This window comes from Corallococcus sp. AB018 (assembly GCF_003986945.1).
GTDB lineage: Bacteria > Myxococcota > Myxococcia > Myxococcales > Myxococcaceae > Corallococcus > Corallococcus exiguus.
The window spans coordinates 1-48662 of the sequence record NZ_RAWR01000046.1 but is presented as its reverse complement, the minus strand read 5'-3'; the positions used below and the strand labels follow the sequence as shown (position 1 = coordinate 48662).

General features: G+C 66.3%; 39 protein-coding genes and 2 tRNA genes. 28 read left to right on the top strand and 13 right to left on the bottom strand.

What is annotated here, in order from left to right:
* Window positions 1-373: hypothetical protein (locus D7Y11_RS12480; protein ID WP_233607269.1), on the top strand; the 373-nt coding region annotated here is incomplete at its 5' end.
* A 90-nt stretch (window positions 374-463) separates the two neighbouring features.
* Here the strand turns inward: D7Y11_RS12480 and D7Y11_RS12475 are convergent.
* From D7Y11_RS12475 to D7Y11_RS12465, 3 genes are all read right to left on the bottom strand, one after another.
* Window positions 464-1495 carry a hypothetical protein gene (locus D7Y11_RS12475; RefSeq protein ID WP_120581241.1) on the bottom strand — a complete coding sequence of 344 codons (1032 nt, stop codon included), beginning with the start codon at window positions 1493-1495 and terminating at the stop codon, window positions 464-466.
* 89 nt (window positions 1496-1584) lie between these two features.
* Window positions 1585-2193: an isochorismatase family cysteine hydrolase gene (locus D7Y11_RS12470; protein WP_120581240.1), complete on the bottom strand. Its 609-nt coding sequence runs from the start codon at window positions 2191-2193 to the stop codon at window positions 1585-1587.
* Between the two features lie 89 nt (window positions 2194-2282).
* Window positions 2283-3374: a vWA domain-containing protein gene (locus D7Y11_RS12465; RefSeq protein ID WP_120581239.1), complete on the bottom strand. Its 1092-nt coding sequence runs from the start codon at window positions 3372-3374 to the stop codon at window positions 2283-2285.
* Window positions 3375-3561: 187 nt separating this feature from the next.
* Here D7Y11_RS12465 and D7Y11_RS12460 point away from each other — a divergent pair, with 187 nt between their 5' ends.
* The 6 genes from D7Y11_RS12460 (at window position 3562) to D7Y11_RS12425 (ending at window position 9485) form a co-directional block, all read left to right on the top strand.
* Window positions 3562-4800 carry a styrene monooxygenase/indole monooxygenase family protein gene (locus tag D7Y11_RS12460; RefSeq protein WP_126933794.1) on the top strand — a complete coding sequence of 413 codons (1239 nt, stop codon included), beginning with the start codon at window positions 3562-3564 and terminating at the stop codon, window positions 4798-4800.
* 89 nt (window positions 4801-4889) lie between these two features.
* Window positions 4890-6887, top strand: a complete 1998-nt coding sequence (locus tag D7Y11_RS43810; RefSeq protein WP_199753723.1) for an AHH domain-containing protein — start codon at window positions 4890-4892, stop codon at window positions 6885-6887.
* Window positions 6884-7534: a hypothetical protein gene (locus tag D7Y11_RS43805; protein ID WP_169832220.1), complete on the top strand. Its 651-nt coding sequence runs from the start codon at window positions 6884-6886 to the stop codon at window positions 7532-7534. Before D7Y11_RS43810 ends, D7Y11_RS43805 begins: the two co-directional genes overlap by 4 nt.
* 75 nt (window positions 7535-7609) lie before the next feature.
* Window positions 7610-8011: a hypothetical protein gene (locus D7Y11_RS12435; protein WP_126933793.1), complete on the top strand. Its 402-nt coding sequence runs from the start codon at window positions 7610-7612 to the stop codon at window positions 8009-8011.
* Entirely contained in the window at window positions 8008-8787 is a 780-nt protein-coding gene (locus tag D7Y11_RS12430; protein ID WP_126933792.1) for a hypothetical protein, read from the top strand. Before D7Y11_RS12435 ends, D7Y11_RS12430 begins: the two co-directional genes overlap by 4 nt.
* Before the next feature lie 68 nt (window positions 8788-8855).
* Entirely contained in the window at window positions 8856-9485 is a 630-nt protein-coding gene (locus tag D7Y11_RS12425) for a hypothetical protein (RefSeq protein WP_120577201.1), read from the top strand.
* Between the two features lie 438 nt (window positions 9486-9923).
* Here the strand turns inward: D7Y11_RS12425 and D7Y11_RS12420 are convergent, their stop codons facing one another.
* From D7Y11_RS12420 to D7Y11_RS12410, 3 genes are all read right to left on the bottom strand, one after another.
* Window positions 9924-12125: a peptidase domain-containing ABC transporter gene (locus D7Y11_RS12420; protein WP_120577202.1), complete on the bottom strand. Its 2202-nt coding sequence runs from the start codon at window positions 12123-12125 to the stop codon at window positions 9924-9926.
* A complete protein-coding gene (locus tag D7Y11_RS12415) occupies window positions 12115-13149 on the bottom strand; it encodes a hypothetical protein (protein ID WP_233607270.1) in 1035 nt (344 codons plus the stop codon). Before D7Y11_RS12415 ends, D7Y11_RS12420 begins: the two co-directional genes overlap by 11 nt.
* A gap of 98 nt (window positions 13150-13247) precedes the next feature.
* On the bottom strand, window positions 13248-13448 hold the full coding sequence (locus tag D7Y11_RS12410) for a herpeto-tandem family RiPP (protein ID WP_120577204.1): 201 nt from the start codon (window positions 13446-13448) through the stop codon (window positions 13248-13250).
* Between the two features lie 419 nt (window positions 13449-13867).
* On the opposite strand from D7Y11_RS12410, the gene D7Y11_RS12405 reads away from it, so the two are divergent.
* The 3 genes from D7Y11_RS12405 (at window position 13868) to D7Y11_RS12395 (ending at window position 14893) form a co-directional block, all read left to right on the top strand.
* Window positions 13868-14455 carry an NIF family HAD-type phosphatase gene (locus tag D7Y11_RS12405; protein ID WP_126933790.1) on the top strand — a complete coding sequence of 196 codons (588 nt, stop codon included), beginning with the start codon at window positions 13868-13870 and terminating at the stop codon, window positions 14453-14455.
* 265 nt (window positions 14456-14720) lie between these two features.
* Window positions 14721-14796 (top strand) — tRNA-Pro (locus tag D7Y11_RS12400).
* Between the two features lie 22 nt (window positions 14797-14818).
* Window positions 14819-14893: transfer RNA gene (locus D7Y11_RS12395), tRNA-Leu, on the top strand.
* Window positions 14894-14914: 21 nt separating this feature from the next.
* On the opposite strand, the gene D7Y11_RS12390 is transcribed toward D7Y11_RS12395, so the two are convergent.
* Window positions 14915-15316 carry a hypothetical protein gene (locus D7Y11_RS12390; protein ID WP_120577222.1) on the bottom strand — a complete coding sequence of 134 codons (402 nt, stop codon included), beginning with the start codon at window positions 15314-15316 and terminating at the stop codon, window positions 14915-14917.
* Window positions 15317-15443: 127 nt separating this feature from the next.
* A complete protein-coding gene (locus D7Y11_RS12385; RefSeq protein ID WP_126933789.1) occupies window positions 15444-16928 on the bottom strand; it encodes a hypothetical protein in 1485 nt (494 codons plus the stop codon).
* 93 nt (window positions 16929-17021) lie between these two features.
* Here D7Y11_RS12385 and D7Y11_RS12380 point away from each other — a divergent pair, with 93 nt between their 5' ends.
* The 3 genes from D7Y11_RS12380 to D7Y11_RS12370 all read left to right on the top strand — a co-directional run bounded on the left by D7Y11_RS12380 (window position 17022) and on the right by D7Y11_RS12370 (window position 18936).
* A complete protein-coding gene (locus tag D7Y11_RS12380; RefSeq protein ID WP_120577207.1) occupies window positions 17022-17681 on the top strand; it encodes a MarR family winged helix-turn-helix transcriptional regulator in 660 nt (219 codons plus the stop codon).
* 95 nt (window positions 17682-17776) lie between these two features.
* Window positions 17777-18364, top strand: coding sequence for a protoglobin domain-containing protein (locus D7Y11_RS12375; protein ID WP_120577208.1), 588 nt, complete (start codon window positions 17777-17779; stop codon window positions 18362-18364).
* On the top strand, window positions 18364-18936 hold the full coding sequence (locus D7Y11_RS12370; protein WP_120577209.1) for a redoxin domain-containing protein: 573 nt from the start codon (window positions 18364-18366) through the stop codon (window positions 18934-18936). The genes D7Y11_RS12375 and D7Y11_RS12370 overlap by 1 nt, the downstream gene beginning before the upstream one ends.
* A 98-nt stretch (window positions 18937-19034) precedes the next feature.
* Here the strand turns inward: D7Y11_RS12370 and D7Y11_RS45165 are convergent, their stop codons facing one another.
* Window positions 19035-20315 (bottom strand): collagen-like protein, encoded by a 1281-nt coding sequence (locus D7Y11_RS45165; RefSeq protein WP_233607268.1) that lies wholly within the window; start codon window positions 20313-20315, stop codon window positions 19035-19037.
* A gap of 207 nt (window positions 20316-20522) precedes the next feature.
* On the opposite strand from D7Y11_RS45165, the gene D7Y11_RS12355 reads away from it, so the two are divergent.
* The 3 genes from D7Y11_RS12355 (at window position 20523) to D7Y11_RS12345 (ending at window position 23117) form a co-directional block, all read left to right on the top strand.
* Window positions 20523-21422, top strand: coding sequence for an aspartyl/asparaginyl beta-hydroxylase domain-containing protein (locus D7Y11_RS12355; protein WP_120577210.1), 900 nt, complete (start codon window positions 20523-20525; stop codon window positions 21420-21422).
* Window positions 21423-21535: 113 nt separating this feature from the next.
* The gene (locus D7Y11_RS12350) at window positions 21536-22219 is read left to right on the top strand and encodes a DUF72 domain-containing protein (RefSeq protein ID WP_199753722.1); all 684 of its coding nucleotides are present in this window, start codon (window positions 21536-21538) and stop codon (window positions 22217-22219) included.
* 16 nt (window positions 22220-22235) lie between these two features.
* A complete protein-coding gene (locus tag D7Y11_RS12345) occupies window positions 22236-23117 on the top strand; it encodes an ADP-ribosylglycohydrolase family protein (protein ID WP_199753721.1) in 882 nt (293 codons plus the stop codon).
* A 4-nt stretch (window positions 23118-23121) separates the two neighbouring features.
* On the opposite strand, the gene rnhA is transcribed toward D7Y11_RS12345, so the two are convergent.
* Window positions 23122-23589 (bottom strand): ribonuclease HI, encoded by a 468-nt coding sequence (gene rnhA, locus D7Y11_RS12340; protein ID WP_126933786.1) that lies wholly within the window; start codon window positions 23587-23589, stop codon window positions 23122-23124.
* Window positions 23590-23644: 55 nt separating this feature from the next.
* Here rnhA and D7Y11_RS12335 point away from each other — a divergent pair, with 55 nt between their 5' ends.
* From D7Y11_RS12335 to D7Y11_RS12305, 7 genes are all read left to right on the top strand, one after another.
* Window positions 23645-24700, top strand: a complete 1056-nt coding sequence (locus D7Y11_RS12335; RefSeq protein WP_233607267.1) for a Gfo/Idh/MocA family protein — start codon at window positions 23645-23647, stop codon at window positions 24698-24700.
* Between the two features lie 152 nt (window positions 24701-24852).
* A complete protein-coding gene (locus tag D7Y11_RS12330; protein WP_126933785.1) occupies window positions 24853-25689 on the top strand; it encodes a hypothetical protein in 837 nt (278 codons plus the stop codon).
* Between the two features lie 99 nt (window positions 25690-25788).
* Window positions 25789-26193: a DoxX family protein gene (locus D7Y11_RS12325; RefSeq protein WP_120577214.1), complete on the top strand. Its 405-nt coding sequence runs from the start codon at window positions 25789-25791 to the stop codon at window positions 26191-26193.
* 110 nt (window positions 26194-26303) lie between these two features.
* Window positions 26304-29366: an ATP-binding protein gene (locus D7Y11_RS12320; RefSeq protein ID WP_126933784.1), complete on the top strand. Its 3063-nt coding sequence runs from the start codon at window positions 26304-26306 to the stop codon at window positions 29364-29366.
* An 89-nt stretch (window positions 29367-29455) separates the two neighbouring features.
* Entirely contained in the window at window positions 29456-30397 is a 942-nt protein-coding gene (locus D7Y11_RS12315) for a DUF808 domain-containing protein (RefSeq protein WP_121778504.1), read from the top strand.
* A 99-nt stretch (window positions 30398-30496) separates the two neighbouring features.
* Window positions 30497-33796, top strand: coding sequence for an Ig-like domain-containing protein (locus tag D7Y11_RS12310; RefSeq protein ID WP_126933783.1), 3300 nt, complete (start codon window positions 30497-30499; stop codon window positions 33794-33796).
* A 170-nt stretch (window positions 33797-33966) separates the two neighbouring features.
* On the top strand, window positions 33967-35637 hold the full coding sequence (locus D7Y11_RS12305) for a serine hydrolase (protein WP_126933782.1): 1671 nt from the start codon (window positions 33967-33969) through the stop codon (window positions 35635-35637).
* Between the two features lie 162 nt (window positions 35638-35799).
* On the opposite strand, the gene D7Y11_RS12300 is transcribed toward D7Y11_RS12305, so the two are convergent.
* Together D7Y11_RS12300 and D7Y11_RS12295 are read right to left on the bottom strand one after the other, a co-directional pair.
* A complete protein-coding gene (locus tag D7Y11_RS12300; protein ID WP_126933781.1) occupies window positions 35800-37707 on the bottom strand; it encodes a UvrD-helicase domain-containing protein in 1908 nt (635 codons plus the stop codon).
* Window positions 37704-40070 (bottom strand): AAA family ATPase, encoded by a 2367-nt coding sequence (locus tag D7Y11_RS12295; protein WP_126933780.1) that lies wholly within the window; start codon window positions 40068-40070, stop codon window positions 37704-37706. Before D7Y11_RS12295 ends, D7Y11_RS12300 begins: the two co-directional genes overlap by 4 nt.
* Before the next feature lie 335 nt (window positions 40071-40405).
* Between D7Y11_RS12295 and D7Y11_RS12290 the strand changes: the two genes are divergently transcribed.
* Both D7Y11_RS12290 and D7Y11_RS12285 read left to right on the top strand, forming a co-directional pair.
* Complete coding sequence (locus D7Y11_RS12290; RefSeq protein ID WP_233607266.1) at window positions 40406-41191, top strand: hypothetical protein; 786 nt, start codon at window positions 40406-40408, stop codon at window positions 41189-41191.
* Between the two features lie 110 nt (window positions 41192-41301).
* A complete protein-coding gene (locus D7Y11_RS12285) occupies window positions 41302-43371 on the top strand; it encodes a PQQ-dependent sugar dehydrogenase (RefSeq protein WP_126933779.1) in 2070 nt (689 codons plus the stop codon).
* 49 nt (window positions 43372-43420) lie between these two features.
* Here D7Y11_RS12285 and ppk2 read toward each other — a convergent pair whose 3' ends face one another.
* A complete protein-coding gene (ppk2, locus tag D7Y11_RS12280; RefSeq protein ID WP_120577225.1) occupies window positions 43421-44221 on the bottom strand; it encodes a polyphosphate kinase 2 in 801 nt (266 codons plus the stop codon).
* A 222-nt stretch (window positions 44222-44443) separates the two neighbouring features.
* Here ppk2 and D7Y11_RS12275 point away from each other — a divergent pair, with 222 nt between their 5' ends.
* The 3 genes from D7Y11_RS12275 to D7Y11_RS12265 all read left to right on the top strand — a co-directional run.
* Window positions 44444-46018, top strand: coding sequence for an efflux transporter outer membrane subunit (locus D7Y11_RS12275; RefSeq protein WP_233597024.1), 1575 nt, complete (start codon window positions 44444-44446; stop codon window positions 46016-46018).
* 10 nt (window positions 46019-46028) lie between these two features.
* Complete coding sequence (locus D7Y11_RS12270) at window positions 46029-47039, top strand: HlyD family secretion protein (RefSeq protein ID WP_120577221.1); 1011 nt, start codon at window positions 46029-46031, stop codon at window positions 47037-47039.
* 25 nt (window positions 47040-47064) lie between these two features.
* On the top strand, window positions 47065-48662 hold a 1598-nt coding region (locus D7Y11_RS12265), incomplete at its 3' end, for an ATP-binding cassette domain-containing protein (protein ID WP_148139201.1).

Sequence of the window (48662 nt, the reverse complement as noted above, 5' to 3'; positions counted from 1 at the left end):
CGGTGCCTGGCAACGGATGGCGACAGGCGTCGCCCCGTTCCACCCGCCACACCTTCCTGGAGCCGAACATGACGACCTCGACCGTTGCCGCCGTCCGTCCGCAGCCGAGCCCGCAGGCCACGCCGCCACCGTGCTGAGCAGCATCGCGCAGCTGGTGCAGGGCATCACGCAGGGCGTGCAGGGTGTCGCTGAGGGCGTGCAGGGCGTCGCGGGCGCGGTGGGTGGCGCCGCGGGCGCGGTGGGTGGCGCCGTGGGCGCGGTGGGCGGCGCGGTCGGTGCGGTGAGCGACGTCGCGACCAGCGTGCTGTCCCTGGCCCAGGGGCCGCAGCAGGACCCGACGGCCGGCATGAGCCAGGTCCCGACGATGGAGTAGTCCGCCGCACTGACGCGGTGATGAAAAAAGGGGTGACGGCGATGAGCCGTCACCCCTTTTTCGTGTCGTCACGGACGTCCAGCCGCCGCGCTACTCGATGGCGGCGACCTTGTCGTCCTTGCCGAACTTCACCCGCACCTTGGACGTCTTCGACTTCCAGTAGGTCCAGGTGCTGGATTGGAACGACGGCGTCTCATGCGCGGGCGGAGGGCCCCACGCCATGCGCACGGCCTCGCGGCTCATGCCGGGCTCCACTTCCGACGCGGAGACCTTCTTGCGGTCATCCACCGACAGCGCCTCCAGCTTCGCGGCCTGGTCGTCCGGCGCGAACGAAGCCTGGAACAGCTTCCAGGTCTCCGAACCCGAGCGCGAGTCGTTGGTGAACTCGAGCTCCGCGCCGGTCTCCACGACCTTGAACTTCACGGAGGACGAACCCTTGTCCAGCACCTCCACCTTCGCGTTGAACGGGATGATGGGGCCCTTGAGGTAGTTCACCCAGGACACGGTGCCGTCCTCGAAATGGAAGTTCGCGGTCGCGTGGTAGTAGGTCTTCTCCACCACGGGCGCGGGGGCCGGGGCGGCCGCGGGCTCGTCGCCCACCCGCACGACCTTGCCATCCGGGCCGAACTCGACCTCGAACGTGGAGAACTTCGAGTTCCAGTACGTCCAGCGGGTGCTCTGGAGCGAAGGCGTGCGGTGCGGCGGCGGCGGACCGGCCGTCAGCAGCACGGCCTCGCGCGACATGCCCCGGGCCAGCTCACCGGCGCGGACCTGCTTCTGCTCCTCGGGCGTCAGCGCGGCGATGCGCGGGGCCGGGTCCTGCTCGGCGAAGAAGCCGGCGAACAGCACGTTGATGGGCTTGCCCAGGCTCCGGTGCGTCACGAACCGGAACTCGGCGCCGGACTCGATGACCTTGCAGCGGACCTCGTCGCTGTCCCGCTCGAGGACCGCGACCTTCGCCCCCACGGGGATGGCCGCGCCCTTGCCGCGGTAGTTCACCGCGGAGAGCTGGTTCTTGTTCAAAAGGAAGTTGGCCTGGGCATACAGCACCTCGGCCTGGGCCCCCATCGCCGTCAACAACCCCAGCGCGAACACGGCGCTGAGAACATTCTTTCGATACACGCGAAAACCCCCTCGGGTCAGGCAACGGCGTGCTTCTAGTGGCGTCGCACGCACGGCCGCAAGGGGGTTCGCGCCGCTCTCCTCCGGCCCTACGCCCCCAGCATGCCAATCACTTCCGACGACGGCATGGGGCGCGAGAACATGGGGAAGTCATACTTGAGCGCGTTGCGGTGCTCCTCCGCCGAGGTGGCGGCGGCGCAGTCCGTGAGGGTGATGACGTCGAAGCCGTGCTCGTACGCGGTGCGCATGGTCGACTCGACACAGCAGTTGGTGAGGAAGCCGCCAATCACCACCGTCTTGATGCCCTTGCTGCGCAGGATGAAGTCCAGGTTGGTGCTGGCGAAGGTGTCCAGGCCACGCTTGCCTTCCACCACGATGTCGCCCTTCTGCGGCGCCAGCGCGTCGATGATCTGCGCGCCCCAGCTGCCCTTCACGAACGCCTTCCCGTCCACCACGCCCTTCAGGATGCCGTAGGGGTGCCGGGTCAGCTCGCCGTAGCCTTCCGCGAAGGTGATGGGCGCGTGCATCACCGTCACTCCCTTCGCCCGGGCGGCATTCACCACCGCCAGGGTGTTCTCCAGCATCTTCGTTTCGGCCATCACGCCCTTCACGGCCGGGTGCAGGACCCCGCCTTCGGTGGCGAACTCGTTCTGGTACTCAATCAACAACACGGCGGTGGTTGAAGGGTCGAGCAACATGGCGGACTCCGAGGCAAGGGGACCGGACCATTCCGGACGCCCGCCATGTTTGTCAGTCATTCCAACAGGCCGTCAAGCCATCCCCCGGCTCAGGCCGCGGCGCGAGCGCCGTCCCAGTCCTCCACTTCGTAGAGGAACTTCGTGCCGCCCTTGAGCTTGCGGTTGGCGGACGTGCTCTGGACGAAGACGACGTACTTCTCCAGGCTCGCGGGCCGGATGCGCACCGTCTCTCCTGGCGGCAGGCCGAGCATCTCCCGCGCGCGCTCGCCGCTGTAGAGGTCGCCGGACTTGCGGTCCATCAGCACCACCTCCTTGCGGCCCTGGATGGTCTCCGTCTTGGTGAACTCGTAGAAGCCACGCCCCGTCTTGAAGCCCAGGCCGTTCTCCGTCACGAACTCCTTGATGGCGCTGTCCCCTTCCACCTCCAGCACCTGGAAGCGGCCCGGAGGCACCGCGCGCAGGTCCGTCTCACCGAAGAGCGTGGACGCGGTCCGCTTGAGCATCGTGTTGAACATCGCGTTCAGGCCGCGGTTCATGCGGCCCTCGCGGGACACCTCCGCTTCGTATGCCTGGAGTTGCGAGTCCGAGGACTGCTTGTAGCAGACGGCCAGCAGCATGTCGGTGATGTGTGAGAACTGATCCAGGCTCAGGTGGAAGCCGCCCGACTTCTCCGCCAGCTCCTTGTAGAACGACGTCGCGTGACGGCGGTTCAGCGCCTGGACGCCATACACAGGCACGCCCTGCTCCCCCAGCGCGGCCACCTCCTTGCGCCAGTCCAGCTTCTTGGGGTTGTGCTGGGGCGGGTGCGGCACGTCGTCCCCAATGAGCACGAACGCCTTCGTGTAGCCCTCCGTCCAGGACAGGCTCCGGGCCTCGTGCAGCACCAATTCGTAGCACTCCGGCGCGTCACCGCCGCCCGTCTGGCCCACCTTCTCCACGAAGCGGGTGATGGCCTTGGCGTCGTCCGTGAGGTCCAACGCCTTGGTCACGTAGGTGGACTTCGCGTCACAGTAATCGCCGTGCGCGATGATGCCGATGCGGATGCCAGGGATCTCCTTCGTCAGCCGGGCCACGGCGGCCCCCAGCTTCTTCCGCACCTGCGCGAGACACGGATACATGCTGCCCGTGGTGTCAAAGCTGAAGACGACCTCGACGCGGTTATCAATCACAGAACTCGCCATGACGTGCTCCCCCTCGTTCGTTTCTCGCTGCGACAGGAAGAACAGTACTCGCGGGGTCTGACATGGAAGGGGGCTTCGGGGCGTCGGTTTCCGGGCGGCCTCGTACCGCCGTGCGTTGCCAGGAAGGGGCCCTCGTTTCGTAGTGTCCTGGCAGGGCGTGACGCCCGGACACCACCCAGGGGGGACCATGAGGAACATCGGCATCATCGGAGCGGGCCAGGCGGGGCTGCAGCTCGGCTTCGGCCTGTTGGAGCAGGGCTACGCGGTCACCGTCTACTCGGACCGCACGCCCGAGCAGATCTTCAACGCCCGGCTCGCCGCGACCACCTACCTCTTCGGCCGCGCCCACCGGTACGAGCAGGAGCTGGGGCTCGATTTCTGGACGGGCCCGGGGGAGTCCGCCCGGGGAGGGGACATGGACGTCTGCGCGGCGCCGGGTCAGCGGGCGCTCCGGGTCCAGGGGCGCATCCTGAATCCAGGCAAGTCCCTGGACCTGCGGGCGAAGTACTCCCGCTGGCTCGCGGAGTTCGAGCGGCGCGGAGGCACCGTGGTGGTGCGGGACGTGGACGTGGAAGCGCTGGAGGCGCTCGCGCCCGGGCATGACCTGGTGGTGGTGACGACGGGCCGCAACAGCTTCACGCGGCTGTTCGAGCGGGACGCCGAGCGCAGCGTCCACACGCAGCCGCAACGGAACCTGGTGGCAATGATTGTCACCGGCATGAAGCCGCTGCACGAGACGCCCTACCCCGCGCTCAAGTTCATCCTGACGGCGGGCCACGGCGAGTACTTCGCCATGCCGTACTTCGACCGCATCCGGGGCCCGCTGAACGGCATCCTACTGGAGGCCATCCCCGGCCAGGGATTGGACCGCTTCGGCGGCGTGAGCACCGCGAGGGAGGCGATGGAGCGGATGAAGCAGGTGCTGCGGGACTTCTCACCGTGGGTGGCGGAGCGGCTGGAGGGCGCCAGCATCGTGGACGAGTCCTCCTGGCTCACCGGCGCGTTCACGCCCACGGTGCGCAAGCCGGTGGGGCGGCTGCCCTCGGGACGCACGGTGATGGGGATGGGGGATGTCGTCATGCTCAACGACCCCATCGCGGGCCAGGGGCTCAACAGCGCGTCGAAGCAGGCGCACGCGATGACGCAGGCCATCCTCGAGCACGGCGACCAGCCCTTCACCCCGGACTGGATGGAGCAGACCTTCGAGCACTTCTGGCGGACGGAGGGCCAGTTCATCACCGCGTTCACCAACCTGCTGCTCCAGCCGCCACCGCCGCACGTGCTGCGCTACCTGGGGGCCGCCTCGGCGATGTCCCCCCTGGCCGACACGTTCTTCGACAACTTCGGAGAGCCGCAGCGCTTCTGGCCTTGGATTGTCAGTTCTACGGAGACCGAGGCGCGCATCCAGCAGGCGGCCGCCGCGTAGCGGCTGTAAGTCTTTGTCATTCCCACCCGGCCGGTCCTTCACTCCCGGTCGGGGTGGCTGAATCCTGTCAGTCCCGAGACGGGGGGGACATGACGATTCAATTCGGATTCATCGACCAGGGTGATGGCGCCAACCTCCGGACGCTTCCCGCGGAGATGAAGGGCTCCACCTGCCTGACCCCAGCGCCGCTGCCTCCGGGCACGCGGGTGAGCGTCATCCGGGACCATGCCCAGGCGCCTGGCTGGTCCTACGTCTCCACCGTGGTGGGGGGATACCTGCTGCAAGGCTACGTGCAGACCTTGCGCATTACGACGCAGCTGCCGGAGCCCGCGGCGACGCTCTATCAGGTCCGCCCGGGGAACCGCCTGGAGCCCATCGCCGCGCGCATCTACCGGCAGGCCATCCAGCCGGGGCGGGACCTGCGCTTCTACGAGAATGTCATTCATCACGTGAACGTGAAGAGTGGCCGCAAGGGGGTCCAGCGCATCGACGGTGACGTGCGGCTGGTCGCGGGTGAGCGCATCTGGCTGGTGAGCATCGCATTCGCCAACCAGATCCAGGGAATCGTGTCGAGCGGCTCCATCACCCACGAGGCGATGGCCAAGGCACGCAAGGCCGCCCGGCACCTGGAGGACGTCATCACCTCCGTGCGGCAGGCGGACCAGTACTTCGGAGAGGTCACCGGGCAGTACGGCCAGGCCATCCTGGACAACTGGCTGGAGATCTCCGCGATGGTGGTGGGCTTCATCGCCGCGGAGGCGCTGTCCACCTTCCTGGCCGCGACGCCCACCGGAGTAGGGCAGCTCGCGGCGGCGCTCATCCAGCTGGGCCTGGCGGCGTTCGGAGCCCATGGACTCATCGAGGCCGGAGGAGAGGCCCTGAAGCACGCGCAGCTGTGGCTCACTCAGGCCTGGGAGGCCAACGGCTCACCGGAGAAGCTCAAGGAGGCGAGCAAGTCCTTCCTCCGGATGCTGGTGAGCATCGCGATGGCGGCGCTGGCGCTGATGGGCGTGAAGACCAACGCGGGACGTGGGCTCAAGCTGATGACGTCCGTGAAGATCACCCCACCCCGCATCTACATGATGGCGGCGGCGGGTCCCGGTGGTGCCTACGCGGGCGTCCCCGTGTTCCAGCCGGGATCCATCACCGCCGCCCCCTCCATCCCGCTTCCCTTCAATCCCTGGGGAGCCGGCACGCCGTTGCTGTCGAAGGCGGTCACGGAAGGCGGGACATCAAAGTCGGACCCCGAGCCCAGCCTGACCGAGCGCATGCTCAGTGACGCCGAGTTGGAGAAGCTGCTGGAGAAGCTCCCCAACTGGGACAAGCTCAAGGACTTCGTCGGCCGCCGCATCGCGCAGGAAGGGACGCCCGAGTTCAACGCGTTCAAGAAGGAGCTTCAGGCCGCTGGTTACCGCCTGGAGAAGTTGAACACGGGCTCCCAGCCCTATCGGCTGAGCCGTCCGCACGGAAAGGCACTGGGCGACGAGTACGGGGCGCTCACGGTGACCGAGGACGGGCTGGTGGTGCTCAAGGTCGGCAAGGGCACGCCCCGCCTGAGTGTCTTCACCCGCTACCGGAAGAACTACCTGGACTGGGTGGAGAAGACCCAGGGCCCGGCGGCTCGGGCGGCGGCGGAGGTCCGGCTCTCCGCCGGCCATCCCATGCACCACCTCATCCCCGACGTGGTCGCCCAGAGCCACCCGCTGATTCGCACGGCCATGGAGCGGCTCAAGGGCTATACGATTGACCGGGGGTCGAACATCCTCGACATGCACTCCGGGATCAACGTGGAGGGCCAGCTCATCCACTCGGGCAGCCACCCGCGCTACAGCGATTTCGTGCGTGCCCGGCTTGAACTTGGCTGGAAGAGTCTGTCCAGAAAGGGCCCCCCCTCCAGTTGGACGCCCAAGGTCATCGAGGACGCGATCCTCAAGGTCGAGAACGAGCTGCGCCAGGCCATCGAATCCGGGAGCCTGAAGGAGCCGGCCATCAAGGTGTTCCAGGAGCAACGCGGCGGTAGTGTGCTCACGGGGAAGAAGCTGGCGTTGCTGGAACTGTCCTCCCGCGAGGAGTCACACACCACATGATGTATGCATTGTCGACGGATGTCTCCCATGCCAAGGAGAATGCGGATATCTACGACGCTCATCTCATCGAGTTCGACGGTTTCGAGGACGTGACGTTCTTCGATCCCGACATCGGATATCAGAGCCAGCAGGGCGCACCCGGGGTCATCGAGTACTATGGCAACCTGGAGTGGATCGCCGGACGCGACCACCTGTGCACCACGTCCATGGGGTGGTTGCTGCTCTCCCGGCGCATGGTGCGAGTGCTCGAAGAGGTGGGCCCGTTCCGCCACCGCCTCATCCCCACGGTCATCTACGCGGAACGCATCAAGCACCTCGTGTACAGCGGATATCCCCGGAGGAGGACCTGGTATCCGGTGACGGACCCTGCGCTGAAGAACGAGGACTTCGTCATCCTCCAGTTGCTGGAGCGGACCGACTGCCTCGACCGGGAGCGCACCCTCGTGAAGGGCGTGCCCTTCCACCAGTGGGACGAGGAGCTTTTGGGCGAGGATGACGCCGAGCCACTCGTGCTCCGCCCGCCACCCGGAGGCTTCCCTCCCGTGTTCTTCGTCCCCGAGCTGGCCTTCTACTGCTACACCGAGGAGGCGCGTCAGGCGTGTGAGCAGGCGGGACTGAAGGGCCTGTGGTGGCGCCCCCAGCCTTGAGCCCGGACGCGCCCGGGGCTGACTTGGGGCGCGAGTCCGTCCCCCTCTAGGATGACGCTCCCATGGGGACGCAACATGAGTGGTGAGGGCTCGAAGCCCGTCGCGGCGGTGCTGGTGGGGCTGACGAACTTCCGGCTGGGCCGCATCCTGCTGTGGACCACGACGGTGTTCCTCGGGCTGCTGGCGCTCGTGCCGGGCCCTGACAGCGGGACGCTGTGGCGCATGACCGCCATTCCGGGCGTGCTCGCGCTGATTGGGACCGGCACCGCGTGGTGGAAGGAGCGCCAGAGCTCCCGGTCCGGCCCCATTCCGTGGCTGCTGCCCCGGCTGGCCGTGGGGGGCGTGCTCTTCGGAGCAGCCGCGCTCCTGATGTGGTGGCGGCGCCGGCGCGAGCTGAAAGCCAGCGAGCCGGTATCGCCACCCTCCGCGGAACAGGTGGACCGGCGGGCTGCCGCCGAGCTGGAGCGCTCGTCATGAGCCACGCGGCATTGCAGCAACGGGACGCGGCGCCGCTCGAAGTGCCTCCGCGTGAGTCCATGGGAGGCATGGCCCGCGCGGGCTTGCGGAGCCTCCTCTCGATGGTGCCCGCGCTACTGGGCTCCGGTGTGATGGGCGCGCTGAAGGGCTTCCTCCTCTTCGGGTGCTTCGGCCTGGTGCTGGCAGGCGTCTTCGTACTCGCGCCGCGTTGGACGGGCGCGACACCAACGCCCTCCTGGCTGAACTACCTGAGCTTCGTGCTCACACCCCTGCCCCTGGCACTGGCTGGGGGCTACGTCTGGATGCTCCACGGGGTCAGCTCACGGCTCGCGAGCGAGGTCCGGGCGCGAGGGCTGATGGGCTATGCGTACGCCATCCTCAAGCCCGCGACGATGCAGGTCGCCCGACGGTTGCGCGGGGCCAGCACGCCCAGCCGCGCGGAACTCACCCGGGCCATTGAGGAGTCGGTGGCGGAGCGCATGCGGGAGCCCGAGGAGGAGCGCGAATCCGCGGCCTCCCGCGCCGGATGGCTGGAGGGCTTCCTCATGGACCAGTCCCGCCGGGTGCTGGGGCTCATCGCCCTGCGCGCGGTGCTGACGTCGTCGGACGTGCCTTCCGCCGTGCGGGAGCTGGAGATGTTGGCCATCGATCGATTGGAGGGAGTGTTGGAGGAGACGCTGGAGGACCTCTTCTTCCTCCAGATGGTGCTCACACTCTGCGCGGGCATTCTTGTCGCCTCGTTGCCCACGTTCCTGCTCCTCTTCCTGCCCCGCTGAGCGGAGGCCCGCCGGCCTCTGCTAGCCTCCTGCCGTCCCACCAGGGTGGGACAGGAGGCGACGCCGGGATGGACTCACTGGACGCGCGCATGGAGCGGCTGGAAGGCCGGCTCCGACGATGGCAGGGCCTCACCCTCGCGGCCTTCGTGCTGGCCGGGGTGGGACTGGGAAGCGCGGCCCTGCGTGACGAAGCGACGCAGGAGCATCCGGGAGAGCTGGTCGCATCCCGGCTGGTGCTCAAGGACGCCAGGGGCCGCACACGGGCCAGCCTGGAAGCGAACCGCCACGGCGGCGCGTCGCTGGTGCTGAACGACAGCGAAGGCCGTCCCCGGGCACTGCTGGGTGTGGGCGAGGACGACTCGCCCCGGCTGCGCTTCTCCACGGCGGAAGGCGAGTCGCTGGCGGAGCTGATGGTGTTCTCCGACGAGGCGCCGCGACTGACGCTGTCCAAGTCCGGGGGCGCGGAGCTGTTCTCCGTGGGGCTCCAGGTGGACGGCTCGTCGCGACTGGAGCTGGCGGACGTGACGGGACGCCCCCGCGCCATCCTGGGCGCGGATGAAGAGGGCTCGCCTGGCCTGCTCCTGGTGGACCGTCGCGGCCAGGCCCGCGTGGAGCTGCGCGTGGGCAGCACGGACGAGGCCAGCCTCGTGCTGGAAGGCCGCAACGGCCAGGTATTCCGAGCGCCCGGCGTGCAGTGACGCCGAGGGCTCCATGCCGACAGGACTGGTGACACCCTCACGGACAGCAACGAGGGGCGGATTGACGTCCGTCCACTCGCTTCAGTCCGCAACGGAGTCAGAAGAGGTCTGGCCCCGGCCCTGAGGGCGACACGCCAAGAGCATTTCCTCTGCACGTTCACTCAGGCCATCGTCAACACGGCTCTCCAGACGATCACCCTTGTCTCCGAACGGGCACCCACACCACGCAGTCCAGAGAATCACGCAGCAGGGCGCAGGTCCGCAGACGGAACAGGTCTCATCTCCTGACTCTATCGGCGCGGCCGCGGAGGCATTCGTCTCCTCGGCGAATGCCGGGCTCATCGTGAACACCGTCAGCAGAACCAGGACTCGGGAGAAGAACGAGGTCAATGCCATTTTCATCACGCACCCTTTCGGCAAGATAACATCAACACTTCATCACCCACTCCCCACCGCACGACTGAGTTCCGGGGCGGGCTGGGTCTGGATGCCAAACAGTCGCGCATACCTGCCTTGCGCCTGAATCAGCGCATCGTGCGTCCCCATCTCAACCAACTCTCCTTGATGGATGACCAGAATACGGTCCGCTCGGATGACCGTGCTCAGGCGGTGAGCGATGACGATGGTCGTGCGCCCCTGCCGATCCTCCTCAAGCGCCTGGAGAATGGCCAACTCCGTGGCACTGTCGAGATTGCTCGTTGCTTCGTCGAGCACAAGGATGGGAGCTGACTTCAACAGCGCCCTGGCAAGCCCCAGCCGCTGCGCTTGACCCGTGGAGAAGTTGTCCCCCCCGGTGGAGACCTGGGTCCTGTAGCCCTGAGGCAAAGCCTCGATGAACCCTGATGCGTTAGCCAGACGTGCGGCGCGGGCCACCTGCTCATCCGACACCCCCTCCTCCAACATGGTGAGGTTGTCCCGGATGGACTGTTGGAAAAGCTGAGGGCCCTGAAACACGGCACTCATGTGACGCCGCAACTCCTGCGGGTCGATGTCACGCGTGCTGTGTTGACCAATGAAGACATCACCTTGCTCGGGCAAATAGAGCCCGACGAGCAGATTCACCAGCGAACTCTTGCCAGAACCCGTCTCTCCGACAATCGCCACGGTTTCGCCTGGCTCGATCGTGAACGACACGTTCTTGAGCACGGGCCGACGCGCCTTGTAGCCGAACGTCACGCCCTTGAACACAACGCGTCCATTGACGTCTACCTGGGGCACGGGGGGCGTTCGGGTCCTATCGCGCTCTATTCGCAGCGCCAGGATCTCCTCCAGTCGGCGCAGAGAGATGAGCGTCCCCCGAAGATTGGCCATCATTGACGGGAAACGCTGGACGGGATTGAGATAGAAAACCATCAACCCGAAGATGACCAGCAGTTCGCCAGCAGTCATGTGGCCCTGCAAGACGCGCGAGCCTCCATGCCAGAGGACGGTCCCCACGACCATGGACCCCGTCATGAATCCCCATACCGACGGCAAGACCAGAGCCCGTCGACTCCGATATCGTGCCGACACGAGTTCCGAGAACCGTTCCATCAGCAACTTCCGGAAGCGCCCCTCGGCGGAGGCAGCGCGAATGATTCTCAAACCCTCGAAGACGCCAACAAGCTGGCTGGCAAGCTCATCACTGCGACTGATGGCATCCAGCTGAGCTTCATGCACGACGTTGCTGAACAACCCTACGCCCAAGAGAACCAACGGGACCGCGGCGAGAGCGATCAACGCCGAGCCCGGGTCATGGAAGAAAATAACCCCCAGCGCCAGCGAAAACATGAGCACATCATTGAGAAGGGTCAAAGCCATCTCGCTCATCGACAACTGGATGTTCTCCACCTGGCCGACGCGCATGACCAGAGAGGACACCGAGCGTGTATCGAACACCTGCAGCGGAAGCTCCAAGAGGTGGCTCAGATAGCGCGCACCATAGGCTTCGTGAATCCGTCTTCCCACGCCAGCCGACAGCCACAATCGCTGCAACTGCAGGCCGCCCTGCAGCACGCTGGCTGCGACCAGTGCGCCACCGAAGAGAGCCAGTTGCCCGTGCTCCTTGCGCGGTAGCAAATCATCGAGCAACGTCCGAAGGAAGAAGGACGCCAGCCAGCCTAACGCGGTCCCCAGAAGCATCAGCCCGAGCCCAAGTCCCAGTGGGATGAGATACGGACGAATTAGATTCAGGCTTGCGGCAAAGGGCTTGAAGTCTGGCGCTCGTGGCTGGAAGGAAGCGGTTTTCAGGTACTCGACCACGAACCCACTCCAAGTGGATTCGACCTGCGCGCGGGTCATCCGCCGCAATCCCCGATTGGGGTCGAGCACTTCGACCTCTGCGGAGCTCCAGGAGCGCAAGACCACGAAATGCCCCTCCCGCTCGTTGAGGTGAAGAATCGCGGGAAGCACGAGCTGGTGGAGGCTCTCGTAGTCAGCCCTCGCGGGGCGCGCCTCCAGACCAATAGAACGGCCACCGTCGCGCAAGCCCGCCAATGAGGTGCCATCCCGGTCAGTTCCCACCAGGACGCGTGCCTGCTCCAGCGACAGATGATGCCCGTGGTAGGCAGCCAGGGAGGCAAACGCCGCTGCACCACAGTCCCGTCCGTCCGCGATGCGGACCCAGGGAAGCCGCCTGTAGACTCTCCACCTATGCAGCATGGGCAGCTGGAACCGTATAGTTGGTGCGGCCTGCAACCAGCATCGCCGCAAGACATTCGTAGATGGGCAGTCGTCCAAAGTGGGCGATCCAGTCAAACTGACCTGCTGGATTCACTTCCAGAAAAACGTACTCCCCCTCAGGCGTCACAATCATGTCGACGCTCCCAAAGACCAACTGAAGTCGTCGCATCAAAAGAAGGAGCTTCTCTTCAATCTCAGCAGGCAGGGAGTAGGGCTCATATTGGACGGATTGATTCACAGCACGGCGCCAGTCGCTGCGTCCACGTTCGTTCTGTTGGGAGTGAATGGCGCACGCGAACACCTTTTCTCCAACGACCACGATCCGGAGTTCCAGGGACTTTTCAACGTAGGGCTGGAAGATTCCCGGAGAGGGGATGAGCCCATCCCGTTCCTCGAGGTCCTCCTCCTGAACGCGGTTGGTATAGAGGCGTGCGACGCGCGCGGAGGCGAGGTCGTGCACGTCTTTCAAATCGACATAACTGGTGAACGGTTTGTAGATCCCCTTTCCCCCCTGGGAATGAATGAACTCCCTGGCCAGCGATAGTTTCGCAGTGTAGAGCGAACGAGGAATGCGCAGCCCGCATTGAGCCGCGACCAGGAGCTGGCCGCACTTCTCCTCGGCGGCTCCGCCCATTGGCGCAGGGTTCACGCAGAATGTATTGCTGTATTTGAGCGCGAGGACCAGGGACTTGTGGAAGGAGCGCCATTCAGCGCGGAAGAACTTCCAGTCGGCAGGACGTGCCGCCAGTTCCGTGAGTCCTGGCTCGTCATGAAACCGCTGCCAGGATCGCCAGAGCCACGCGGACTTCAGCTGGGACAGCTCGAAGGTGCGTCCACCCACTCGCAGGATGCAAGAAGGACCTTGCCCATCGAGAGCTAGCGACACCTCACGCCCCATTGCCGTTGGGTCAAGGACCAGAAACTCTTGCCCTTGGTCCTGTAGGACTCGCGTGAGGCGAACCACAGTAATGTCTTGCGCGAAATGACTGAGGATGAGGATCATGAGGCGCACGGGCGGATTTCAGGTGTACGCATTGAGGCGGGATTTCCGAGTCAATGGCGCCGTTCCAAAGGCAGGAACGGCACCGGACAACCGTGGAGCTAGGGCTCGAGCTCCTCTTCCCCATCCGCGTCAATATCACCGCAAGAACGAATGGTGATAGCCAGCTTGGGGGCAGCTTCCTGCGCCATCCCCACGACACCCTGGCAGCCAACAACATCCATCAGGGTCGCCTCCTCTTCTTCGATGTATTGAAGACCGAAGATCGGCGCCTTCTTGTTCGCGGCATTCAGCATTGGCATTCAACTCCCGGTTGAAACGACCTTGGGCTGCGACTGGGCGTCGGCGGGCCTTGGCTTAGCCAAAACTTCACCTCAACCCGAACAAACTGTCTTCCAATCATTCACCTCAAACCAGAACCTCCTGGGTCCCAGTCAATTCTAGACAAATCAGAAACTCTTCAGGTTGGACGCAGTCGCTTCTCCAGGACACGGGGCGTCCTGGCATGAGCACGATTCGCCCGCAGGGCACTGGACCGGGTCATTGGCCACCTGGAACTGAACAGCCCCACCCATCTCTGAGGAGCATGATAGAAATTGGAGTTTTCGGAATGAGAGGGGGCTGGCAGGGTATTGAGCCACCCCTCAAGGCGGCGTGAAATGACACCGCGTCGTCATTTCCCGGAGCCGTGCGGCGTCATCACCGGGAGGGAGACCCACCGGTGACGGCGCCCACGGACCGCATCCTGTTGATCCTGGACCTGGATGAGACCCTGGTCCACGCAAGCGAGAAGCCCCTGGCCCGGGAGGCGGACTTCCAGGCCCTGGGCTACTTCGTCCACGTGCGTCCGCACCTGGAGCCCTTCCTGCGGGAGTGCGCCTCCCGCTTCCGGCTCGCCATCTGGTCGGCGGGGGCTGACAAGTACGTGGCGGAGCTCGTGAAGCGGATGGTCCCGCCGGAGCTCGATCTGGACTTCGTCTGGGGGCGGAGCCGCTGCACGTATGGGTTCGACCGGGCCGGCGTCCAGCGGGATGGGTTTCTCGATCCGGATGCGCACTACGGCTGGGTCAAGAAGCTGCGCAAGTTGAAGCGGCGGGGCTACCAACTGGAGCGCGTCCTGATTGTCGATGACACGCCGGCCAAGTGCATCCACAACCACGGCAACGCCATCTACGTCCGCGAATACGAGGGCGAGGCGCACGACACGGAGCTGCTCGACCTGGGCCGGTATCTGAAGACGCTCGCGGACGTGGACAACGTCCGGTGCATCGAGAAGCGCAACTGGCGGAAGCAGCTCTGTCAGGACTGATTTTCCGCCGCGTCCCTCATCCCCGAGAAAGGAGTGTGATGCCCATGACGAAGCGCGACGAGCCGAACCCCAACCGCCCCACCGACATGGAGCCCACTCCAGACAGCTTGGAACTGGCCATCGCCTCGTTCCACGGCTGTCCGCCCGGCACCTGACCCACGCCGCCACCCGGTAACACCGGGACGGGCATGGACAGAGGCCGGGCTCCCGAGGGGGGACCCGGCCTCAGTCATGTCCGGGTCCTCCCTCGAGGACTCAAACCCATCGGGATGTAGCTCAGTCTGGTCAAGAGCGTGCGCCTCGGGCGCGCAAGGTCGCTGGTTCGAATCCAGTCATCCCGACTTCACAGCCAAGACAGCTCACGCCGGGTTGGCCCAATCAGGTAGAGGCGCCGCGCTCAAAACGCGGAGGTTGCGGGTTCGAATCCCGCCCCCGGCACACGCCCGAGCCGTCTGACGCCTACTCGAGTTGGAGGCCGCAGTCGCTGCAGGCGCCCGCCACCAGAGGGGCGGCCGTTCCGCAGGCCGGGCAGGGAGGCTCTCCCTCTTCCTCGGTGGCTTCTGACGAGGCGGAGGGCATCAGGCGGGGAGCCACACCCTCTGGCATCAGACCCTCGCGGCGCACCGTCTCCAGCCATCCCTGCTGGAGCAGGGCGGCCACCCGGGGCCCATCCTCGGGCCGCACCAGCACCTGGAACTTCGGAGAGCAGCCGACCTTGCCGCACGCCTCACGGTGGACGAGGGCGGGGACGTCCGCGTCCAGGAAGCCCTCCACCATTCTCCGGGCGTCCGCGAGTGACAACTCCGCGCACGGCACCAGCTCCGAGTCCGCCAAGGTTCTCTGCACTTCGTCTGGGGTCATGACGGCCGTGATTGGACCTCGGATGTGCCCCCTCCGTCCACCGCGCCTGCTGCGGAGGCGGGAGGAACTGAAGGCGAGCGCGGTCCGAAGCGTCATGGCCCCCGTCATCACCTTTCCACGAACCGCATTACGAACCGCAGCCGCGCGCATCCTTCCGGACGAAGACGCGGACAGGTCCCGGGTCCGCCACTTCCTCGAACCGGGAATCCCCCTGGAGCGTGTCGAGCAACGCCTCTCGTGAGGCCGCGCCCAGGAGGAGCGTGTCCACGCGCGGAGGCACGAGCACGACCTGCGCCCGCTCATAGTGGTGCAGGAGGAAGCGGTCGTAGCCGTTGGGCACGAAGACGATGGAGCGGAAGTCCGTGGCCACCGCACGCCGTGAGGCACACGTCTGGACCTGACGCGCGAACGCCTGGCGGAAGTCACCATCCACCGGTGGCATGGGACGCAGCGGCGGAGACCCGATGGTCCGGTCGAAGCGCGCGACCTGGAGAATCGCGAGCACGGCGAGCAGCAGCGCCGGCACCGTCGCGGTCCAGGCAGGGACCCGCCCGCGCGCGAGCACGCCCTTCCACACCTCCGCGAGCCACCCGAAGCCAGCCGCCGCGCACACGCCCAGCCCGGGTAGCAGGAAGGCGGAGTTGTAGAACCAGAGGAGGCGCTTGTCCGGCGCGTCCGCCATGAAGAAGAAGGTGCCCGGAATCGTGCTGACCAGCGTTGCCGCGGGCGAGAGCAGTTGGAGCCACCAGAAGCTTCGCTGGAAGACCACCAGCCCACTGGTGGCCACGTCGTGCACCACCCTGCCGGGGTCGCCCAGCGCGGTGAAGGCAACCTGCCCCCACGTGCTGCCGTAGTGCGACCAGAACCGCGTGCCCGAAGGCGTCCCGAGCGCCGGCAACACCACCGCGACACAAAGCGCGAGGTAGCCAAAAGCCAACGCGGACACCCCAAGCGCCCTGCGCGTGAGCAGCGCTCGCGGAGGACGCGCCACCGCCGGCAGCAGCAGCAAGGCCGCTGACTGGAACGCGAGGAACAGGCCTCCATCCGGACGCACGCCCAACGCGAGCAGCGCCGTGGGCACGATCCACCGCATCCGAGCCCCCCGCAGGAGCATCACGAGCACCGCCGTGGAGCCCAGCTGGAAGAACACCTCGAAGTGCGCGGAGAGCGCGACCGTCTTCACGAACGGATTGAGCGCCAGGTACAGCGTGAAGGCGACGGAGGCCCACGGCCTCCAGGCGGCGGGAAGCAGCTCCTTTTCCTCGACCATGCGCTCGAAGAACCAGACCTGGAGCGCGACCGCCGCGTACAGCGCCACCAGCCCCAACAGGATGAACAGGAACTGCGAGTCGCTGAGCAGGAACAGCGGCGTGAGCAACAGCAGCGTCGGAGTGAAGTGCACCGTGAGGTGGTTGAAGCCCCCGTCCGTCACCCAGAAGGGCCGGCCCCGGTGCACCGCGTTCGAGAACAGGTCGTTCAGGAGCGCGAGGTCGTGGAACGCGAACACCCCACCCCGGAAGGCGCTCCAGACGCAGACCACGGTGTAGATGAACAAGGCTCCGAGCACGAGGTGCCAGGCCCGGAACCGGCGGGTGAACGCGAAGGGATGCAAAGCGGGGGGACTCTGCCACACGCCCACGGGAAGGACACGAACGCTCCGCCCGGTCGCCTTGACAACTTAGGAGTCCTAACTTACATCGAATGCATGACTGGGAAGCGACCGGGATACTTCGACGAGAACAGCGAACCCATCGCCGCGCGCATCGCGACAGGGCTCCACAAGATCGGGCTCGCGATGAAGCAGCAGTCGTGGCAGCAGGCGAATGGAGCGGGCCTGTCCGCCACGCAGGGACAGATTCTCGCCACGCTGGTCGCGAACGGCCCGCTCACCGGCAAGGAGTTGAGCGAGCGCCTCGGCGTGACGCTTCCCACCATCAGCGACTCCGTCCGCGTCCTCGTCGAGAAGGCGCTTGTCACCCGCTCCGCGGACCCGAGGCACCCCCGCGCCAGCCTCCTGACCCCCACGGCCACGGGCGCATCACTCGGGGCCCGCGCGCGTTCCTGGCCGGAGTTCATGGCGGACGCGGTCGCGGACCTCTCCCCTGAGGAACAGCGCGCTTTCTTCGCCGGCATCGTCAAGATGATCCGGATGCTTCAGGAGCAGGCGCTCGTCCCGGTCACGGGCATGTGCGTGACCTGCACGCACTTCCGTCCGAACGTGCGCCCGGGTGCGTCTCCGCACCACTGCGCCTTCGTGGACGCGCCCCTGTCGAGTGAGCAACTGCGCCTCGACTGCCCGGAACACGAGCTCGCGGCGGAGTCCGCGCGACGCGAGGTCTGGGCGCAGTTCATGCGTCGCGGCTGACGTCCCTGCGTCTCGGACACGAATGAACACGGCTTTCCGCGGCCACTCCGGCCGACGGCAACGGCGGAGCTCTGCTCCCTGAAGGAGAAGGCACCATGAGCAACATCCCCGGCTATACCCACGGCACCGCGTCCGTTTCGCGCTCGCCGGTATCCCTCAACGACTTCGAACAGATGAAGGCCAGCGTCCTGTTCGGCGAAGAGGACGTGAAGGCCCTCCGCATGTCGCATGACATCGTGAAGGGGCGGACCGAGGCCATCCTCGACGTCTGGTATGGGTTTGTCGGGAGTCAGCCGCACCTGCTCGCCTCGTTCAGCGGAAAGACAGACGGCAAGCCCCTGGGTGACTACCTCACCTCCGTCCGCAAGCGCTTCGCCCAGTGGATCCTCGATACGTCGAGCGCCCGGTACGACCAGGCCTGGCTCGACTACCAGCACGAGATTGGCCTGCGCCATCACCGGGCCCGGAAGAACAAGACCGACGGAGCCCCTTCGACGGACCTCGTGCCCTTCCGCAACCTGTTCGCGCTCATCTTCCCGGTGACCTTCACCCTGCGCCCCTTCCTGGCCGAGCAAGGCCACTCCTCGGAGGACGTCGAGAAGATGCATGCCGCGTGGGTGAAGTCCTGCCTGTTGCAGGTGACGCTCTGGGCCCATCCCTACGTCAAGGATGGGGACTTCTGATGACTCCGCGCCCCGCACCGGCCTGGCGGACCACCGACTGGCTCAATACGCCAGAGCCGCTCACCCTGGAGCGACTCCGCGGCAAGGTCATCCTCCTCCACGCCTTCCAGATGCTCTGCCCGGGCTGCGTCGCCCGGGGCATTCCCCAGGCCCAGCGCGTCGCTGAACTCTTCGCGGGCGCGCCGCTCGTCGTGGTCGGGCTGCACACGGTCTTCGAGCACCACGAAGCCATGAAGCTCGAGTCCCTGCGGGCGTTCCTCCACGAGTACCGGGTGAGGTTCCCGGTGGGCGTGGACGCACCGGGCGAAGGCGGCGACCTCATTCCACGGACCATGAGGGCGTACGCCATGCAGGGAACGCCGACGACGGTCCTCATCGACGCGCAGGGACGTCTTCGCCGGCAGGTCTTCGGGATGCACGACGACCTGCAATTGGGCGCTGAGCTGCAGACCTTGCTGCTCGAGGTACAGGGGGGGCCCGCGTCCGGCGTGCATCGGCCTGCGACCCGGGAGTCCTCCGCCGTCTGTGACGACAGCGGCTGCGCCGTGCCTTCGGCGGCCACGCCAGCCTGACCGTCGCCAGCCGGCCTCCTCGCCGCGAGCAGGACTCCGCGGCGAGGACGGCGGTCTCTTCATCCTCGCGGGCCGGGATACACCCCTCCAGGGACTCGTCACAGGCAGTTGGAATCCACGGGCAGGGTGTCCTGCTGCACGGTCTGGAAGGTGAACAGGCACAAGGCGCTCGCGCCCTGCTCCACGAAGACCCTGCCGTAGAGCTTCGCGTGGCCCAGCCGCGCCGTGCTCCCCGCCTTGAGGTACACGGCCGTTTCGTAGCCTTCGATGGAGGACTGGTCGATGCCCATGCGGACCCCGGGCGTCGGTGCCGGGAAGTCCGCGTAGAGGCCGAAGGCCCCCGTGCCGTTCCCCTTCAGGCGGCTGGAGCGCACGGACACTCCGGGCGTCTCCGCGTGCAGGGCCGCGGACAGCGTGGCGCCTCCGCTGAAGACCTCCGAGTCCACGATGTCCACGTCCTGGGCCGCCGCCTCCACGCCGAAGCTCCGGGCGCCGTTCGTCGCGCTGGCATTGATGAACACGCGGCGCAGGACGCCGAAGTTTCCGGCCACGCCCACGCCAATCACAGACTCCACCGCGCTCGCGGTGCCCTGGACGACGGCCTTGGAGTCCTCCAGCGTGATGCCCACCTGGTCGAACGCGAACCCCATCACCCGGCCCCGGTCCGACGACGCTTGGGATTCGACGCGCGACAACGTGATGCCATTGGCGGACTGGTAGTACACGCCAAAGGTGAGGGATTGGCCCGCGAGCGCCTCCGCCCGGACTTCGCTCACCGCGAAGCCGTCATCCCTGTTGAAGATCGCCACCGACCGCGTCCCACCGCCCGTGTTGCTCACGGAGAGCAGGCGCAGCCCCGCGCCGGAGGCGCCCACCACCGAGCCATCCCCGGCAGTGGAGGACGTGATGCGAGACACGCCCACGCCGCTGCCCTCCAGGAACACGCCCTGCTTCAGCACCAGGCCCGCTGTCCCCAGGTCATAGGTGCCGGCGCCGAGCTTCAGCACCCACGTCTGCGAACCGTCGGAAGGCACCGCGTCCACGGCGGCCCGGAGCGCGGCGCCGGACTCCAGCGCGGTGGCCTCCAGGGGGATGATCCGCACGCGCGCGGCCAGCAGCCTGTCCGTCCCGGAGCTGCCCGGCGCGCCCGCGGGCCCGACGTCGCCGCGAGGCCCCTGCGCTCCCGTGGCCCCCGTTTCACCCTGAAGACCTTGCGCTCCCGCGAGCCCGACGTCACCGCGCGGCCCCTGCGCTCCCGCGGGCCCCGTTTCCCCCTGGAGCCCTTGAGGCCCTTGAGGCCCCACGGTGCCCTCACCCTTGCAGGCGGACACGAGCAACACCCACGGCAACAGCGCACGGCGGACAGACGAAAGACTCAAGGACAGCTCCCCCTTCGGACTTGAAGGAGCACAGTCTGTCCGCTCGCGCGGGGGCGTTGGAATGGGTCCGCCGTCACTCAGTCCACGAGCGTGGGTCCGGAGATGTCCATGCACTCCAGCGAGACATTGTCGCAGGAGCCGCCGCGCTGGACGCTGCATTCGCCGCCGGGCTATGGCTTGCGTCTCCCCAGTCGGAGGCAACGCACCATGGTCGCGCAGACGTCGCCGCAGGAAATCACCGCGCAGGTGCGCCAGCGCATCGTCGACCTGGCCCGGCAGGGCGGCTACGTCGACGCGGTCCTCGGCGCGGGGCCGGAGCTGGAGCGGCTGAAGCACTACCTGCACATGCTCATGGGCCAGGTGCCCGCGCCTCCCGCCAGGCCTGACCAGTCCCCCACCATCTTCCCGCCGTTCCCAGGACTGGATGAGCACCCGTGGCGCGACCCGCCGCCCCCGGCCGCGAAGGCGCTGGAGGGATGCCTGGCCGCGGTGACGCGAGACATGGAGCGGCTGGAGAACGCAGACCTGCTGCACTACGACTCCGGCATCGTCGGCACGGGCCACTGGTCCGTGCACCCCATCTACTTCGGCGGCGAGCGCACCGACCGTCTCTTCTGGCCCCAGCTCGCCATGGAGGAGACGGCGGCCGCGGTGCGGTCACTGGACGGCGAGTGCACCGACTTCCCGCTGGCGGACGTGCTGTTCTCGTCGCACGCGCCCGGCACCACGCTGACGCCGCACTGCTCGTGGGACGGCTTCCGGATGCGTCTGCACCTGGGGATCAAGGTGCCGGAGGGCTGCGGCATCCGCGTGGGCTCGGAATCGCGGCACTGGCAGCCGGGCCGCGTGCTCACCTTCCACGACTCCTTCGAGCACGAGACCTGGAACCGGGGCACCGAGCGCCGCGTGGTGCTCATCGCGGACTGCTGGCACCCCGGCCTCACCCAGCCCGAGCGCGAGGCCCTGCTCGGCCTCACGCGCAAGTTCGAGGTCCGCGCGATGCTCGCCCAGCTGCGCGTGCCGGAAACCATGTCCGAGCCGCTCCTCGTCCGCTTCGCTGAACAGGAACGCACGGACGCCCAGGTGCGCCGCTTCTGGCGCGGGTGAGGGTGAGCATCGTGCCGGCCCGTGCCTGGCTTCTCCTGGTGCGACACGGACCTTCGAACCCCTCTCACGAGCGCTGCCGGGTCGGCTGTGCCGGCTGGAGCCTGTCGAGCGCGGTGGGTGAACACTTCCCCACGACGGGAACCCACCTGGAGCGCTACGCGCGCGTCCTGCCAGCGGTGGAAATCAACTCCTCCTTCTACCGGCCGCACCGGCCCGGCACCTACGCCCGCTGGCGCGACAGCGTTCCAGAGACGTTCCGCTTCGCGGTGAAGGTCCCCAAGGTCATCACCCATGAACTGCGCCTGCGCGACGCACGCGAGCCGCTGGAGCGCTTCCTGGGCGAGGCGGGCCACCTGGAAGCCAAACTGGGATGCCTGTTGGTGCAGCTGCCTCCCAGCCTCCAGCACGAGCGTGAAACCGCCCGCGCGTTCTTCCAGTCCCTGCGGGAGCGGACCGCGGTGGACGTCGTGTGCGAGCCCCGGCACCGGACCTGGTTCACGGATGAGGCCCGGCAGGTGCTGGACGACGCACGCATCCGTTACGTGAGAGCGGATCCGCCCGCGGTGAGCGCGCCCCAGCCCCCCGACGCGGAGGTCGTCTACTACCGGCTGCACGGCTCGCCGAAGATGTATTACTCCGAATATTCCCAGGCGTACCTGGAGGCACTGGCCGTGGAGATTGCCGGCCACGAGCAGGCCGGTCGCCGGGTGTGGTGCATCTTCGACAACACGGTGGAAGGCGCCGCCCTGCCGAATGCACTATCATTGCTGCACTGCGATGAGCGACGCCCGGAATGAACAGACCACCGCACGGATGACCCGTGCACTCGTCTCGCTGGACGGCGTGTCCGTGGGAGATGCCTTTGGCGAGCGGTTCTTCGGCCCGCACGAGCTCGTGCAGCCCTGGGTGGAGCAGCGGCTCCTTCCGCGAGCACCCTGGGGCTACACCGACGACACGGAGATGACGCTTTCCGTTGTCCAGGTGCTGGAGGACCACGGCCACATCGACCCGGACGCGCTCGCACTCCTCTTCGCGAAGCGCTACCGCCGCGACAAGAACCGCGGCTATGGAGGGACCGCGCACGACATCCTGTGGAAGCTGGGGCTCGGGCTGCCGTGGCGTGAAGTTTCCTCGGAGGTCTTCGAGGGCCAGGGCTCCATGGGCAACGGCGCGGCCATGCGCGTGGCGCCCCTGGGGGCGTACTTCGCGGGAGACATGAGCCGGGTGGTAGCGGAAGCGCGCGCGTCCGCGGAGGTGACGCACATGCATCCGGAGGGACAGGCGGGTGCCATCGCCATCGCGGTCGCCGCCGCGTGGGCCTGCCAGTGGCCCCAGACGCGCGGCTCCGCGATGGAGCTCTTCGACACGGTGCTGGACTGCACGCCCGCCGGAGCCACGCGCCAGGGACTGGAGAAGGCGCGGGCGTGGCCGCGGGACACCAGCCCCTCCTCGGCGGCGCGCACGCTGGGCAGCGGCCAGAAGGTGCTCGCCGAGGACACCGTGCCCTTCGCTGTGTGGTGCGCGGCAAGGCACCTCGACTCGTTCGAGGAGGCCCTCTGGTGCACCGTGGCGGGCTTCGGCGACCGGGACACCACCTGCGCCATGGCGGGGGGAATCGTCGCCCTGAGCGCGGGGCGGTCATCCATTCCCGCGAAGTGGCTCTCCGCGCGGGAGCCCCTGCGCCGACGCGTGTAGCCCCCTACCGTCCGAGCCGCGCCGCCAGCTCCAGCCGGGCCGCCACGGCCAGCGCATCCGCGCGGTTGTTCTCCACGTCATCCGAGTGGCCCCGCACCCAGTGCCACGTCACCTGATGAACGCGGACGGCTTCCAGCAGCTCGCGCCACAGGTCCGCGTTGGACACGGCCTTCTTGCCCGACGTGCGCCAGCCATTGCCCTGCCACGTGTCCAGCCACTTCTCCGCGAAGGCGTTGCACACGTACTTCGAGTCGGTGAACACCTGGACGCGGCACGGCATCTTCAGGGCCTTCAGCGCGACGAGCGCCGCGGTCAACTCCATCCGGTTGTTGGTGGAGTCCGCCTCCGAGCCCTGGAGCTCCTTGCGGTAGCCCTGGCGTTCAGTGGCGATGAGGATGGCGCCCCAGCCTCCCAGGCCGGGGTTCGGCGAACAGGCGCCATCGCAGTAGATATGCACGAGCGGGAGCGACATCGGACGCGCACCCTACTCCATCCGCCTCCGGCGTCCCGCGGCTAGAGTTGGGTCCGTGAGCGCCTTCCCCTCCACCCTCCCCCACGTCGAACCCATCCCCTTGCGCGGAGGGCGCGTGCTGCGCTGGGGCGTGCTCGCGCCGGGGCGGATCGCCGGGGGCTTCGTCTGGGCCCTGCACCGGCACACCGACCAGCGCGTCCACGCGGTGGCCTCGCGTGACCCCGAGCGCGCCGGGCGCTTCGCCGCGCAGTACGGCGTCCCTCGCGTCCACGAGTCCTACGAGCAGCTCGTCGCCGACCCCGACGTCGACATCGTCTACGTCGCGTCTCCCCACAGCGAACACAAGCGACAGGCATTGCTCGCCATCGCCGCCGGCAAGCACGTCCTCGTGGAGAAGCCACTCGCGCTCGACGCCTCCGAGGCCCGCGACATCGCCCGGGCCGCTCGCGCCGCGGGCGTCTTCGCCATGGAGGCCCTGTGGTCGCGCTTCCTCCCACAAACCCTGCTCATCGAACGGCTGCTGCACGACGGCGTGCTCGGCGACCTCCGGCTCGTCATGGCGGACTTCGGAGGCTGCTTCGACTTCGACCCCGAAGGCCGCGTCTTCAACCCCGCGCTCGGCGGTGGCGCACTGCTGGACATCGGCATCTATCCCATCTGGCTCGCGCACCTCGTGCTCGGCCCACCGCCGCACATCCACGCCACGGGCACCCTCACCCAGACAGGCGTGGACGGACAGGCGGCCCTCGTCCTCACCTACCCCACGGGCGCGCAGGCGCTGCTGCACACCACCCTCTTCGCGGAGACACCCCAGGAGGCCGTCATCGCGGGGACGCACGCGCGCCTCCAGATCGACTCGCGCTTCTTCACCCCCGGCGGCTTCACGCTGAAGGCCGCCAGGTCGGACCAGCGGCTGCGCTGGACCGACCCGTCCGGCATCCACGGCAGCGAGGGTCTCGCCTGGCAGGCGGCCGCGGTCGCGCTGCACATCGCCGAAGGCCGCACCGAGTCACCGCTGCATCCGCTCGAACGCAGCATCGCGTTGCTCGAAACCATCGACGCGGCGCGAAACCAGCTGGGCGTCAATCGTGACGGGACGCGTCGGAAATAACCGCAAACGCCACAAAACAAGCTTTCCTGTGACCTGAACAGTCACAGCCTCCGCACGGCAATCATTGCCATCCGAGTGACTGTCTCGGTTGGGCACGGTGGTCTGTCCATTGCAGACATCTGGCCTCCGCTGTCCACCCCGAGGAGGAATGGATGTCAATGACGCGCGCAGGCATGTTCATGGGCCGGCTCCTGACGGCCACGTTGATGGGAGTGTTCGCGGGCTGCCAGGGAGAGCCCACACAGGAGGAGGCCAAGGCCGCCTCCACGTCGCAGGAGGTCATGGCGGCCTCGCAGGACTGTGTGAAGCGTTTCGATGGCATCACCCACTGCGCCACGGGCAACGCGAAGGTGGAGTCCACCGACAAGGGCCTGGTGGTCACCGGCTTGAACAAGCTGGGCCAGGACGGCGTCGTGGGGCTCATGGGTCGCGCCGAGAGCTGGCGGCAGCGGTCCATCGTGGACTTCGGCGCCAGCCACGAAGGCGTGCAGTACTTCGGCCGGAACGAGGACCAGGTCATCAGCACGCTGTCGCTGGCCCCGGATCCGAGCAACCCCGAAGCCGGGATGCGGATGCTGCCTACGTTCACGGGGAGCCCCGGCGGCTCCGCCTACGTCGTCAACGTGCGCTACCAGGGCGAGCCGACGGCCATGATGCTGCCGCACAACTGGTGGCGGTGGAGCAGCGTGGAGCTCTGGGCGTACATGGACCGCCAGCGTCACCCGGACATGTACTTCGGCGTGGAGGGGTTCGGCGTGACCACGGGCGCGGGCCGCGTGGGTGCCTGCATCTGGCGCGTGCGCTTCCAGGAAGGCCCGTTCACGGTGACCCTGGAGGACGGCAAGCAGGTGATGGGCGATGAAATCGAGTTCGTGGAGCAGCTCGATGACGGCGCCTATCCCTACAGCGCCTTCACGCACATCGGGATGACGGGCTCGGTGGACTCGTTCACCGTCGTCGACGAGACCGTGGTCCAGAGCAGCAAGTGACGCCCCGGGCCCGTGCGCGGCGTGGACACGGGCCCGCCATTATGGTTCACGGGCGCGTGCCGGGACCTTCCATCCCCCGGCACACGCTTGGAGAACACCATGGGATTCCTGCGGCCCCACGCTGAACGCATCTACGCACTGCTCCGCATCGCCGCGGGGCTGATGTTCATGCTGCACGGCATGCAGAAGGTCTTCGGCATGTTCGGCGGAATGCCCGCCGGAGCACCGCCCTTCATCGTCTACGGCGCGGGAGGCATCGAGTTCCTGGGCGGCCTGCTCGTGGCGCTCGGGCTGTTCGCCGGGCCCGCGGCGTTCATCTCCAGCGGCACCATGGCGTTCGCCTTCTTCATGGGGCACGTCATCCCCAATGGGGGCAATCTCAACCCCATGCTGAACAAGGGCGAGCTCGCGGCGCTCTACTGCTTCGTTTTCTTCTACATCGCCGCGCACGGCTCCGGCATCTGGAGCGTCGACGCCGCCCGCCGGGGCAATTCCCGGACGTAGCCGCCCTCGGGATGGCCGGCCGCCTGCCCTCCAAGGCCTGCGTCGAGGGGTCAACCTTCCTCCCACACGCTCCGCCCGGCCACGGAGCCGTGTGATAACGAACGCGCTCGATGAGTTCCTCGACCTACTCGCGCGCGCCAGCTCCCAGCGACTCCGAGGTGAAGGACACCCCTCACCGCGAGGGCCGGGAGGAGGCCTTCATCCAGCACGGCGGCGAGATGGGCGCCCTGATGCGGGCCCATGACTGGTCCAGCAATTCGCTCGGCCCGCTCGAGCACTGGCCCCAGTCCCTGCGGACCTCCGTCAGCACCATGCTGCGCTCGCCCTACCCCATCATCCTCTTCTGGGGTCCCGAGCTGCGCATGCTCTACAACGACCCGTTCCGGCCCATCCTGGGGGCGAAGCATCCCCTGACGCTGGGCGCGCGCGGAAACGAGGCGCTCGTCGAGGAGTGGGCGCAGCTGGGGCCGCTGATGAAGCGCGCCCAGGACACGGGCGAACCCATCTACATCGAGGATGGGAACGTCAACTTCGCGCGCCGCCCCGGGGGCCTGCGCGAGGAGTCCTACTTCACCTGGTCCTACAACCCGACCATCGGCGAGTCGGGAGAGATTGCCGGCCTCTTCGCCATCGCGAGTGAGACGACCCGGCAGGTGGTGGGTGACCGCCGGCTGGGAATCCTCCGGGAGCTGTCCATCCGGATGGCATTGGACAAGAAGGTCGAGGACATCTTCCGCTCGCTGGAGGGGGTGCTGTCGCAGGCGGCGTACGACGTGCCCTTCGCGCTGCTCTATGTCGTCAAGGCGGAGCAGGCACGCCTGGTCAGCTGCGCGGGCCTGGAGCGTGATGGGGCTGCCTCTCCTGTCGCATTGGCGCTGGACGACACGTCCTCCTGGCCGCTCGCGAGCGTCACGCAGTGGGGGCAGGAGGTCCTGCTCGAGGACCTGCTCCAGCGCTTCGGGCCCCTTCCCGGCGGGCCCTGGCCCGAGCCCACGACGCGAGCGCTCGTCCTCCCGGTGTCCATGGGCGTGGAGACGGAGACCACGGCGGTGCTCGTGGCCGGCCTGAGCCCCCTGCGCGCGCTGGACGACGAGTACCGCGGCTTCCTGCAGCTGCTGGCGCGGCAGCTCAGCGCCAGCATCGCCAGCGCCCGCGCCTATGAGCAGGAGAAGCAGCGGGCGGAGGAGCTGGCCCGGCTGGACGCGGCCAAGACAGCGTTCTTCAGCAATGTCAGCCACGAGTTCCGGACACCGCTCACGCTCATCCTCGGCCCCATCGAGGACGCGCTGGCGAGGACGCCGAAGTCGTTGGAGGGAGAGCCGCTGGAGCTGGTGCGCCGCAATGCCTTGCGGCTCTACAAGATGGTCAACACCCTGCTCGACTTCTCCCGGATGGAGGCGGGAAGGGCCCAGGCCCGCTACGTGCCCGTGGACCTGTCTGTCTTCACCACGAACCTCGCGAGCGCCTTCCAGTCCGCGGTGGAGAGCGCGGGCCTGCGGCTGGTGGTGGACTGTCCGCCCCTGCCCGAGCCGCTCTACGTCGACCCCGAGATGTGGGAGAAGGTTGTCCTCAACCTCATCTCCAACGCGGTGAAATACACCTACCACGGGGAGATCCGCGTGCGCCTTCAGTGGGAGGACGCGCAGGCCGTCCTTCGCGTGGAGGACACGGGGGTGGGCATCCCCGAGGAAGAGCTCCCGCGCGTCTTCGAGCGCTTCTACCGCGTCCGCGTCACCCAGGGCCGCAGCCACGAGGGGACGGGCATCGGACTCGCGCTGGTGCAGGAGCTGATGAAGCTGCATGGAGGCAGCGTCGCGGTGACGAGCCAGCTGGGAAGGGGCACCACCTTCACCCTGCGGCTGCCGCGGGGGACGGACCACCTGCCCCCGGAGCGCGTCGAGCGCACCTTCCGGCCAGGGCCGGTCCCCACGGGCGCCATCCCCTTCGTGGAGGAGGCGCGCCGCTGGTCCATGGACGTCAGCGCCACGGACATCGAGTCGCCGCCCGCGGCCGCGTCGCTCTCGCCAGAGGTCTCCGCGGAGCTGGCGCGGTCCCGCATCCTCCTGGTGGACGACAACGCCGACCTGCGCGCCTACGTCACGGGTCTGCTCAAGCACGTCTTCCCGCACGTGGAGGCCGCCAGGAACGGGCAGGAGGCGCTGGAGCAGGCGCGCGTCCGGCCGCCGGACCTCATCCTCTCCGACGTGATGATGCCGGTGCTGGATGGCTTTGGCCTGGTGCGGGAGCTGCGCGCCGACGAACGCACGCGCGCCATCCCCATCATCCTGCTGTCCGCGCGGGCGGGCGACGAGGCCACGGTGGAGGGCCTGCGAAGTGGCGCGGATGACTACCTGGTGAAGCCCTTCTCCGCGCGCGAGCTGCTGGTGCGGGTGCGCACCCAGCTGGACATGGCTCGCGTGCGCCGGGAGGTGGTCCGCAACGAGGTGGAGAAGGATTCGCTGCGCGAGTCCGTGCGGACGCGGGACGACTTCCTGCGGCTCGCCAGCCACGAGCTGCGCACGCCCGTGAGCGCCCTGTCGCTCAGCATCCAGTCCCTGGTGCGAGGCCTGGACAGCGAGGCTCCGGACGCGAACCTGGAAGCCACGCGGCTCAAGGCGCGGACGACGCAGAGGCACCTCCAGCGCCTGGCGCGCCTGGTGGAGCAGCTGGTCGACGTGTCGGAGTTCGTCACCGGACCGCTGGACCTCTCACGCCGGGAGGTCGACCTGGCGGAGCTCGCGGCCACGGTCGTGGCGCGGTCGCGGGAGAAGGCCCTGCGCGCGGACTGCGTCCTCACCCTGGAGGCGCCCCTGCCGGTGGTGGGGAGCTATGACGGCGCGAGGCTGGAGCAGCTCCTGGACAGCCTCGTGGACAACGCCCTCAAGTTCGGGGCGGGCAAGCCCGTGGAGGTCACCGTGGCGCGCGCGGAGGGCCGGGTGAGCCTGGCGGTGCGGGACCATGGCGCGGGCATCGGGCCGGAGGACCAGGAGCGCGTCTTCGGGCGCTTCGAGCGCGCCGTCCCTACCCAGCACCACGGCGGCTTCGGGCTGGGGCTGTGGATGGCCCGCCACATCGCGGAGGCCCACGGAGGGAGCATCCACCTGGAGCCCACGAAGGGCGGCGGCGCCACCTTCACCGCGGTGTTGCCGTGGGAGCTGAACCCGGGAGGGTGACCCGCCGTCGCTGGAGCACGGCTCGTCCAGCTGTGCTAATCCGCGCGGAAGCAGGGTGACGTCCCCACCCCCCAGCCCGGAAGACATCCATGGCAGGCAGCAGCCTGATTGCGCTCATCGACGACATCGCCACCATCCTGGATGACGTCTCCATCCTGACGAAGGTGGCGGCGAAGAAGACGGCGGGTGTGCTGGGAGACGACCTGGCACTCAACGCGCAGCAGGTGACGGGCGTGAACGCGGACCGCGAGCTGCCCGTGGTGTGGGCGGTGGCGAAGGGCTCGCTGGTCAACAAGGCCATCCTGGTGCCGGCCGCGCTGGCCATCAGCGCGCTGGCGCCCTGGCTGGTGACGCCGCTCCTGATGGTGGGCGGCGCCTTCCTCTGCTTCGAGGGCGCGGAGAAGCTGGCGCACAAGCTCCTGCACGGCAAGGAAGAGGACGAGGCGCACAACGCCGAGCTACGCAAGACGCTGGAGGACCCGAACCTGGACCGGGTGGCCCTGGAGAAGGACAAGATCAAGGGCGCGGTGCGCACGGACTTCATCCTCTCCGCGGAGATCATCGCCATCACGCTGGGCACCGTGGCGACGGCGGACTTCGCCACCCGCGTCTCGGTGATGGTGGGCATTGCCCTCATCATGACGGTGGGCGTGTACGGGCTGGTGGCGGGCATCGTGAAGCTGGACGACGCGGGCCTGTACCTCAGCCGCAAGGGCAGTGGCTTCGCGCAGGGCCTGGGCAGGGGAATCCTCCGCGCGGCGCCGTGGCTGATGAAGTTCCTCTCCGTGGCGGGCACCGCGGCCATGTTCCTGGTGGGCGGCGGCATCCTCGTGCACGGCATCTCCGGCCTGCACCACGCGGAGGAGTCCCTCACCGCCTGGGCCGGGCGCGTCCCGGGCGTGGGCAGCGTCCTGGGAGGGCTCACCCCCATGCTGCTCAACGCCGCGGTGGGACTGGGCGCCGGCGCCCTGCTGGTGGTGCTCTTCACCCTGGGTCAGAAGGTATTCAAGGGTCGCGGCGCCAAGAAGTAGCCAGGTCCCCCCTCGCCATGGGTGGGATTGCATGAAAGCAGCAATTCATGCAATCACAGGTGTTGGATGTCTTCACGAGTCCAGCAGAGGGGGAGTTCCATGCAAATGCGTTCCTGGCTGCGGGGCAGCCTTGTTTTGTTGTGTCTCAGTTGTGGTCCCACATCGTCGGAAGACGCTCCGGAGCCCGCGCAGGCCCAGGCCCGGACGCGGGCCGAGCAACTGGTCGCGGAGCGCGGCTTCGACCTCCGGGATGTCTCACTGATACCGGATGCGAAGGGGGTGCGGCAGACGCTCCACTTCCGGGGCGTGCCGGTCTGGGGCCTGGAAGCGAAGTCAGCGCTGGGCCAGACCTTCTTCTCCAACGCCCGGTTCCAGCCCACGGGGACCGTGGAGACGAAGGCCCGGCTCACCGAGGCCCAGGCCCGGGACGCCGCGCTCGCGGCCCTGAAGGACGCCTCCGCGAAGGTGGAGTCCGCGCAGCTCGTGCTCCTGCCCACGGAGGTGCGCCAACTCCGGAAGGACGTGGCCGCCCCGCGCTTCGCCGGTCCCCGGAACGCCGAGGACTTCGAGCGGGTGGTGACGGGCCTCCGGCTCATCTACCTGCTCAAGCTCGGCGCGGACGGGGACGTGTCGAGGCGCTGGAGCGCGCAGGTGGATGCACGCAGCGGAGAGGTGCTGCGCCTGGATCCGCTCGAACACACGGGCGTGCAGGGGACGTTCAAGAAGGCCCGGGGCACGGGTTACTTCGCGGGGGCGGTCAACATGTCCGTGTTCTCCGAAACCTTTGGCGGGGCCACCCGGCTGCGGGACGTGTACAACAATGACTATTACGCCTTTGTCCCGCAGGGGCGGGGCGGCACCTGGCAGCTCTATTACACCCCGGACCTGATCCTCGGTGACGGGCTCCGCTACAGCGGAGGAGGCACGCTCGGAACCAACGGGGAGACCGCGGCGGTGGACGCCTACCACGCCGTGGGCCTGGCGTGGTCCGTCTACGAGACCTTCCTGGGGCGCGCGGGCCCGACGGGGGACGGCACACCCTTCGACGTCCAGGTGCACGCCAACGCAGAGAACGCCTACTATCTCCCCGGACTGCGCAATCCGACGCTCCGGTTCGGCTACCGCTCCCTCAGCGAAAACGCCAAGACCTCGCTCACGACCACGGACATCGTGGCCCACGAGATGGCCCATGACTTCTTCGGCCGGGAGCTGGCGGGCGACCCCTCGGATGTCCCAACGGAGCATTCGGAGCGGGCCGGGCTGAACGAGGGCACGGGGGACATCTTCGGTTTCGTCACCGAGCTGCTGCGCGATGCGAAGCGGGTGTCGTCGACGTCGACGAACATCGATGGGGTGGCGGTGAAGCCCTCGAACCTCACCATGGGCGAGGAGACGGGCACCACGTCCCGCAGCCTCCTGGCGCCCCTGTATCCGGAGTGGTTCGACTCCATCGGTCAGGCGGACGAGCACTACTCCGGGGGCCCCCTGAGCCGGATGTTCCTGCTGCTGGCCTATGGTTGCAGCGCGCAGACCTCAAGCCCGTGGCACTGCTGGCTGGTGCCCCAGGGGTTCAGCGGACTGGGGCCCGCGGAAGCGCTGCGCATCTGGGGGCAGGCGGTGCAGCTGATGCCGCTGGATTCGGACTACCTGCAGGCCCGCCAGGCGGCGCTCGCGGCGGCGACCGCGCGGGACGGTGTGCTGAACGGCAACCGGATGAAGACCGTGGCGCGCGCGTTCGCGGCCGTCAACGTCGGCTACGCGCCGGACTCGGTGCCGCCGCAGACGACGCTGAGCTGCCGGCAGGTGAACCAGGACATCGAATGCACTGGCACCATCACCGACGCCGAGATCCCGGACCAGTACACCACCGCGCCGCGGCTGGTGGTGGACGGAGGCGCGCAGATCAAGACGCTGTCCGGATGGACGTTCACGCAGGTCCTGCCGGGCGCCGCGCTGGCCCATGGCAATCACTCCATCCAACTGCAGGCATGGGACTTCTGGGGGAACCTGGCCACGAAGACGGTGACGGTCGCGATGGACAAGCAGGCGCCCACCTTCTCCTTCCTCCGCTCCGGTTCGCCGAAGCAGCCCCGCTACTCCGTCACCCCGAGCGACCCCTCCGGAATCCTCTCCGTGGACTTCGGCGCCGACGGACAGTTCATGTACGGCATCTTCGTGCCGCCGTACGAGCAGGAGCTGGACACCTCCACCTGGACGGATGGCACCCATGACGTGTTCATCCGGGTCTACGACACGTACATGAACGCCGCCGTCCAGCATGCCGCCTTGAAGGCGGACAACACGCCGCCCATCGTGACGATGACGGTGGCGGCGGGGACCGAGTCGCCGTTCCAGGTGAATGTCTCCGTGACGGACATCTCCGCGGTGGCGCGGGTGGACTTCAAGGTGGACGGCTTTGTCTTCGCCACGCGGACGAACGAAGCCACGACGTACCAGGCCAGCTACACGCCCCTGGATCCACTGGCCCACAACCTCACCGTGGAGGTGACGGACGCCTTCGGCAACAAGGGCACCACGTCCAGGGCGGCCCCGCTCGACACCACGCCCCCGGTGGTGAGCTTCGCCAAGACACAGCCGGGCTCGCTGGTGCGGCTGACCGTCGGCGCGGCGGATGGCTGTGGCATCGAATATCCGTATGCGCTGTATGTGGACGGGACGCTGGTGGCGCAGCCCACGACCCCGTCCTACGTGCTGGACTTCGGGGACGCGATGGCCGCGGGGACGCACACCTTCCAGGCCCTCGTTCGCGACGCGTGCGGCAACACGGCGAACTTCCAGACAGCGTTCATCAAGGACCTCACCCCGCCGGTCATCACGGGCATCACCCGGGACGACACCCTGCCGAAGAAGCCGAAGTTCACCGTGCAGTGCACGGACACGGAGGGCGTGCACCACGTGGAGCTGCGCGAGGGGGGCGTCGTCACCCAGACAGACACCACCGCGCCCTATGAGTTCGTGGTCGACACCACGGGCCGCGCGGACGGTGACTATTCGCTGCTGTTCCAATGCACGGACATCAACGGCGTCTCCAGCTCGCCGGAGACCCGTACGGTGACGGCGGACAACACGGGACCCACCATCAACCTCACGCTCTATGGCTCGGGCCGCTCCTACCTCATCTCCGCGGAGCCCGCGAGCGACCCTCGTGGCATCCAGTCCATCACCCTCGCGCAGGTCCTGATACCCACCTTCTCCGTCACGCTCACCCAGGCGCCCTGGTCCGCGTGGTGGAACATCCCGGGCACCGGCTCCATCCAGTCGGACTTGCCGTTCGTCGTCACCGCCAAGGACAAATGGGGAAACACGTCCAGCAAGTCACTGTATTGCTCGGTAAGCACCTCCTCCACCGTGGCGCAATACAGGACCTGTCACCCGTGAGTTGACGCAGCCGGGGAGCATGGATGGGCATGCTCCTCGGCCGTGCGGCCCGTTCGCCGCACGGATGTGCCCGTTCGCCGAGAGCCAGTCCCCACCGGCTGAACACTCCCCCAGCGTGGCGTCAGCACAGGCAGGGTGCCCCCGTTCACCTCCTGCCCTGGAATCGCTCCATGCCGCGCAAGCTGCTCGTGTCGTCGTTCCTGTTCGTCGCGCTCACGTGGGCCCCCGCCCTGGCCGCGGACACGCTGCCCAGGGGCCGCCACAAGCAGGTGGATGCCCTCTTCTCGCAGTGGAGCAGCAAGACCCAGCCCGGCTGCGCCGTGGGCATCTCACGCGACGGCGTGCTGGACTACGCGCGAGGCTACGGCATGGCGGACCTGGAGCACGACGCGGCGGTCACGCCGCGTTCGGTCTTCTCCATCGCCTCCATCTCCAAGCAGTTCACTGCCTTCTCGATTGGGATGCTGGCGCAGGAGGGCAAGCTCTCGCTGGACGACGACATCCGCAAGTACGTGCCGGAGCTGCCTGCGTATGGAAAGACCATCACGCTCGCGCACCTGATGCATCACACCAACGGCTTGCGTGAGCAGGGACAGTTGCTGAACCTGGCGGGCTGGCGCGGTGATGACGTGTCCACCGAAGCAGACGTCCTCTGGGCGCTGAGCCGGCAACGCGGCGTGAACTTCGAACCGGGCACGGAGGTCCTGTATGGCAATGCCGCGTACACGTTGCTGGCGTCCGTGGTGAAGCGCGTCTCCGGTCAGTCGCTGCGAGCCTTCACCGACGAGCGCATCTTCAAGCCGCTCGGCATGACCGACACCCGCTTCCGCGAGGAGCACACCGAGCTCTTTCCCCGGCGCGCCTGGGGCTACACCTCCCGCGACGGCGGGGGCTGGCGACTCAGCGACTCCCATTCCGACCATTACGGCGCGAGCAACCTGTACTCCACGATTGGCGACCTGCTGAAGTGGGAGCAGAACCTGCTCGACGCACGCATCGGTGGGCAGGCGCTGGTCGCGTTGGTGCGGACCTCCGGCAGGTTGAACGACGGCACCGCGACAGGCTACGGCGGCGGCCTCCGGTTGGCGGGGTATCGCGGCCTGGACATGGTGAGCCACGACGGCATGGACGGCGGCTACCGCACGGAGTCCCTCCTCTTTCCAGCGCAGCGGGTCGCCATCGTCACGCTCTGCAACAGCGGCACCATCGACGCGGGGGAGCTCGCACGGAAGGTCGCCGACGTATACCTGGGGGCGCACATGAAGGACGAAGTGCCGCCCGCGGTGAAGATGGCGGAGACGGAGGTGTCGGCACTGGCCGGCGACTACTGGAGCCCCCTGACGGATGAAGTGGTGCGCCTGGAGTTCAAGGACGGAGCGCTGCGCCAGGTGGGCGTGCCCAAGGCCTTCGTGCCCATGGGCGATGGCGCGTTCCGTCCAGGCGAGTCGACGCATGTCTGGCGCTTCTCGGGCTCGCGCGAGCTGAGCATCCGGGACTTCTGGCCGACGACGAGACCCTTCATCCGCGTGACCGAGCCGAAGCCCACGGCGTTGGCGACGTTCGCGGGGCACTACCGCAGCGAGGAGGTCGACATGACCTTCACGGTGCGCGTCGTGGACGCGAAGCTGGCCATCCGCTGGCCCCGCCGGGACGAGGTGGTGCTGGATGCGATCGGCGATGACCACTTCGTCGGCTCGCTCGGCACGGTCACGTTCACGCGGGCGGCCTCCGGCGGCATCGACGGGCTGACCATCAGCAGCCGCCGCCTGCGCCGGTTCCGCGCGGAGAGACTCGGGATGACGGAGGCGCCGCGAGCCGCATCCGTGGCAGAGCCTCAATGAGGGGAACAGCCAAGGCATTTGCTGATCGAAGTTCAGCATCGCTCGCTACTGCGGCGAGCGCTACGTGTGCTCAATGCTACCTACCCTGCGTCCGCACCGGGGCAGGTGTCATTCATGACTATGCCTCCGCCGTCTGAAAAACCAGACGCGCCCCAGCGCCACCTATTTCGCGGCACCAACAGAATGAAGAGTACTCAGCCCTGACTCACCCACAACAACCTCATCAGCACTGAACCAACCTTCATCGAGCACAAATTTCCGCACTCGCTCCGGAGCAGCTGAATAGGCGACAAGGGCGAGACTCTCCTTTGCGCGACTTGATGTCACATAAAACAAGCGCCTGGTGCCTTCAACAGTCCTATTGCCAGCAGGCTTTCCTCCGAACAGATCTTCGTACTTAAACATGAATCCACCCGCCTCACTATCATCCATAATCACCATGACTCGATCAAACTCAAGCCCCTTGACTCCCTGGTGAGTGTCGAAGTGAGCTCTACCCGAGAGATACTCGATCATGGGTTCGATCTGTGAAAAGGGAGCACTCAGAAACTTCTCGATAGCGCCGGCCATCTCAGCTTGTGCGTCCTTTTCACCGTCATCCTTTGTTGCATTAGCGGCAGCCTTTTCTATGGCGCCGGACGCATCGGCCCGCAGGGAATCGGGTATCTCAAACAAGTTATGCCCAGCGACACACTGCAGGATATCCAGCAAGGTGGGATCTACATCTCCCTCCCAAAGCGCCATGAGCGCGCCGATCGCGGCATTCGCCTGATGCAAGTGCCTTTGCTTATCCTCGGAATGCTGCAATGCTGCTGGTGCTAAAATTGGCGAAAAGCTCTTTACGATACGTGCAACAGCGAAGCGATCATCGTTGCGCTTCGCCTTAACAAGCGGCAGCACCTGCTCAGAGAAGAAGCGAAATGCAGGCAGCGCTCCTTCGAGAAAACTAGTGCGCCAACTATCTACATCGTATAGCGCAGAGAAGGCCTCAAGAAATCCCATGCGAGCGGCCGCCATGCGATGCTCAAGAATCAACGTCTTAATGGCTTTTGGTTCGTTCCATTGCTCATCCCCCGTGACATTCGACATATGAGCAGCTATGGAACTCTCGATCTTCGGTTTCTTCATTTGATCGTTTGGCAAAATAAAGAGACGCACGAGCCCAGCAGGGGCTCCAGCACGTGACTCCTGATGTTGCTTGTCCGTGGTGCTGCGAACTTTATTGATCAGAGCAACGATGCGTTTTGGGCAGCGATGGTTGAGCTTTTTTCCTGGGGTCGCCCAGTCCTGCGGCAGATCCTGACCGAGTCCTTCTTTTCCATCGCTATAGATGCGCTGCATCATGTCGCCGAGAAGGCCTAGAACGAACTTCTCTTTGAGTGCGGCTTGGACCGCAAAGAGTGCATCAATCAGATTCTTATTTGTGTCCTGGCTCTCATCGATCAGCAAGATCGGATATCGGCAGGCAAGAATGCTCTGCATTGCCTTTTTCGTTTGAAGAAAATGCGCAGTAAGCTGCAACACCTCAGAGTGATTCAAAGCATCGCGCCCTCGGTTGTCTCCTGTGGGGCTATAAGTGAATGACTTAATATTGGGGAGTTCCTTCAGGCGTCTTGTCTTCGACTCAATCTTGGACAGTCGCGACGCAGAAGCCTTCGTCCCCTTCCTACCTTTTACCTCATCCGCATTTAACTGCTCGATATCGCCCCTCAACTCCGAATACAACCAGCTACGAATATCTCGATTAAGCCCCTCGATAAGCGACCAGGAAAAACTATGAATTGTCCGAACATCCACAAGAGAATCAAACATAATCCGTCGTTTAATCTCATCACAGGCGGCGTTCGTGAACGTAATCACTCCCACCCGCTGCCCCTTAACTCTGAGGCGTTCACCTAGATTCTTCTGCACGTGATGCAGTGCAGTTACGAGCGACCGAGTCTTTCCAGAGCCTGCGCCGGCAAAAAGGAAAAAACTTCGCGGAGCATCAAGATTAAGGCAGCCTGCGATCTCGTCGTCAACGTGATCATCCGCTCCATCTGCATCAACATTGTCTGTCGTGGAACTCACGCGGCAACCTGCGCAGTCTCAACATCCTTCACAGCATCGCCCGTCGCCGCAACAGATCCGACTGGAGGCGGCTTCCCAGCCATACCATCCTCTTTCTGCTTAAGTTGGGAAGAGAGCCAGAGCAACCCGTTGTCAATATAGGCTGGGACCTTAATCGCATCAATCTCATCGCTGCAGAGCAGGTCCATCGCAAACTCGGCTTTATCCCCTTTCTTTAGCGCCAAAGACAATTTCTCAGCGAGTTCGCCGACACTGTTCGCATCGCCAAGCGCCTTCTGAAACTGCCCCGCCAAGCCTGACTCATCCATCACCTTAAACAAATCAACATTTTCATAAACCAGCGCATCTTCAAACGTATTCGCCAACACCTCAACTGGCTTATCCGATTTGAAATCAATTTCAACGGGTTGCTGATACGCAACTCGTATCGAGAAGCCGCTTGAGTCCGAACTGACAAGTTCCTCCGGCTTCTTATCAAGCAGAGCATCGAGCGAGGCGTCCTTCGGTATCCACGTCCTCAAGGTCATATTTCGTGCTGTATGACCTGCCCCCCGTGCGGGCGGAACTGCCTTCCCCTGTGACCCCTGCGCGTCAAGGTCCGTGATAATCAGGGTGTTTAAGCCGAGATGAACGAGGAGCGATTTCAATCGATGGGCGTGGCTTCCACCGATCTCAAGCCAAGTGATGTAACACCGTCGCAGATACTCGTACTGCTTGCGCTTGCGCACGAAGTGAGGAACAAGGATGCGTTCCGCCGGCCCCTCAACTAGTACCGCTCCATCGGCGAAGAACAGGTCGCAGTGCGTAGCCTTAAGATAACGCCTAACGAAACGCTCCGTCTGTCCCTTCGTTCCAAAGACCTCCGAAAGATTAACAACGCACGAAACAGGAATCGAACCTGAAACTGCCTTTACAGGAAGCCGACGAAAATAGCGCAAAGAAGCGAAATCTGCTTCATGAGCGACATGGCTCGAATGCGTACTAACAACAAGCTGCGTGCGATGATCCTTCGACCCCTTAAGCTTGTCATGCTTACGCAGCACTGCATAGGCTTGCTTAATAAAAACCTGCTGAACTTGTGCATGCAGGTGTGCTTCAGGCTCTTCAATAAGCACAAGGTGCAGTGGGGGGATAAAGGCACTATTGGTCTCCGGCGACTTGGAGGCCTTTCCCACTCTCACCCACTTATCGCGAAACCCCATCAGCGCGAAGATTATGGACACCAGATTCTGATATCCTAGGCCGTTCGAGTCTTCAGGCAATCGATGCACATAGCCATTCCCTCCATCAAGATGCGTTGGCACTTCATACTGGATCGCAGAGGCATGATTTAGGCCATCGACGGGCCTTACTTGCGCAGCAATTGTGAGCTTCGGATCTGTGACACCTGGGTAGCCGATATCCTCAAGTTCTTTCAGAGCCTCCGAAAAGCACGTGGCCAGCCGCTTACCAAATGCGGACTGGGCGACATGAAGCGCCTTCAGCGCATCCAAATCTTTGGGCTCTGGTTGATCGAATGGATCAAGGTGCTGTGAGTAGTACGCTCGGAGCTGACTGGATAGCTTTGTCCCGCCCCGCGAGCCTCCATCCGAGTTCGTATCATCTCCGCGCAGCGAGGAATTGACGAACCCAAATCCGCGCTGCGCATTGATCTCATCAATCCGAATGAGATTCTTAAATGGGTCGCCATCGATCGGCGCACTTCCCTCTGGGAGTAATTGCGGCGAAGCCAAACCGTCCTTTGGTGCGACAAGTTTCGCAGGATCAAGTAGGTACGCACGGACCTCGAAGCAAGCTCGCAGTCGGCGTGCAAGGAAATCCATCATTGACTTCGGCCACAACGCAAACCTTTCCACAGGCGTTTCGACACTTCCTGCGGCAACTGCTTCATCGGCCAGCGGCACAGCGTCCATTACCGCTGCGGCAGCGAGCCTGCCCGCAAGATACTCCTGCTTAAGTGCTTGCACATCCTTGGGCTCATAGCGCAAGCGGACACCAATGTGTTCGCCTGCCCAGTCGAGCGTAGGGAGAATCTTCTGGACGTAATGAAGTTCATCCGCTGGCACGTTCAGCCAAACATCCAAGTGCGGCAGAACTAATCCCCAGTCGAACGCTTGCTCATTGACGCCGGGGACAGGCTTCTCCCAAGCAGCTGCGGCAGCATCAAGGAGCGTCCAGTGCGACAGCGTAAAATCATTAACGGAAAACTCTGTTCGATCAACAAGGAAGTGGCGAAGAGCCACCATAGCGGACGTCTTTCCACTGTTATTTGCGCCCACGAACACTGTCGTTTCCTCGGAGAAATCGATTCGAACCGCCTGGAGCTTTCGGAAATTACCGATTTCCACGTGTTGAATGTGCATGTTTTCCTTCTCGGCAAAAGCAGTGGTCGAGCCCGCAAACTAGCATTGAGGGGCGTTTCGCGCGCCATGGGTGCTGTCTTACCCGTCTTCCCATACGCCCCATCGCCTCTGTCCCGCTTCGTTCTTCGGCCGTAGGTGCCCCCCGAGCCGTAGCTCCAGTGACCTGCCTCTGTCATCGCGCACCAGTTGGTTACTTCAATAGAGGTATTGGGCTCGTGCCATATAGAAGGTGCGGGGGCTGCAAATAGGAGCTCTCCTTCTGCAATGCTGGGCAGGTGGAAAAGTCTCCAGCCGTTATTTGGCACACGCCATCCCAGGTCTCCCACCCTCGGTGGATGCAGCAGGGCGGCGGCCTCCGGTTGGCGGGGTATCGCGGCCTGGACATGGTGAGCCACGACGGCATGGACGGCGGCTACCGCACGGAGTCCCTCCTCTTTCCAGCGCAGCGGGTCGCCATCGTCACGCTCTGCAACAGCGGCACCATCGACGCGGGGGAGCTCGCACGGAAGGTCGCCGACGTATACCTGGGGGCGCACATGAAGGACGAAGTGCCGCCCGCGGTGAAGATGGCGGAGACGGAGGTGTCGGCACTGGCCGGCGACTACTGGAGCCCCCTGACGGATGAAGTGGTGCGCCTGGAGTTCAAGGACGGAGCGCTGCGCCAGGTGGGCGTGCCCAAGCCCTTCGTGCCCATGGGCGATGGCGCGTTCCGTCCAGGCGAGTCGACGCATGTCTGGCGCTTCTCGGGCCCGCGCGAGCTGAGCATCCGGGACTTCTGGCCGACGACGAGACCCTTCCTCCGCGTGACCGAGCCGAAGCCCACGGCCACGGCGTTGGCGACGTTCGCGGGGCACTACCGCAGCGAGGAGGTCGACATGACCTTCACGGTGCGCGTCATGGACGGGAAGCTGGCCATCCGCTGGCCCCGCCGGGACGAGGTGGTGCTGGATGCGATCGGCGATGACCACTTCGTCGGCTCGCTCGGCACGGTCACGTTCACGCGGGCGACCTCCGGAGGAATCAACGGGTTGACCCTCAGCAACCGCCGCCTGCGCCGGTTCCGCGCGGAGCGGCTCGAGAGAGCGGAGGCGGTGAGAGCGGCTTCGACGGCAGGCAATTGAACCTGGGGGCGTGTTGATAGCCGCTCAACATCAGCCGACGCGTGCCAGAGAGTTCACTTGAGGCCTTTCATGGATTCCGTGAAAGAGGCGGAATGCAAAGGAGCGCCTCAATGAATGCTCGTCACCTTCTGGCCGGAGTCCTGGTCACCGTCACTGCTTGTGGAGAAAAGCCGGAGAACGACCCCGGACTCCAGACACAGACCGCCGCGGTGGTCGCCGGCTCGCGGCTCGTCAGCACGCAGTCCGGCCGCTGCCTCGACGTGGCGCAGAACAGTCAGACCGCGGGGCAGGAGCTCCACATCTATGACTGCCACAGCCAGGACAACCAGCGGTTCCTCTTCACGCCGGAAGGCGAGCTTCGCGCGTTCGGTGGCTCGTGGTGCGTCCAGCCGGAGACCGCCAGCTCCGGGGCCCGGGCCGTCATCGCCGCCTGCAATGGAACGGCGAATCAGCGGTGGGTCCGCAACACCGCCGGCGCGGTGATCCACACGGCGACCTCGCTGTGCCTCGACGTGTCCGGTCAGGCCACCGCCAACAGCTCGAAGGTCATTGTCTGGACCTGCAATGCCCAGACGAACCAGCAGTGGTCGTTCCCGGCCGACACCCAGGCGCCCACCGTGCCCACGGGGCTCGCGCTGTCCAACGTGACGTGCAACTCGGCCACGCTGTCCTGGTCGCCGTCCACGGACAACCAGGGCGTCGCCTTCTACGACGTCTACCATGACGGCCAGCTGATGAAGTCCGTCTCCGGCGCCACGGTGTCCACCGGGCTGACCGTGGTGCCCGGCGTGACCTGGGGCCTGTATGTGAATGCGCGGGACGCGGTGGGCAATGTCTCCCAGGGCAGCACCACGCTCTCCATCACCCCGCCGCAATGCCAGGCGGACACCCAGGCCCCCAGCATCCCCACCGGCGTCACCGCCACCGCGTCCGGCACCAGCGTGACGGTGAACTGGACCGCGTCCACCGACAACGTGGGCGTGCGCGCGTATGACGTGTTCCGGGGAGGCGTGCAGATTGGCTCGGTGGCCGGCTCTCCGCCGGGGACGACCTTCGTCGACAGTGGCCTGTCCGCGAACACGGCCTACACCTATGCCGTGCTCGCCCGCGACGCCCAGGCCAACGCGTCCGCCCAGAGCGCGTCCGTGACGGTCACCACCGGTCAGGCCTGCGCGAACGCCGTCTGCTCCGTCATCCAGGTCGCCACCGACACGGACATCCCGTGGGGCCTGGTGAACCTGCCGGACGGCACGGTGCTCTACGGCCGCCGCGACGCGCAGAACATCGTTCGCCTGGACCCGGCGACGGGACAGAAGACGTCCGTGGGCACCGTCCCCAACGTGCAGAGCACCGACGGCGAGGGCGGCCTGATGGGGCTGGCGCTTTCCCCCAACTTCTCCACCGACCGCTGGCTGTACGTGATGCACACCTCCCCCACCGACAACCGCATCGTGCGGCTGCGGTATGAGAACGGCGCCCTCAACACCGCGTCGCTCCAGGTGCTGCTCCAGGGCATTGGCCGCAACAAGTTCCACAACGGCGGGCGGCTGCGCTTTGGCCCGGACGGGAAGCTCTACGCGTCCACGGGTGATGCCCAGAACGGCGCCTACGCGCAGGACATCAACAACCTGGCCGGCAAGGTGCTGCGCCTCAACGCGGACGGCACCGTCCCGTCCGACAACCCCTTCGGCAACCATGTGTGGAGCTACGGCCACCGCAACCCGCAGGGCCTGGCGTTCGACTCGCAGGGCCGGCTGTGGGAGCAGGAGTTCGGCAACTCCGTGATGGACGAGACCAACCTCATCCAGAAGGGCGGCAACTACGGCTGGCCCAACTGCGAGGGCACGGTGTCCCAGGGCGGTTCGGGCTGCGCGACGGCCGGGTACATCGCGCCGAAGCAGACCTACTCCACGGCGGACGGTTCGTGCTCCGGCATCGCGGTGGTGCGCGACGTCCTCTACGTGGCCTGCGCCCGCGGCACGCGCCTCTACCGCGAGGTCATCAGCGGCACCAACCTGACCAACGTGCAGCAGTTCTTCGTCGGCACCTACGGCCGGCTGCGCACCGTGGAGCCGACTCCGGACGGCAACCTCTGGATGACCACCACCAACCAGGGTGACAAGGACAGCATCCCCGACAACAGCAACGAGCGGATCTTCCGCGTCGTGCTGGGTCAGTAGCGAGCAGGGCAGCGCCGCGCCGTGACGAGGGCACAGCTCGTCACGGCGCTCAGTACCGCTCGGGGATGAAGTTCCGCCCCTTGAGCGAAGCGCCGTCGTCGTACTCACCATGCTTGGAGCGCGGGGGCAGCTTCACCTTGGCGCGCTTCACCTTCTCGTACGGAATCTTCTCCAGCAGGAAGCGGATGCAGTTGAGCCGCGCCTTCTTCTTGTTGTCGGACCGCAGGATGTGCCAGGGCGCGAAGGGCGTGTCCGTCGCGGCCAGCATCTGGTCCCTCGCCTTGGAGTAGTCGTACCAGCGCTTCCAGGACTTGATGTCCATGGGGCTGAGCTTCCACTGCCGCAGGGGGTCGTCGATCCGCGCCGCGAACCGCCGCGCCTGCTCCTCCTTGCCGACCTCCAGCCAGATCTTCAGCAGGAGGATTCCGCTGTCGACCATGTACTGCTCGAAGACGGGGCAGCCCATCAGGAAGCGCTCGTGCTCTTCAGGCGTGCAGAAGCCCATCACGGGCTCGACGCCGGCCCGGTTGTACCAACTGCGGTCGAAGATCACGATCTCACCCGCTGCGGGGAAATGCGGCACGTACCGCTGCAGGTACATCTGGGACTTCTCGCGGCTCGAAGGCGCCGGGAGGGCCACCACGCGAAACACCCGGGGACTCACCCGTTCGGTGATGGCGCGAATCGTTCCGCCCTTCCCCGCCGCATCCCTGCCTTCGAACACCACGATGACACGCATCTGCGCGTGCTTGACCCACTCCTGAAGCTGGCAGAGCTGGGACTGGAGCTTGCGGAGCTCCTGGGTATAGGCCTTGCGCTTCAGGGGCTCTTTTGGGGTGTCCTGTGCCATGGCCATAGGGTTGTGCGGCCCCCCGGCACGCGCAATGTCAGACGTGCGCACGGTGCGGCGGATGACAGCCACGCCGTCCCCGGGTCGGTGGCTGGCATGGGCCGGCGGACATCGAACACTGCCCCCTGGGGCATTCGCACGGCTCGTACTTCCGCGCGCTTCACCCCGTGCGGACTCTGCCCACCCATCGAGGTGTAGCGGATGCGGGGGACGGCCAACGCCATGCAGGGGATGAAATCCTTCGTCAGCACCGTCTCCCTGCTCAGCGTCCTCGCCGGGTGCGCGGTCGGCCCCGACTTCAAGAAGCCCGAGGCCACGGTCGCGAAGGAGTGGCGCACCCAGGGCGACCCGCGCCTGTCGACACAGGGCGCGGTCGACACCCAATGGTGGAAGTCGTTTGGCGATCCCTCGCTGGACCGGCTCGTCGAGCTCGCCGCCAGGCAGAACCTGCCGCTGCAGATTTCGGGGCTGCGAATCGTCGAGGCGCGCGCCCAGCTGGCCATCCTCACCGGCCGGCAGTATCCGCAGGTCCAGGCCCTCTCCGCCAGCGGCGCCGCGGTGGGGCGCAGTGAGAACTCCGCCGCGGCCAACCCCATCAACTTGCAGAACCTGGGCTCCATCGACCGTCACTTCCTGGAGTACCAGCTGGGCTTCGACGCGCTGTGGGAGGTGGACTTCTGGGGCAAGTACCGGCGGGGCGTGGAGGCGGGGGCCGCGGGCCTGCTCGGGTCGGTGGCGGACTACCAGTCCTCGCTCGTCTCGCTCACCGCGGAGGTCGCGCGCACCTATGTCCTGGTCCGCACGTACGAGGTGCTCATCGAACAGGCGCGGGAGAACGTGCGGATCCAGGAGGAGGGTTACCGGATCGCCGAGTCGCGCTTCAGCAACGGCGTCACCTCGGAGCTGGATGTGACGCAGGCCTCGACCCTGCTGGAGAGCACCCGGGCCACCATCCCCCAGTTGGAAGCCGGGCTGGAGCAGGCTCGCAACGCCATGAGCACGCTCCTGGGCCAGCCCACGGGCGAGGTGGAGGCGCTGCTGGCGGGCCCCAAGCAGATTCCGGTGGCGCCCGCGACAGTGGCCCTCGGCATGCCGGCTGAAATCCTGCGGCGACGCCCGGATGTCCGCAGCGCTGAGTTGTATGCCGCCGCGCAGTGCGCCCGGATCGGCATCGCCGAGGCGGAGCTCTACCCGAGCTTCTCCCTCTTCGGGTCAGTCGGGCTCCAGGCGAGCACCAGCGCCGCGGCCTCCGGCAATCTCTTCTCCCTGGGCAGCCTCTTCTATTCCGTGGGCCCCCGGATCGTCTTTCCCTTCCTGAACTACGGCCGCCTGAAGAACGGGGTGCGGGTCGAGGACGCGCGGTTCCAGCAATTGCTCGTCAACTACCGCCACACGGTGCTCAAGGCGGCCCAGGAGGTGGCGGACGCCCTGACGGGGTTCATCCACGCCCAGCAGGCCATGACCTTCCAGCAGGCCGCGGTGAAGTCCGCGCAGCGGTCGGTGGAGCTCGCGTTGGTGCAGTACCGCGAAGGCGCCGTGGATTATCAGCGCGTGCTGGACGCGCAACGGTCGCTCCTGGAACAGCAGAACAACCTGGCCCAGACGAGCTCCTCCATCGCCACGAACCTGGTCGCCCTCTACAAGGCGCTGGGCGGAGGCTGGGAGGTCCGCCGCGACCAGCCCATCGTGCCAGAGCCGATGCAGGCGGAGATGGAGCAGCGGACCCACTGGGGCGACATGCTGTCCAAGCCGCGGACGCAAGAAACCAAGACGGTCTCGCAACCCGTCAAGCCATAGAGAGTCCGCCATGCCCTGGAAGCCGAAAGGGAAATACAAGTGGGTCATTGGGCTGGTCGCCCTCGCGATCATCGCGTTCATCGGCTTCAAGTATTGGAAGGGGAAGAAGTCCGCGCTGCCGGAGGGAATCGTCGCGGGCAACGGCCGCATCGAGTCGAAGCTGGCGGATGTCTCCGCGAAGGAGCCCCTGCGGGTGAAGGAGGTCCTCGTCAACGAAGGCGACCTCGTCAAGCCAGGGCAGGTGCTGGTGCACCTGGACACCACCACGCTGGAGTCCAGCCTGGCGGAGGCCAACGCGAACGTCGCGGCCACGCAGGAGAAGCTGGCGGTGGCCGAGGCGGGCATCGTCAAAACGAAGAGTGAAATCGAGCTCGCCACCATCGAGGCCGAGCGCTCCCGGAGGCTGGTGTCGCAAGGCGCCGGCTCGCAGCGGGACGTGGACGTTCGGGCGAGCCAGCTGGAGACCGCCCGGGCCAGCCTGGCGGAAGCAGAGGCCACGCTGAAGACCTCGCGGGAGGAGATCGAAGTGGCGCGAGCCAACGCGGCGACGATTCAAACGCGCATCGCCGACGCGACGCTCAAGTCTCCGGTGACGGGCCGCGTCCTCTACCGCCTCGCCGAGCCCGGCGAGGTGCTGTCGCCCGGCGGACCGGCGCTGACGCTCGTGAACCTGGAGGACGTCTTCATGGAGATCTTCCTGCCCGCGAGCGAGGCCGCCCGCGTGAAGATTGGCTCCGAGGCGCGCCTCACCGTCGACTTCGAGCCGGACCGCTCCATCCCTGGCTACGTGTCCTTCGTCTCACCCGAAGCGCAGTTCACGCCCAAGCAGGTGGAGACGAAGAGCGAGCGGGAGAAGCTGGTGTTCCGCTTGAAGCTCCAGGTCCCCCGCGAGCTCGCCAGCCGCTACGTCGAGCGCATCAAGACCGGCATTCGCGGCGTCGGCTACGTGAAGGTGGACCCTGAGGCCGCATGGCCTTCCCGGCTTCAGAACGTCGTCACCGCGGAATCCGAACCCCACTAGCCCGGCGACAAGGGAGGGCCCAGCCATGGTCTCATCCGTGTCTCCAGGGTCGCCAGTCGGCTCCAGCAGCCGGCTCGTGGTCTCCATCCAGGACGTAACCCACCGCTACGGCAAGGCCGTCGCGCTCGACGGCATCTCGCTCGACGTCCCCAGCGGCATCCGGGTGGGCATCGTGGGGCCTGACGGCGTGGGCAAGTCCACGCTGATGGCCCTGGTCGCGGGCGCCAAGAAGATGCAGCAGGGGCGAGTGATGGTCCTGGACGGGGACATCGCGGACGCCCGGCACCGGCGCGACGTGGGCCCGCGCATCGCGTACATGCCCCAGGGCCTGGGCAAGAACCTCTACCTGGAGCTCAGCGTCTACGACAACGTGGACTTCATGGCCCGGCTCTTCGGGCTGTCCCCCGAGGAGCGCAAGGTGCGCGTCCCGGAGCTGCTCGCGGCCACCGGGTTGGGAAAGTTCGCGGAGCGCCCCGCCGGCAAGCTCTCCGGCGGCATGAAGCAGAAGGTGGGGCTGTGCGGCGCGCTGGTGCACGACCCGGACCTGCTCATCCTCGACGAGCCCACCACCGGCGTGGATCCACTCTCACGGCGGCAGTTCTGGAGCCTCATCGACGAGATCCGCGCCGGGCGCCCCGGCATGAGCGTCATCATCTCCACGGCGTACATGGACGAGGCGCAGCAGTGGGATTGGATCGTGGCCATGGACGCGGGCCGCGTGCTGGCGACAGGGACGCCCGCGGAGCTGATGGAGCGCACAGGCACCCAGGACCTGGAGAAGTGCTTCATCGCGCTGCTGCCCGAGGAGAAGCGCCGGGGCCACAAGGAGATCACCATCCCGCCCCGTCCCCCGGGCAAGGCGGAGCTGGCCATCGAGGCCCACGGGCTGACCCGCCGCTTCGGGACCTTCACCGCCGTCGACCACGTCACCCTGTCCATCGAGCGCGGTGAGATTTTCGGCTTCCTGGGCTCCAACGGCTGCGGCAAGTCCACGACCATGAAGATGCTGACCGGCCTGCTGCCTCCCACGGAAGGCACGGCGAAGCTCTTCGGCAGCTCCGTGGACGCAGGCAGCATGGAGGTGCGCAAGAACCTGGGCTACATGACGCAGGCGTTCTCGCTCTACGGCGAGCTGAGCGTTCAGCAGAACCTGGTCCTGCACGCCCGGCTCTACCACCTGCCTCCAGACAAGGCGAAGGCGCGCATCGACGAGCTGGTCGAGCGGTTCGGGCTGGGCTCGCACCTGGAGGCGTTGGCCGGAGACCTGCCCATGGGCCTGCGCCAGCGGCTCTCGCTGGCCGTCGCCGTGCTGCACGGGCCGCAGATCCTCATCCTGGACGAGCCCACGTCGGGAGTGGATCCGGTCGCCCGGGACAGCTTCTGGGAGCTGTTGATCGACCTGTCTCGCAAGCAGGGCGTCACCATCTTCGTGACCACGCACTTCATGAACGAGGGGATGCGCTGCGACCGCATCTCCCTTATGAACGCGGGCAAGGTGCTGGCGGCGGACAGCCCCCAGAAGCTCATCGAGGCCCGGAACGCGGACAGCCTGGAGACCGCCTTCATCGGCTACATGGAAGACGCCATCGCGGAGAAGGCTCGCGCCGAGGGAAAGGACGAGAC

Bases quoted from the DNA above. Each gene is read 5' to 3' on its own strand.
- D7Y11_RS12470 (WP_120581240.1), bottom strand. From the start codon at position 2,193: ATGTTGCTCGACCCTTCAACCACCGCCGTGTTGTTGATTGAGTACCAG.
- D7Y11_RS12465 (WP_120581239.1), bottom strand. From the start codon at position 3,374: ATGGCGAGTTCTGTGATTGATAACCGCGTCGAGGTCGTCTTCAGCTTT.
- D7Y11_RS12460 (WP_126933794.1), top strand. From the start codon at position 3,562: ATGAGGAACATCGGCATCATCGGAGCGGGCCAGGCGGGGCTGCAGCTC.
- D7Y11_RS43810 (WP_199753723.1), top strand. From the start codon at position 4,890: ATGACGATTCAATTCGGATTCATCGACCAGGGTGATGGCGCCAACCTC.
- D7Y11_RS43805 (WP_169832220.1), top strand. From the start codon at position 6,884: ATGATGTATGCATTGTCGACGGATGTCTCCCATGCCAAGGAGAATGCG.
- D7Y11_RS12435 (WP_126933793.1), top strand. From the start codon at position 7,610: ATGAGTGGTGAGGGCTCGAAGCCCGTCGCGGCGGTGCTGGTGGGGCTG.
- D7Y11_RS12430 (WP_126933792.1), top strand. From the start codon at position 8,008: ATGAGCCACGCGGCATTGCAGCAACGGGACGCGGCGCCGCTCGAAGTG.
- D7Y11_RS12425 (WP_120577201.1), top strand. From the start codon at position 8,856: ATGGACTCACTGGACGCGCGCATGGAGCGGCTGGAAGGCCGGCTCCGA.
- D7Y11_RS12420 (WP_120577202.1), bottom strand. From the start codon at position 12,125: ATGCTGCATAGGTGGAGAGTCTACAGGCGGCTTCCCTGGGTCCGCATC.
- D7Y11_RS12415 (WP_233607270.1), bottom strand. From the start codon at position 13,149: ATGATCCTCATCCTCAGTCATTTCGCGCAAGACATTACTGTGGTTCGC.
- D7Y11_RS12410 (WP_120577204.1), bottom strand. From the start codon at position 13,448: ATGCCAATGCTGAATGCCGCGAACAAGAAGGCGCCGATCTTCGGTCTT.
- D7Y11_RS12390 (WP_120577222.1), bottom strand. From the start codon at position 15,316: ATGACCCCAGACGAAGTGCAGAGAACCTTGGCGGACTCGGAGCTGGTG.
- D7Y11_RS12380 (WP_120577207.1), top strand. From the start codon at position 17,022: ATGACTGGGAAGCGACCGGGATACTTCGACGAGAACAGCGAACCCATC.
- D7Y11_RS12375 (WP_120577208.1), top strand. From the start codon at position 17,777: ATGAGCAACATCCCCGGCTATACCCACGGCACCGCGTCCGTTTCGCGC.
- D7Y11_RS12370 (WP_120577209.1), top strand. From the start codon at position 18,364: ATGACTCCGCGCCCCGCACCGGCCTGGCGGACCACCGACTGGCTCAAT.
- D7Y11_RS12355 (WP_120577210.1), top strand. From the start codon at position 20,523: ATGGTCGCGCAGACGTCGCCGCAGGAAATCACCGCGCAGGTGCGCCAG.
- D7Y11_RS12345 (WP_199753721.1), top strand. From the start codon at position 22,236: ATGACCCGTGCACTCGTCTCGCTGGACGGCGTGTCCGTGGGAGATGCC.
- rnhA (WP_126933786.1), bottom strand. From the start codon at position 23,589: ATGTCGCTCCCGCTCGTGCATATCTACTGCGATGGCGCCTGTTCGCCG.
- D7Y11_RS12330 (WP_126933785.1), top strand. From the start codon at position 24,853: ATGTCAATGACGCGCGCAGGCATGTTCATGGGCCGGCTCCTGACGGCC.
- D7Y11_RS12325 (WP_120577214.1), top strand. From the start codon at position 25,789: ATGGGATTCCTGCGGCCCCACGCTGAACGCATCTACGCACTGCTCCGC.
- D7Y11_RS12320 (WP_126933784.1), top strand. From the start codon at position 26,304: ATGAGTTCCTCGACCTACTCGCGCGCGCCAGCTCCCAGCGACTCCGAG.
- D7Y11_RS12315 (WP_121778504.1), top strand. From the start codon at position 29,456: ATGGCAGGCAGCAGCCTGATTGCGCTCATCGACGACATCGCCACCATC.
- D7Y11_RS12310 (WP_126933783.1), top strand. From the start codon at position 30,497: ATGCAAATGCGTTCCTGGCTGCGGGGCAGCCTTGTTTTGTTGTGTCTC.
- D7Y11_RS12305 (WP_126933782.1), top strand. From the start codon at position 33,967: ATGCCGCGCAAGCTGCTCGTGTCGTCGTTCCTGTTCGTCGCGCTCACG.
- D7Y11_RS12295 (WP_126933780.1), bottom strand. From the start codon at position 40,070: ATGCACATTCAACACGTGGAAATCGGTAATTTCCGAAAGCTCCAGGCG.
- D7Y11_RS12290 (WP_233607266.1), top strand. From the start codon at position 40,406: ATGCAGCAGGGCGGCGGCCTCCGGTTGGCGGGGTATCGCGGCCTGGAC.
- D7Y11_RS12285 (WP_126933779.1), top strand. From the start codon at position 41,302: ATGAATGCTCGTCACCTTCTGGCCGGAGTCCTGGTCACCGTCACTGCT.
- ppk2 (WP_120577225.1), bottom strand. From the start codon at position 44,221: ATGGCACAGGACACCCCAAAAGAGCCCCTGAAGCGCAAGGCCTATACC.
- D7Y11_RS12275 (WP_233597024.1), top strand. From the start codon at position 44,444: ATGCAGGGGATGAAATCCTTCGTCAGCACCGTCTCCCTGCTCAGCGTC.
- D7Y11_RS12270 (WP_120577221.1), top strand. From the start codon at position 46,029: ATGCCCTGGAAGCCGAAAGGGAAATACAAGTGGGTCATTGGGCTGGTC.